Genomic DNA, 57,671 nt, shown 5'->3' with positions numbered 1-57,671 from the left:
CAGGTGCGGGCCAGCGTCAATGTCGAGAACCTGCAAGCCCACCCCAAGGGCGCGGTATTCGACCTGGTGACCCGCCTCGATGATCAGTTGGGGCCGCTATGGGAGGCCCAGAGCCAGATGCTGTGCAAAGGCGTCCAGATCGACGGCGCACTCCTGGAGGACTCACCGCAGCCCAACCTGCCATTGGTCGAAGTCGCGCGCTGGACCGCAGCGGCGGACATCGGTCGGCAATACGCCAAGGTATCCGGCGACTACAACCCGATTCACCTGAGCGGTATCAGCGCCCGGCTGTTCGGCTTCCCCACCGCCATCGCCCATGGCCTGTGGAACAAGGCCCGGACCCTGGCGGCGCTGGATGACCACCTGCCCGAGGCCAATATCGAGATCGATGTGACCTTCAAGAAACCGGTGCGCCTGCCCAGTGAGGTGATACTGCTGTCGAGCGCCGCGGGGTCCAGTGGGCAATTGCAATTGATGGGGGCTGGGGGTTTGGAGCATATGGTTGGAGCGTGGCGGCCGGTAGCCTGAGAAGGTCGATGGTGTTCACCGTAAATCCCTGTGGGAGCGGGCTTGCTCGCGAAAGCGGTGGGTCAGTCTGCATCAATGTTGACTGTTCGGCCGTCTTCGCGAGCAAGCTCGCTCCCACAGTTTGTTCCGGGGTGTTCACAGAACAGGTGTCCGCCACAAAATCCCTGTGGGAGCGAGCTTGCTCGCGATGGCGGAGGGTCAGCATGCATCCTTCTTGAATGCACTGCGATCAACGCGGCGGGTAGTTGGACAGAATCCGTCCCACCGTCTCACGCACGGCCGTGTTGCGGTCAGTCGGATTGGGGGAGTTGCTGAGCAGTTGCTCGTCACTGCCACGCCACACCAGCTTGCCGTCCTTGCCATCGAGCAGGTCAATCTGCACGGTGGCGACCTTGTAGCTGATGTTGCGGGTTTCGTTGTACATCGGCCCGCCCCAATAGCCATTCCATGGGCCGCCCCAACCGCCGCCGTAGTTGGTGGTGACCTGCTGCTGGCGATCCTCGACGATCAGATAGGCCTGGACCAGCACATCGCCGTGCCCACTCGCCGCCGGGCGCAGGCCGCGTTGATCGAGTTGATCGGCCACCGCCTGGCGGATCCGCTGTTCGGTCAGGTCGCTCTTGATGCGTGGGTCATCGGGGCGATATTGCAGCGCCGGGTCTTTCCAGCTCCAGCTGCGATAGGCCGCAAAATCGCGGCTGGTGTCGAAGTCATGATTGACCTGGTTAGAGGCACAGGCGCCCAACAACAGGGTGAAGGCCAGTAGAGCAAGACGGCGAAACATGGTTTTTCTCCGTTGCGTAATCAACTTGGTGGGTACGCCGACATGGCTTTTTCCACCGCTGCACGAATGGCATCGGTGCGCTCGCTTTGACTGCCCCGCTGGCCGGTCTCGGCGCTGGCGCTCCACACCGGTTGCCCCGTGCGGGCATCGAACAGATCTATGCGCACCACCACGACCTGCTCCTGATACGTGCGCACCATCGGCACCGGGTGGTACATGCCATAACCCGGACCATAGCGGTCATAACGGTTATAGCCGCCGTAGTAGCCGGCATCATAGTCATCACGGACCTGGCGCACGCGGGTTTCCAGACGCAGGTCGGCGCTGACGAACAGGTCGGCGGGCCGGTTGTCATGCAGCGGGCGCAGGCCACGCTGGTCCAGGGCATTGCTCACCGCTTCGGCCACCTGGGCCGAATCCGCCCAGGCAGTGCCCGGTGGCAGACGCCCGTCGCGCCAGGCCCAACTGCGGTAGCGCCCGTAGTCACGGGGCGGCGCAGGGTAAGCGCTGCGGTCGAACACCGTGGCGGCCGCGGGCGGTGCCGGCGGCAACGGATTGGACGTGGCGACATAGGGGTTGCTGCCCTGGCAAGCCGCCAGTCCCAGGCACAGCATCAACAACCCTGAACGACCTTTCATTTCGCACTCCGGTCACACTGGACGGCAGATCCAGTGCAGATAACGTCCCAACCCGGCAAACGCCGGATGGCGACGGTGGGCCAGTTCCATTTCCAGCAACTGCGCAAGCTCAACGCGGCCCTGGAACTCCACCGGCATATAGTCATGAAAAACCCGCACGCCACTCTGGTTTTCGACCTGCCACAGGCCTTCAAGTTGCGCCGCCAATTCTCGTGGATCAAGGGGTTGTTGCGGCGTCAGGCTCTGTTTTTCGCCGGCCATATCGTTTTTGCGCAACTTGCGAAAATGCCCTTTGAGCAGGTTGCGATAAACCAGCGCGTCGCGGTTGTAGAACGCCAGGGACAGCCAACCGCCAGGGACCGTGAGTTGATGCAGCACCGGCAGGATCGCGTGCGGCTCGGCCAGCCATTCCAGCACCGCGTGACACAGCACCAGGTCGTAAGGCTCGGTGAGCTGGCCGAGCAGATCCTGCCACGGCGCCTGGATGAACGTGGCGCTCTGGCCCGCCTCGGCAAAACGCTGGCGGGCGCCTTCGAGCATGGGCTCGGCCGGCTCGGCCAGGGTCACTTGATGGCCGCGCTCGGCCAGCCACAACGACATGTGGCCCAGGCCGGCGCCGATGTCCAGCACGCGCAACGGACGCTGTGGCAAGGTTTCCAGCAGATCGGCCTGAAGCACCGCCAGGCGGATCGCGCCCTTGGCCCCACCATAGATTTTTTCCGCAAAACGCGTGGCGAGCTGATCGAAATGACGGTCGCTCATTGGCCGAACCGCCGTTCGCTGTCGGCCAGCTTGCTGCGCACCACGGCATCCATGTCCAGGCCCAGCTCGCTGCAAAGCAGCAACAGGTACAACACGATGTCACCGACCTCCTGCCCGGCGTGGGCCAGTTTGTCCGCCGGCAACTGGCGCGACTGGTCCTCGGTCAGCCACTGGAAAATCTCCACCAGTTCGGCCATTTCCACGCTGGCGGCCATGGCGAGGTTTTTCGGGCTGTGGAATTGCCGCCAATCGTTACGGTCACGAATGGCATGCAGGCGTTCGGTCAGTTCAACAAGGTTCATCGGGTTCTCCTGAATGCGCATAGCTTCAGGGGGATGACCGGGGAAGGCAAGAGTCTCGGTGCGAAGCGACGGTTTGCCCCATAATCGAACCAACTCGGCCGCCACAGCTCCTACAATCAGGAGCCAACGGCTCAGCTCAACCCCCCTCCCATCAGGATGCACATATGCAGGTAGAAAGCTTTTTCGAATGGCTCGGCCAGGCGCTCGGTTCGGTGATCCGTTTCATCGTCGACCTGCTCAGCGGCTTGTTCAACACCCTGGCCAACGCGGGCGGCAACTTCGTTGATGGGCTGTCGCGCACCCTGGGCATGGACACCTCGATCATCAGCATCATCGCGCTGATCCTCGGGCTGATGCTGCTGTACTCGGCGATCCGCGCGTTCATGCGGGCCTCGATCGTCATGGGCATCATCTGGCTGGTGCTGGGGTTGTGGTTGTTGAGTTGGATCATTCACTAGTCTAGCCATCGCTCCAGCCCCACAGGGCCCGCGCCGGACACGGCACCTGTGGCGAGGGAGCTTGCTCCCGCTGGACTGCGCAGCAGGCCCCAAAAAAACAGGGCCGCTACGCGCTGAAGCGCCAGCCCGGCCCGGCCCAGCGGGAGCAAGCGCCATCGCCACAATGAGTCCAAGCGCCCCCTGGAGAACGATCAGACAATAACCCGCTACAATCGCGCTCCATCAAGGAGCCCGCATGTCCAACCTGACCACCGACTGGCGCGACCGCCTTACCCATCGCCGGGTCTGGGCGCTGGCTGCGCCGATGATTCTCTCGAACATTTCCGTACCGCTGGTGGCCTTGGTGGACAGCACCGTCATCGGCCATTTGCCCCATGCTCATCAGCTCGGCGCGGTGGCGGTCGGGGCGAGTTTGTATACGGTGCTGGCGTGGGCCATGGGCTTCTTGCGCATGGGCACCACCGGGTTCGCTGCCCAGGCCGCCGGACGTCGTGACGGGGCGGCGTTGCGGCAAGTGTTGGTGCAAGGACTGCTGTTGGCGTTGGGGTTGGCGGTGCTGCTCGGCGCCGTCGGCGTGCCGTTGAGCGACGCGGCGTTGCACTTCATGCAGCCGTCCGCCGAGCTCAACCAGTTGACCCGTGACTTCTTCCACACCCGGCTCTTCGGCTTGCCGGCGGCGCTGGCCAGCTATGCGCTGGTAGGCTGGTTCCTCGGTACCCAGAATGCCCGGGCCCCGCTGGCGATCCTGCTGGTGACCAACCTGGTCAACATCGCCCTGAACCTGTGGTTCGTGATCGGCCTGGACTGGGGCGTGACTGGCTCGGCCCGGGCGTCGGTCATTGCCGAGTGGACCGGCGCGCTGGTCGGCCTGGCCCTGGCCCGCAACACACTGCGCGCCTGGCCCGGGCAGATCGCCTGGGCCGCCCTGGGCCTGTGGCAGAGTTGGCGCCCGCTGCTGGCGGTGAACCGGGACATTTTCATCCGCAGCCTGGCGCTGCAAGCGGTGTTTTTCCTGATCACCGTGCAAGGCGCACGCCTGGGGGATGCGACCGTGGCGGCCAATGCCCTGCTGCTCAATGGCCTGCTGCTGACAGCCCATGCCCTGGACGGCCTGGCCCATGCCGTCGAAGCGCTGTGCGGCCATGCCATTGGCGCCCGCGACCGCCTGGCCCTGCGCCGCTCGCTGGTGGTGGCGTGCGGCTGGTCGTTGATTGCAAGCCTGGGCTTTGCATTGCTGTTCCTGCTCGCCGGCCACCTGTTCATCGACATGCAGACCGACATTCCCGACGTGCGCGCCACCGCTTATCTCTACCTGCCGTACCTGGCGGCCCTGCCACTGATCGCCGTCTGGAGTTACTTGCTCGACGGGCTGTTCATCGGTGCCACCCGTGCCCGGGAAATGCGCAACGGCATGCTGCTGACCCTGCTGCTGGTGCTGCCCATTGCCTGGGCGCTGCAAGGGTTGGGCAACCATGGGCTGTGGATCACCTTCCTGCTGTTCATGGCCTTGCGCAGCCTGACCCTCGGTGCTTTCGCCTGGCACTTGCAGCGCAGCGACCGCTGGCTCGGCGCATCAGCCCGCTAACGTTCAATCCTGGCGGCCCTGCCAGCGTCGGCGCAGATGCTCGAGCCGCTCGCGCTGTGAACCGCCCACCAGCCCAGACACTGGCCGGGCATCGGGGTATTGCAGGCGCAGCCACAGCCAGTCATCGAGCACCGTACGCTCGGTAAACCCCAGCGCCAGGCCCTGCTGCAGATCCTCCCAAAGCCTACGGTAATCACACCCGGTAGAACGGGACCATTGCCAGGCGTGGCGCTCCAGCAGGCATCGTTGCAACTGGCCCTGTTGTCGGGCACTGAGGCCGTGCTCCTTCTCCAGCGCCGCCCCTGAAAGCCCCGGGTTGGACAGTTGTTGCCAGCCCTGGCTGCCGATCGCCCGGTCGGCCCAGGTGCCACCAAACCAGCGCAACAAACTGATCGGGCCCAGCCAGCAACTGAGTTCCTGAGTGTCGCAACCGTCGAACAAATAGCTGGCGATGTGCGGGTTGTAGTAGCTCAACAAGGCCTTGTGATGCAGACCCACGGTCACCGTCAACATGCGTCGCAGATGCGCCAGCAATTGCGCAGCGGGCGATGGACTGACCATCAACAACCCCGGCCAGGAACGTGGGTCCAGGTGACAAAGGCTCACCAGCGCAGGCGAATGACGCAGCTCCACCAACAGCGGGCCGTGCTCTCGCAGCCCATGCAGCTCGGTGTTTTCAAACAAGGCAAAGCACCGGGCCTCGGCGAACTGCGCGTGCACCCGCCGCGCAGCGTCAGGCGCACTTGGTACATCGAGCAGCAGCCATTGCGGCGTTGATCCAGACAGGGTTGCGGCTTTCATCGAGCTACGCCCGCGCTGCGCCCCATGAGCATACGGCACGTGCATAGTGGCTGGGCGCAGGGGTTGAAGGGCCCGCCTTCGGGCAACAAGCACAACAAGACCAGCGGTTCGGCGTCCCGGATTGCAGACAACAGGATCGGATCGGCAACCGACGGCCCATGTGTTTCGCCTGTGGCCGACTCATTCATAACCTCTGCCGAGTCAGGCACGTCCAGAAATGCGCTGATCAATGGCCGGTCCGGATCGCCCTCGATAAAGCTCACCAGCACCTCGGTGCCGTCACTCAAGGTACCCGCCCCACCCGTGTCCAGCTCGGGTGCCAAAGGCAGCCAGCAATGACTGGGCCTGGAACCCTCGCCTTGGTAGACCCAGTCAAACTGCACCGCCACGCGCCCCGTGCCCAGCTCCGACGGCTCGTCCACCGCCACGACCCAGCCGCGTTGCCGGCTCACCATGCGCGGCTTTACCGGCACCTCGTCCGGCACGAACAGCACGCCCCGGGGAATGGCCTGGAAATGATTGCCGTACACCCCCGCCTGGGCGCGGTGCTCGACCTTCGTCAACAGCCAGCGCCGATTCCAGCCGGCAAACGGATGGGCCTTGAGCGTCAGCACCTGGCCACCGTGCAGGTTCATCAAGTCGCTGCGGCCCTGGGCGACCTGCTCCCCCGCCACATCGGTTCGTACGCTGAAGGACCGTACCGCGGCAACCGGGCCGTCGTCCGCGTAGACCGCTTTACCGGCGGGGGGAAAACTGTGCGGATTATCAGCGAACACCAGGCAATGCCCGTCCCGGGTGTGTTCAAAATGAAAGTGAATACCCGCCTGGGCGCATATGCGCTGCAGGAACTGCAGGTCCGACTCTCGATACTGGGTACAGAAATCCTGCAGCGGATAATCGCCACTCAAATCCAGGCACAGGCCGCGGCCACTGATGCCATGGGCCTTGAGCACCTGGCGAATGATCTGCGGCACCGAACGGGCGCTAAAGACCCGCTGGCTGAAACGCTGCGCCAGACAGGCCAGTTTCGGCCCGATACGCACCCGGCAGCCGGCGCCATGACGGTGTTGGACCAACTCATGAAGCTGCCCATGAATGCCCCGGCCTGGGCTCCCGAAACTCAACCAGACGCTGCGGTACAACAGGCCCGCCAGGTCCAGGTTCGCGTTGCGCAACAACAGCTGCGCTTCATAGATGAAGGGTTCGCTGATCGCTTCGCTACCCGTGAAGGCCACGACGTCAACAGGCTCGGGCAGACCGGCTATCTCCAGACGAAAGGCTGGCTCGCTGGCTGGATCGGACATCGGCGTTTCTCTACAGGAGGGGCGGTCGGGGATTCTCGCCGAGAGCCATGGCCGAGTAGAGGGGCCAAGTACAAGTTAGGAAAGGGACTACACGAAATAAGGACATCGCCGGTTAAATGCACCGCGTTACGGAAATAGCAACCGACGCAAATAAAAATGCCCTCAGAGACTATCTGAAACCACCCGCAGCATACGGTGTGTTTTCTGACAGCCCGGGAGGGCAATGCCGAGCAATTAAATAAACCTGTGGCGAGGGCGCTTGCTCCCGCCACAGGGGCTCAATCAGGAAGACAGGTAGGACGAACGCGTCAGCCCCAGGCGCAAGGCATCAAGGAACTGGGTACGTTCGGCGGCACTGATACGGGCGCTGGCGCACTTGTCGCGGTAGTGAGTCATCAACTCCTCCGGCGACAAGTGCACGTAGCGCAGCATGTCTTCGATGGTGTCGTGGGTTTCAATACCGGCGTGGTACACGCTGCCATCGGCGTTCTGGTAGATGTTCACCGAATCGGTGTCACCGAACAGGTTGTGCATGTCACCGAGGATTTCCTGATAGGCGCCCACCAGAAAGATGCCCAGCAGGTAGTCTTCGCCCGGGTTGAGGGCGTGAACCGGCAGGCTGGTCTCGATGCTCTGCTCGTCAACGTACTGCTTGATCTTGCCGTCGGAGTCGCAGGTCAGGTCTTGCAGCACGGCACGGCGCAGCGGCTCTTCGTCCAGGCGATGCAGTGGCAGGATCGGCAGCACCTGGCCGATGGCCCAGGTGTCCGGCAGGCTCTGGAACACCGAGAAGTTGCAGATGTATTTGTCGGCCAACTTGTCGTTGAGTTCATCCAACACCTGGCGGTGCGAGCGCTGGCGCGCCTTCAACGAGTTGTGCAGGCGACGGCATACGGCGAAGTAGCACTGCTCGGCCAAGGCTTTTTCGGCCAGGGTCAGCTTGCCGTCGGCGTACTGGGCGGCCACGTCGCTCATGTAGTGGGTGGCGCGCCAGTAGGTCTCGGTGACCATCTCGATATCGGTCGGGCCGAGCAGGTCAACCAGCCATTGCACGGTTTCCGGCAGTTCCTGCTTGTTGTCGATCACCGGCACGTCGTCGTGGTGTTTTTCGACGTCGGTCACCTGCACCACCAGCATCGCGTGGTGGGCGGTCAGGGAGCGGCCGCTTTCGGAGAAGATGTGCGGATGCGGCAAGCTCTGGGCATCGCAGAACTCCTTGAGCATGCCGACCACGACACCGGCGTAATCGTCCATGTCGTAGTTGATCGAGCTGGCATTGCGCGAGTGCGTACCGTCGTAGTCCACGCCCAGGCCACCGCCGACGTCGATGTGATCCACCGGCAGGCCGAGATTGCGCAGTTCACCGTAGTAACGGATCGCTTCCTTGAAGCCGTGCTGGTAGTCCGCCAGGTTGGCGATCTGCGAGCCCATATGAAAGTGCAGCAGGCGAATGCCCTGGTCCAGGCCGGCAGCGCGGAAGCGCTCGACCACCGACAGCAGTTGCGCGGCCGACAAGCCGAACTTGGACTTCTCGCCACCGGTATCGGCCCACTTGCTCGACGCCAGGGACGACAGGCGCACACGCAAGCCGACCTGCGGCTTGACCTTGAGCGTTGCGGCCTCTTCGATCACCAGGCCGACTTCGGACTCTTTCTCGATGACGATGAAGACGTTGTGGCCGAGCTTCTGGCCCATCAACGCCAGGCGGATGAATTCGCGGTCCTTGTAGCCGTTGCAGACAATGGTCCCGCCCTTTGGCGCCAGGGCCAGCACCGCCAGCAGCTCCGGCTTGGAACCGGCTTCCAGGCCGATGGAGACGTTCTGGGTGGCGATGATGTTCTCGATCACCGCTTCCTGCTGGTTGACCTTGATCGGATAGAGTGCGGTGTACTGGCTCTGGTATTCCAGGCGCGCGATGTTGCTGTCGAACGCGCCGGTGAGCTGGCGCACACGGTCTTGCAGGATGTCGGGGAAGCGCACCAGCAAGGGCAGCGACAGGCCGCTCTGGCGCAACTGGTCGACTTGCTCGAACAGGTCGATGGGCGAGCTGTCGGGACCGTTCGGACGGACTTCGACGCGACCGGCTTCATTGATCGCGAAATACCCGGCCCCCCAATGGCGAATCCCGTAAACACTGCGGCTGTCCGCAACTGTCCATTGGCTGCCATCGTCTTTGCGTGTGCGTCGTACGGACATCGAAGTCCCCTATAAAGAAGTCAAAATGCACCATCCGGTCGGAGGCTGGGGCAGTCTAGAGAGTGAAAATGACGAATTGCCTGTTAGCAAGGTAGACCCTGCTCCCAGCGATGAGTTTAGAAACCCGTTCAGAACAGGCTCTGTGAAAACCATGCGGGCGACCTCGAACGTGGGGTTCGGGTCAAGCCGAGGGTGGTTTTCACAGAGACTGCTAGCCGCCTGATTTCTTGGCCTTGAAGCCGTGCTTGACCAGTTCCGCCAGCAGCAGCTCGACGTGATCGCCCTGGATCTCGATGATGCCGTCTTTCAACGCACCACCGGTGCCACAGCGTTTCTTCAACGTAGTGGCCAGTTCCTTGAGCGCGTCTTCGGCCAACGGCACGCCGGTGATCGTGGTCACCGTCTTGCCGCCGCGACCTTTGCTTTCACGGCGCACGCGCGCAATGCCGTCACCTTCCGGGATGGCGGTCTGTTTGCAGATGCAGGCATCCACCGGCTGACGGCAATCAGGACAATGACGACCGGCGTCGGTAGAAAATACCAGGCCGCCCAGGGCGGCGAAGGATGCGGCTTTTTTGGCCACCGGCAATCCTCTTGGGAGGACAAAGACTGGTCGAGGACAGCACGTGCCTCGACCGCGAAACCCCACTCAGGCAGGGGCAGCGCTACTGGACCGCAGACACGGTTCAGCTTGAAAAGTCGCGCAGTGTAACGGCAAAAAGCCGACTTGCTAAGGGCCAATCAGCGCCAATTTATAGCTTCTTTGCGACGCTGCCACCATGGACCCGCAAATAGCGTTCAAGCGCCGCCAGAGAGTCCGGGCAGTAAGGTTTGCGCTGGATTTCATCGAGCACCTGCCCAAGGGGCAGGAAACGCGCTTCGAGGACTTCTTCGGGTTGCAGGACCAACGGGCCGTCCCACACCGCCGAGAACGCCGAGCACCACAAGCGAATGCCAGGATCTTCGAAATAAAAATGGTCATGGGCGGTCAGTTCCACGCCGCTCACGCCCAGCTCCTCCGCCAGCTCACGGGCCGCCGATTCGGCGTAGGTCTCATCGGCCTGCACCATGCCGCCCGCCGCCACATCCCAGAACCCGGGGTAGATGGCCTTGCTCAGGGTGCGCCGATGAACACACAGCTCACCGGACGAATTGAACAGCATGATGTAGGTGCCGCGTCCGATCAGGCCACGCTCACGCAGCTCTGAACGCACCAGGCTGCCGAGCAGGTTGTCGTGCTCATCGACCCATGCGATCAGTTCGGCATCCGAGGCCACTCGATGAGCGACCTCCCAGGGGCTTTCGCTCATGAATCAGCCCTGGTTCAGCAGTTGCCGCAAATCGATGACCGCTGCGTTGGCCCGGGAAATGTAGTTGGCCATGACCAGCGAGTGGTTCGCCAATACACCGAAGCCGCTGCCGTTGAGGATCATCGGGCTCCAGACCGGCTCCTGGGACGCCTCCAGCTCACGAATGATCTGCCGCACACTGACCGTGGCATTCTTTTTCGCCAGCACATCGGCGAAGTCCACTTCGATGGCGCGCAGCAGGTGCGACAACGCCCACGCCTGGCCACGGGCCTCATAGAACACGTTATCGATTTGCATCCACGGCGTCTCGACCACCTCCTCATCCACCTGCGGCACCTGGCCCGGGGCCGGGACTTCGGTTTTCAGCGAGGTGTTGAGCTTGACCCGGCCAACGCTGGCCGACAGGCGCTGGGACAACGAACCCAGGCGAGTGCCGACATCCCCCAGCCAGTTGTTCAAGTTGTCGGCGCGGGCGTAGAACAGTGCGCTTTTCTGGCTCGGGTCGGACAGGCGCGCCTGATAGCGGCTCAGGGAATTGATGCCTTCCTGGTACTCAGACTCGCTGGAGGGCAGCACCCAACTGCGGTTGTCGAAATTGAAGCGCGGCTCGGCCTTGGCCAGGTCGGCGTCCTCGGCGGACTGCGACTGGGAACGGGCGAAGTCCTTGCGCAGGGCGCGGCTCAGGTCGCGGACCTGCACCAGCACGCCGTATTCCCAGCTCGGCATGTTGTCCATCCACAGGCCAGGCGGGAAACGGTCGTTGGAGATGTAGCCACCCGGCTTGCTCAGCAGGGTCCCGGCCACTGTCTTGAGCGTTTCGACCGTGGTGTAGCCCACCACCATCTGCCGGCCATCTTTCTCGGCCGCGGCCTGGGCGTTCTGCTGCACAGGGAACAGCGCGGGTTCCTGGCTCCAATACCAGCCGACGGCAATGGTCACCAGCAGGTAAAGACCGATCAGCGTGGCCAGTGCGCGGCTGAAGAAAAGTCCACCCAGGTAGCTGCGGGTGGCCGATTTCGGCTCGGCGGCACGTTCAGGCGCGCTGCCCGCGCGGTTTTTCCAGTCCAGCATGGCGATATCCCTTCAATCACTTGAGTTCTCGGTTCGACCACAACCCTACGCCATCGTGCCTGATTTGAAACGCGATAATGCGGCGCCAATCATGCCGGGCGCGACAGGGCAATCGAACAGCACTATAAAGGAAGCGTTGCCATCGGCCTACGAGACTGCTCAGTCACAAACTGAATTTCGCGACTGGACAGAATATTGACGTATGACACTCATGCGAAGGAAAAGAGGTGCTAGCATAGAGCCACCAGTCGATCTCAGCATGCACCCTAACTAGTAGTCAGGATATGACCGAGCCAGAAGACCCCAGCCGTGAGCGCCTCAAGCACCACTTTGCCCAGCGGGTAATTCATCAGGCTCGTCAGATCCTGGAGATTTGGCAGCGCCTGCAACGCAGTGAGTGGACAAGCACCGACCTGTCGGAGCTCAGCGAAGCCAATCTGCGCCTGCTGCGCTTTGCCGAGCGCTTCGAACAACCCGAGCACTCCCAGCTGGCCCACGGCATCAGCCAGTCGCTGCAAGCGGTGGACGCCAATCGCGGGCGCCTGAGCAGCCACCTGATCACCGAAATCAACCGCCTGATGCAGCGCTTGTCTCGTACCGGCCTGCGCCATGGCGACCAGCTCGAACAAACCTTCCTGCCGCCGCTGCGCAAACCCATCTACGTGTTGCTGCAGGACCATGACCGCGCCGAGCGCCTGGCCAAGCAGTTGGAGTTCTTCGGCCTCAGCGCCCAGGCGCTGGACAGTGTCGCGGCGTTCCGCGCCTCGATGGTCGAGCGCCTGCCGGCGGCGATTGTCATGGATGTGGATTTCAGCGGCCCCGGCGCCGGCCTGAAACTGGCCGCCGAAGCCCAGGAAGGCCTGGAGCAGCCGCTGCCGCTGTTGTTTTTCAGCTTGATGGAAACCGACACGCCGACACGCCTGGCCGCGGTGCGCGCCGGTGGGCAGGAATTTCTCACCGGCACCCTCGAAGCCTCAAGCCTGCTGGAAAAGATCGAAGTGCTGACCTGCGTCGCCCAGTACGATCCGTACAAAGTGCTGATCATCGATGATTCCCGCGCCCAGGCCATGCACACCGAGCGCCTGCTCAACAGCGCCGGCATCATTACCCGAACACTGATCGAGCCGATCCAGGCCATGGCCGAGCTGGCGGACTTCCAGCCCGACCTGATCATCCTCGACATGTACATGCCGGCCTGCACCGGTACGGAACTGGCCAAGGTGATCCGCCACAACGACCGCTACGTCAGCGTGCCGATCATCTACCTGTCCGCCGAAGACGACCTGGACAAGCAACTCGACGCCATGAGCGAAGGTGGCGACGACTTCCTGACCAAACCGATCAAGCCCCGGCACCTGATCACCACGGTGCGCAACCGTGCGGCCCGGGCGCGCAACCTCAAGGCGCGGATGGTGCGCGACAGCCTCACGGGCCTGTACAACCACACCCATATCCTGCAACTGCTCGAGGACTGCAGCTTCCGCGCTCGTCGCGAAGGCAAGCCCCTGAGCTTCGCCATGCTCGACATCGACCATTTCAAACGGGTCAATGACAGCCACGGCCACCCCATGGGCGACCGCGTGATCAAGAGCCTGGCGCTGTTTCTCAAGCAGCGCCTGCGCAAGACCGACTTCATCGGCCGTTACGGCGGCGAAGAGTTCGCCATCGTCATGCCCGACACCGACATCGACGCCGCCTGCAAGGTGCTGGATGAAATTCGCCAGCGCTTTGCCGAAATCCACTACCCGGCCCAGCCCCACGATTTGTGGTGCACCTTCAGCGCCGGCGTGGTGGAAATGAGCGATGACTTCGACAGCCTGATGATGGCCAGCCAGGCAGACGAAGCGCTGTACCGCGCCAAGCACGCCGGGCGCAACCGGGTACAGAGCGCTCGCCAATCAAAGCAAAGTGCCACTTTTTCATCGGAATCGACTGATTCGGTCATAAACCTGTAACGCAAGCGCAATAAATTCAGGCACTTACGATTCTGCCCCTGGTAGACCTTTAATGCGCCTGAAGCTGCTGACCAATCTCAACACCCTTCTTCTCGTTGCCGTGTGCCTGGGCCTTGGAGCCACGCTATGGTGGTCGCAGATCGCCCTGGAACGGCCCTACTTGTTGATGGAGCGCTACCTGGGCCTGTCGCGGCAGTTCCAGGGCGAAGTGGCGCGCAACATCGAGGATTACCTGGCCAGCGGCGATGCCTTACGCCTGAGTGCTGCCACCCAGGCCCTGGAGACCCTGCAAAAAGACCTCGATCAGTTCCCCCCGGCACTGGCCAAGCCCCTGCGCCCGAGCCTGTCGAACCTCGACGGCTTCAGCAAGACCGATCTGCTGGCCGCCGGCAAACTGGCCGGCGATCCGCAGGCCTTGCTGCTGCAGGCCGAGCGTGAACTGAGTGCCAGCCTCGACCAATTGGCCCAATACGCCAACAGCGCCCCGGCCTACTTGCCCGCGTTGTTTGCTGCTTCGCAGCACCTGGGCCGGCTGTCCCTCACACGGGACAAACTGGTCAGCAGCGGCCGCAGCGAATTGGCCGCCGACGTCGAGCGGGAACTGGCGAGCATCCGCGTCGAGGCCGAGCGCCTCGACAGCCTGCCGCTACTGGGCGTCACCAGCAGCAGCGAATCAGGCAGCGATGATTTCGCCGCGCTGATGGGTTTGCAAACCCAGGAAAAAACCGCCGCCGAAGATGCCGGCATCGCCCTCAAGCGCGAACTCAACAGCCTGCTCGGCCGTTACCCGGCAGAATTGACCCGCACCCGTGAACTGATCCAGAAACGCAGCGAACTGAGCAGCGCCACGCACCTGAAAATCGCCGATGTGCAACAGGCGATCGATGCCATGGAGCCGGCGGTACGGGCCCAACATGGGCAAATCCAGGGAGAGGTTCGCTTGATCCAGGGGGTGATGATTGGCTTGATCCTGCTGATCGCGCTGCTCATCGACACCCTGCAGCGACGCCTGGCCCGTACCTTGACGCACCTGGCGCCAGCCCTGTCGACCTGGGCCGAGGGCGACTTCAGCCGTGATATCCACGTGGGCGCCAGCAACCGCGAATTGCAAGACATCGAGGCTTCGCTCAATCGCCTGCGCGCTTACCTGGTGGATCTGGTGGGCACCATTCGAGTAAACGCCGAACAGGTCGCCGGCAGCAGCCGAACCCTGGCCGAACTGAGCGGCGAGCTGCACAGTGGCGCCGAGCATCAGGCCGGCGACACCGCGCTGATCCGCGACTCCCTCAGCGAACTGGAGGCGACGATCCAACAAGTGGCCGGCGATGCCAGCCAGGCCGCAGACGCCAGCCGCAGCGCCGGGCATGCGGTGGAGCAAGGGCAGAAAGTCATCGGCCTGAGCCTCGCAGGCCTGCATGCGCTGGTGGGGGAAGTGCAAGGCAACGCGCAGATGATCGAACAACTGGCCGAGGAATCGGCCACCATCGGCAGCGTGTTGACGGTGATTCGCTCGATTGCCGACCAGACCAACCTGCTGGCCCTCAACGCGGCCATCGAAGCGGCCCGCGCCGGGGAAATGGGCCGGGGCTTCGCGGTGGTGGCCGAGGAAGTCCGCTCCCTGGCCCAACGCACGGCCGGTGCCACCGCCGAAATCCAGACGCTGATCGCCCGCTTGCAACAGGCCGCGCGCCAGTCGGTGGACGGCATGCGCGCCCAGGTCGAACACGCCGAAGCCACCGCCAACCAGGCGCAAGCAGCCGACGGCGCGCTGGATGAAATTGTCGGCGCCATCCAGACCATCTCCGACACCGCGGTTCGCATCGCCGACGTCACCGCCCAGCAAAGCGGCGCCGTCAGTGAAATCCGCGATCACAGCGAGCGGATTCATCAGTTGGGTGGGGACAACCTGCTGCGCATCGGCCAGGGCCGGGAACAAGGCGATAACCTGCTGGTGCTGGGTGGGCGGTTGCACACCGCAGTACAGGCGTTTCGGGTTTAACGCCAAAGACTGTATGAATCACCGTGGCGAGGGAGCTTGCTCCCGCTCGGCTGCGCAGCAGTCGTAAACCTGCTCACTGTTTTTTCCGATGCGCCGCGCTGAATGACCTTGGCGCTGCTGGGCAGCCCCGATGGGGTTTGTCGCATGGAGCAGGCTACGGATTTTTCAACGGTCATCTTCATGCTAGGCTCCCGCCCCCTCAAGAAATTGCAAAAGGAGCATGCAATGAGGGTACCTGCGTCGCCACCCGATGTTTCTGTCGAAGAAAATATGGCAGTGGCATTTCATAAGAAAAATGTTCTGAAAGCTGGATCGGCTTTTATCTACTCTTGGTTTTATACCCAAGTCAGAAATCGTGGCCCTTGGGACTACAAGAAACTATCCGCCGAATATGAAGCCTTTGGAAATTTCAACTACGGTGCCACGAGAACCGCAGCAGGCTTCAGTGAAGACGTTCTTTTACGGGCTGCAGGCCTGGCTCAAAGTCGAGCAGGAACAACCACGGCGGAGTTCGGTACATGGTGGGGGCAAGCCCCGTTCGGCGACGATCCGGCAGATCAACGATGGATCAAGGAGGGGATAAAATATGCCAAATTCAGAAACTACTAAAAAGCCCGCCTATCTCGCTGTCTTGTGTGTTTTGCTTGCCCTCGCGCTGGCTTACGTCAGTTGGCTATGCTTCTTCCCTCAGAATATGCCCCAACTGACAGAGATCGTCTTACGAAAACCTTTGCCCCACGATGCATTTATCTATGGCGTAAAGGATGAGCGTGGTGGAGCGACGGTTCCTTTCAGTTATCGCTACTACGTCTATCGGACTCTGGCAGCCGACAGTGACATCCTTTCCGAATTGAAAACCGCGACGCCGTTTCTTGTCACCCGTGATGACTCAATAACTGTCGACATTCAGGAGTCGACGATTACGGTGTCAGTTGATAAGGAAGTCTATGCCTACCATAGCAACACCCTCTATCGACATGCCGATGGTGTCGGCTACACACCCGTGAATATCTATTTGCGTTCAAGTCCAACAGATTGAATGGAGGCGCGAGCTTGCTCGCGATAGCGCTAGGTCAGCTTGCGTCGATGTTGAATGTGCTGCTGCCTTCGCGAGCAAGCCCGCTCCCACAAGGTTCAGTACAGGCTTTGCGACTGCAGATGACCGGATCCAGAGGAACGGTCACAAATTTCGCGCAAACATCGGTCATTGTGCTGGCTATTGCAGAGAACTGGACAGTCACAAAGGCTTTGCGGCATAGTCGCCAGGTTCTGATACCTGCTCACAGATAACAAGGAACAGCAGATGGCGACCCTTTTGGTCCTGCACGGACCCAACCTGAACCTGCTGGGCACCCGCGAGCCGGGCGTCTACGGCGCCGTGACACTGGCGCAGATCAACCAGGACCTGGAGCAGCGGGCCCGCAACGCCGGCCATCATTTGCTCTATCTGCAAAGCAACGCCGAATATGAATTGATCGACCGTATCCATGCCGCACGTGGCGAAGGCGTGGACTTCATTTTGATCAATCCAGCAGCTTTTACACACACAAGCGTCGCATTACGTGACGCGCTGCTGGCGGTGAGCATCCCATTCATCGAAGTGCATTTGTCCAACGTGCACAAACGCGAACCTTTCCGCCATCACTCCTACTTCTCCGATGTAGCAGTGGGAGTGATCTGCGGCCTTGGCGCCAGCGGTTACCGACTGGCCCTGGAGGCCGCCCTAGAGCAGCTTGAAAGACAGGCAACAGCTTGAACAACAAGCGTTAAACGCCCCTGACCGACCCTTGGGAGTTGATGATTCATGGATATCCGTAAAGTTAAGAAATTGATCGAATTGCTGGAAGAGTCCGGCATCGACGAGCTTGAGATCAAGGAAGGCGAAGAGTCCGTACGCATCAGCCGCCACAGCAAGACCCCGGCCCAGCAGTTCTATGCACCGGCACCGATGCATGCTCCAGCCGCCGCGCCTGCTCCAGCAGCAGCGCCGGTTGCCGCAGCAGGACCAGCCGCACCGGTTGCGCCAGCGCTCAACGGCACTGTCGCGCGTTCGCCAATGGTGGGCACGTTCTATCGCAAGTCTTCGCCATCCTCGCCGTCCTTCGTTGAAGTCGGCCAGACCGTGAAGAAAGGCGACACCCTGTGCATCGTCGAAGCCATGAAGATGATGAACCACATCGAAGCTGAAACCAGCGGTGTGATCGAGTCCATCCTCGTCGAAGACGGCCAGCCGGTTGAGTACGACCAACCGCTGTTCACCATCGTTTGAACCGCGGAGAGCCTTTGATGACTGCGAAGTTGGAAAAAGTCCTGATCGCTAACCGCGGTGAGATCGCCCTGCGGATTCTGCGCGCCTGCAAAGAGATGGGCATCAAGACCGTCGCCGTTTACTCCAAGGCCGACAAAGAACTGATGCACCTGGGCCTGGCGGACGAATCCGTCTGCATCGGTCCGGCGTCGGCTGCGCACTCCTACCTGCACATCCCGGCGATCATCGCCGCTGCCGAAGTGACCGGCGCCACCGCCATTCACCCTGGCTACGGCTTCCTGGCGGAAAACGCCGACTTCGCCGAACAGGTCGAAAATTCCGGTTTTGCCTTCATTGGCCCGAAAGCCGACACCATCCGCCTGATGGGCGACAAGGTCTCGGCCAAGCACGCCATGATCGCGGCCGGTGTACCGACCGTTCCGGGCTCCGACGGCCCGCTGCCTGAAGACGAAGAAACCGCTTTGCGCATCGGTCGCGAAGTCGGTTATCCGGTGATCATCAAGGCCGCTGGCGGCGGTGGTGGTCGCGGCATGCGCGTGGTACACAAGGAAGAAGACCTGATTTCCTCGGCGAAACTGACCCGCTCCGAAGCGGGCGCGGCGTTCGGCAACCCGATGGTCTACCTGGAAAAATTCCTGACCAACCCACGTCACGTCGAAGTCCAGGTGCTGTCCGACGGCCAGGGCCATGCGATTCATCTGGGCGACCGCGATTGCTCGCTGCAACGTCGTCACCAGAAGGTCCTCGAAGAAGCGCCGGCACCGGGCATCGACGAGCAGGCTCGCGAGGAAGTCCTGGCGCGTTGCGTCAAGGCCTGCATCGACATCGGCTATCGCGGCGCCGGTACCTTCGAGTTCCTGTACGAGAACGGTCGTTTCTACTTCATCGAAATGAACACCCGTGTTCAGGTGGAGCACCCGGTTTCGGAAATGGTCACCGGTATCGACATCGTCAAGGAGATGCTCAGCATCGCCGCCGGCAACAAGCTGTCGTTTACCCAGGATGACGTGGTCATCCGCGGTCACTCGCTGGAATGCCGGATCAACGCCGAAGATCCGAAAACCTTCATGCCAAGCCCAGGCACGGTCAAGCATTTCCATGCCCCGGGCGGCAATGGCGTTCGCGTCGATTCGCACCTGTACAGCGGTTATGCCGTTCCGCCGAACTACGATTCGTTGATCGGCAAGCTGATCACCTACGGGGCGACCCGTGACGAAGCCATGGCGCGCATGCGCAATGCGCTGGACGAAATCGTGGTCGACGGGATCAAGACCAACATCCCGCTGCACCGCGACCTCGTGCGTGACGAAGGCTTCTGCAAAGGCGGCGTCAACATCCATTACCTGGAACACAAGCTGGGCAACCAGCACTGATATTCCCTGGGATGTAGCAAAAGACCCCGGTCCATTAGGCCCGGGGTCTTTTTTTAAGCGGCGCTCATGGCGCAGGAAGCAGGAACAGGATCAACTCAACACTATTGTTGAAAACTCCTTCAGCTCTCGTTGCGCCCTAGTCGGCCGCCCGCCCAGGCGAGTACGAACGACACCATTGGCATCGGCTGCCAGCGCTGGCTCAACAACACGTTTCCTGAACCTGGCGGCACGCACCGATAGCGGTCCAGTTCCATACCTGGCTTCCGAATTTATATGCGCGAAGTAGGGCACGAGTTGATTTTGTGATGTCTTGAACGCCGAAGTGACCCCAGTGCGCAAGTCCAGTGACGCACCGTAGGTATTACCGAAACAGGATGAATAGGACCAGTGGTCCCAGGTGGGGCGCAGCCCGTTTTTCCTCATCACCGACCTGACCGGCCCGCCGATGTCGGGTGCATCCGACAGCCAATCCCCGCCGATCAAGGTGGAGCGAATATCCCCGGAAGTACCACCTAGACGCCGTATCACGTCCCGGATACTACTCTCGATAAACGGGCGGATATTGTGATCAAAATGAATGACCGCCCCGACCCTGGTGGTCGGGTTGTACAACGAAGCGATCACGCATGACTGCGCATTCAGGGAGTACAGATAGTTGTCCGCCGCCGCGTCGCTGAACTTCGCCACCACGGCCTCGCCCTCCAACGCCCCCCTCGTCACGTCCATGGAGACAGTCCCGGGGAACGCCTCGCGCAGACTCCTCACGTGCCCGAGGTTACGCACATACTCATTGCCGCCTCTCAAGCCGACCTTGTTATGGGTCCATTTTCCATTCGCCATCCTTCGTATGGGCATCTTGTACAACGCACCGGGACGCCTGGCATCCACCAGGCACAACCCGCCGAAGTAGGGATCCTCCATCACCTGGTAGTACCGGCCCTTGCTCCGTATGTAATACGCGCTTCGCGGTTGCGTTGCACTGGGCGGGCTGCGATAGGTGCCAAAAAAAATCCCCTCCTCGGTCACCGGCTGCAGGTGTTCCGGCACTTTGCTGACCGCTTGCTGCGGCTTCAGGCGTATGGGCGGGGTCACCGGTCCGGCCTCCCTGGCGACGGCCGATGTCGCGCGTCTCAAGCGTTGAGCGGACAACGACACCGGTTTCACGACAAGCTTCAGGCTCCTGGCCGCGCGCCCCAGCAGCGTGGCCATGCTTGCGGCGCCGAGTGTGGCAAACAGCGCCCCCCAGGTCGCGGCCAGCCAGTGGCCGAGCGCACCTTCCGTGTCGCCCTGCCCATGCGCCTCGACCGCCTGCCTGGCGCTGAGAGCCACCATGCCAATATCCAGCAACAAGGCAAATGGGGGATAGACCATGCACACAGGAAGCGCCGCAAAGATCAGGCCCTGGAATACCTGATCCCTGATCATCTCGGCACGACTTGTGGTGATGTCCTCCACATCGGTGACAGCGCGCTCGATGCAGGCATCGAATTCAGCGCTGATATCCATGACCCGATTGAGCTCGCGCAAGGTATCGACACGAATGTTCCCGGCAGCCAGAGCCACCAACGAACGCCCCACAGCGGCACGCGCGGTGAGTGCAACCCGCTCCAGTATGTAATCGTGCAGTTGTACCGCGACGCTCCCGGAGAAATCCAGGTACTTGCGAAACAGGATCCCATCCGGAGCGTCCGGGGTGTACAGCCAATAAAAGGCCTGCGGATCGAAGTAGGTGAAAACGTAGACGCCTTGCACGACATGACCGCTGACAGTCAACTTGATGACACCTTCGCGCGTCACGGCAGCGCCGGGGGGTGAGGCGCTGTTCGTAAGTTTCCCATCGTGGAGCAATGTGACTTGCCGGGTGAGCCACTGGAACTCATCGGTGTTCAACATCGACTTGCCATGGGCCACGCGCAGGTCACGGTCCATCCGGGCCAACAGCATGTAGCGGTAAGACGCACGACGCTTCGGATACTCCGGGGCCTTGGCATCGAGGAAACTGGCGCGGATTTGCCCGGCATATCGCTCTCCGAGGTAAGCCGCGCGAATGTATGACGCCAGTTCGGCGCTACGAACCTGCCTCAGGTCCTGCCCGACAGAAGAACGCACGCCTTTAGCGGGGTCGTCGATATCCGCGTTGTGCTCATACCCGAAGATGGCCAGGTCCAGCAGGCTGGCCGTTTTTTTCTCGGCTGCCAGCCCCGGGATGTAGTCGATGAAGACCGTGGCCGGATCGACCGCCTCAAGCACCCCCTTGCTACGCAGGTAAGGCGTAATCGAATGGGCGAAGGTACGTTTGGCGAAGTCGATGAAGACCTCATAGTCGGCCAGTTGCTCATCGAATACTTGCTGCTGAACCAGAACCTCCTGGTTCAAGCCGCTGATGATGCGCCGGGACTCAAGGGGCAACGCCGAGTACCAGCGAGGCGACTCGTTCAGGTCCACTTGCGCCAGGTTATTGGCCAGGCCGGTCAAGACCGCGTTCTGAAGACAGGCCCTGAAACTGCTGACCGCTCCCCTGAGGTCTTTGTCCAGGTCCCACGAGACTGGTTTCTCCACCACGCCGGCAAAGTACGCTCGGGCCCGACCATGATCGGTCGCAGAGAGTTGTTGCAGCAGGTATTCGCGACCGGCTTCGTTTTTGGTCCAGCCCCCCACCTCCCCGCTCAATGCCCGCAGCGAGGTCAATTCGACCCACTCCTGACCATCGGGTTTGCCGGGGGCATACAGCAGCAAGGCGCTGACGCCATCGCGCGCATCTTCGCGGTAGAACAGCAGAAGATCGGCACATTTCAGCCCATTGGGAAGTACAAGGCTGGCGACACGCAACCCAGTGGCGGTTGGCGTCGCAACGTCACTCTCCCATAGGGCACTGAGCGCGTCATGGCTGGCCGTCGACAACTGGCCCGCACAACGTGCGACAAACGCACTGTGCTGCAGCCGTGCCAAAAACCAATCGAGCATGGCGTCTTTCAGGTCCCCGCGCTCATATCGCTCGACCAGTGCAGGCAGGTATCCGGCAGGCGCATCGACGTTCGCCAACAATAGGCCAATGAAGGCGGGCGAGAGAGACTGGTTGCGGAGCATGCCGCCATTTTCCACCAGGAACACCGACACCGCGTCCGGCCTTACCGGACCGGCCGCCACCAGCTCACTCAGGCTGTAGGTGCGCACCGGCTGCCCCATCACCGTTCGCCACTGCAACTGCACGCGAATACGGTCAGGCTCGACCGCTGTGTCCAATTCATTCAGGACATAGTCCTTGGCCAGTTGCCGAGCGAAAGCGCGCAGCGACCCCAGGCCATCGACCAGTTCATCGACCCGTGCCTGCGCCAGCGCGGCCTGCGTTTCAAAAGTCCGCAGCCGTTCACGATCTGGATGGCTCAGCCCCTGCAGCCAATGCGGCAACTGCAATCGCGCAACCGCTCCAAGCTCCCGGCGCTCGCGCGTTGTTGCCAACGTCGTCAAGCGACTCGTCCGGCGCCAGGTGTCCTGGAGTTCTTCGATCTGCTCGCGTAACTCATCGATGTCCAGTCCGGCCAGATGGTCCGGCTGGAAAATCCCGTCGACAGAGGCCTGATGCTCATCGAGTTTCTGCCTGATCAGCGCCTCGAGCGTGGCATCCTGCGAAGCCATTCGCCAATGCCGCCGCAGATAGTCCTTGTAGTGACTGACAAACCTCGACGCGGCACTTTCGACCACCTGGGCAACGAACTCCCGACGCTCGGGGGCAAAACCCAAGTCTGGCCCGTCATGCCAACGGTAGGGTGAGTCCTGCTCTTCGTCATAAACCACAGGCGCCTGGTCGATCATGCGCTGCAACACCGTGTCGAGCAGGGTTTCAATGAAGTGCGGGTCGATGTTGCCTTGGTAATACTGGGTGCGCAGCTCGACCAGCAGGTACTCTTCCAGCACCTCCAGCAAGCTCATCTGGGTCTGCAGTCGCGCATCGACGACCACCTGCCAACGCGTCAATTTCTCCAGGGTCACTTGCGCAGTCGCCGCCTGCGGGGAAGAGACCGGCGCCATGTTGCCTTGCCGTTGGGCAGTGTTGTCCATACACGTTCCTCCTTGTTGTGTGGACCGGCACCTTATCCGCCCGGCGATACGCCCATGGCATACATATATATATCGAAACACCCACCCAAACAGCGCAAGACTCGCTTATCCACTTTGGCGGCGACCTGGCGTACACTGCGCGCCTTTGCAGCCCTGCGCTGCCCCCTGTCGATTTTTTCCAAAGGTGCCCGCCATGCCTTGGCTGCAAGTACGTCTGGCCATCAGCCCGGAACAAGCCGAAACCTACGAAGACGCGTTTCTTGAAGTAGGCGCCGTATCGGTAACCTTCATGGACGCCGAAGACCAGCCGATCTTCGAGCCGGAGCTCAATACCACCCCGCTGTGGTCCCACACCCACCTGCTGGCCCTGTTCGAAGGCGGCACCGAGGCGGCCAGCGTACTGGCTCATCTGGAACTGCTGACCGGCAGCCCGCTGCCTGAGCATCACAGCGAAGTGATCGAGGACCAGGACTGGGAACGCAGCTGGATGGACAATTTCCAGCCGATGCGTTTCGGCCAGCGCCTGTGGATCGTCCCGAGCTGGCACGCCGCGCCAGAGCCGGACGCGGTCAACCTGCTGCTGGACCCGGGCCTGGCGTTCGGCACCGGTACCCACCCGACCACCGCACTGTGCCTGGAATGGCTTGACGGCCAGGACCTGAAGGGCTGCAACGTCCTCGACTTCGGCTGCGGCTCGGGGATCCTGGCGATTGCCGCGCTGCTATTGGGCGCCAGGAAAGCGGTCGGCACCGACATCGACGTCCAGGCCCTGGAAGCCTCCCGCGACAACGCCGGGCGCAACAACATTGCCGAAGCCCTGTTCCCGCTGTACTTGCCCCAGGACTTGCCACAGGTCCAGGCCGACGTGCTGGTGGCCAACATCCTCGCCGGCCCGCTCGTGTCCCTGGCGCCGCAACTGTCGAGCCTGGTCAAGCCGGGCGGACGCCTGGCGCTGTCGGGTATCCTCGCCGAACAGGGTGAAGAAGTCGCCGCCGCTTACGCCGCGGACTTTGACCTGGACCCGATCGCCAATCGCGATGGCTGGGTGCGCATCACCGGACGTCGGCGTTAGAATGAGCGCCTGTATTCACCGGATTGCCGCATGACTGACAGCTTCGTCACCCAGTGCCCGCATTGCCACACCCGTTTTCGCGTCAGCCATGCTCAATTGAGCGTGGCCCGCGGGGTGGTTCGTTGCGGCTCGTGCCTGCAGGTGTTCAATGCCGCGCGACAGTTGCTGGAGCAACGCACCGCCAAGCAACCGGCACCTGCCGTCGCGCCAACCGCCAAACCTGCGGTCGAAACTCCGCCCCGGGCGATCAGCCAGAAACAATGGAGCGCCGCCGAGCTGGATCTGGATGACCTGGACAAGGAACTGGCGCGCCTGGAGCGGCGCGACAATCGCGCGCCAGGCAATGCCGGTCGGCGCCGGGAAGACAACCTGAGCGCGCAACGCGACTCGCTCTCCAGCGAACAGCAAGCCTGGCCCGACAGCCTGTACAGCGAATCTTCCAGCGAGCACGCCGAAGCCATCCTCCAGGACCCCATCGAACCGTTCGAACCCCACGAACCGGCCCGGCCACCGCGTACCGAGCCGTCCCTGTCCCTGGCCCTCGAACCACTGGAACCGGACGACGAACCGGTCGCCCCGCTCCACCTGGCGCCGGACGACGAGCCCGACGAACACCTCGAACGCCTGTCTGCCACCGACGACCACGACGACGAACCCGAGCAACCGCTACCGTTGCGCAAGTCACGGGAACGCCAGGAGCCGGGGATACGCGCCGAAGCCCTCCACGACCTGGACGACGACCCGCTGCAACTGGACTGGCGCAAGCGTCGCTCGCCCTGGGGCCGACGCTTATTGTGGGGCTTGCTGATACTGCTCGCCAGCGCGGCCCTGGGCGGCCAGTACATCGCCTACCATTTCGAAGAGCTGGCCCGCCAGGACCAGTACCGGCCTTGGTTCCTGCAAATCTGCCCGACCATTGGCTGCGAAGTACCGTCCAAGGTCGACATCGCCAAGATCAAGAGCAGCAACCTGGTAGTGCGCAGCCATCCGGAGTTCAGCGGTGCCCTGGTGGTGGACGCGATCATCTACAACCGTGCGCCCTTCTCCCAACCTTTTCCGTTGCTGGAACTGCGCTTTGCCGACCTCAACGGACACCTGATCGCCAGCCGTCGCTTCAAGCCCGGCGAGTACCTGGGTGGCGATCTCGAGGACCGCGGCGAAATGCCACCCCAGACGCCCATTCACATCGCGCTGGATATCCTGGACCCTGGCGCCAAAGCGGTGAACTACAGCCTGAGCTTCCATTCCCCCGAATGAAGCCGGCCGGGGTCGACCGATTGACGGCAGCTTTCTGACTGACCCCACCCAGACCAAACCGCTGGCGATAACAAAATAGCTGTTCAGATTTTATCCAATTCGATCTTTATCCAGTCATCGAGAGCGGGTATCATGCCAACCCTTTTTCGAAGTCTCATGATCCGGCCCCACTTCAGGGAAGTCCTATGTCGGCGGTACGCATCGGCCCATACACATTGCAGAACGGCCTGGTTCTCGCCCCTATGGCGGGGGTCACCGACCAGCCCTTTCGTCAGCTGTGCAAACGCCTGGGCGCCGGTCTGGTGGTTTCGGAAATGGTCACCAGCGACATGAGTTTGTGGAACACCCGCAAATCGCGTCTGCGCATGATCCACGAAGGTGATCCCGAGCCCCGCTCGGTACAGATCGCCGGTGGCGACGCACAGATGCTGGCGCAGGCGGCCCGGGCGAACGTCGAGCTGGGGGCGCAGATCATCGACATCAACATGGGCTGTCCGGCGAAGAAGGTCTGCAACAAGGCCGCAGGCTCGGCACTGTTGAAAGATGAAGCACTGGTCACCGAGATCCTGCAGGCGGTCGTCGCCGCAGTGGATGTGCCGGTGACCCTGAAGATCCGCACCGGCTGGGACCGGGAGAACAAGAATGGCCTGGTGGTGGCGAAGATCGCCGAACAGGCGGGCATCACGGCGCTGGCGGTCCACGGCCGCACCCGTGCCGACCTGTACACCGGCGAAGCCGAGTACGACACCATCGCCGCGATCAAGCAGGCGGTGTCGATTCCGGTGTTTGCCAATGGCGACATCGATTCGCCCGAGAAGGCTCGGTACGTGCTGGACGCGACCGGTGCCGATGGCCTGTTGATCGGCCGGGCCGCCCAGGGGCGGCCATGGATTTTTCGTGAGATCGAACACTACCTGCGCACGGGCGAAAAGCTCGCGGCGCCGCAGTTGTCCGAGGTGGAACGTATTCTGCTAGAGCATCTGGCCGCGCTACATGCCTTCTACGGAGAAGTCATGGGCGTACGCATCGCTCGCAAGCATGTGGGCTGGTATCTCGCAACCCTGCCGGGCGCCAGGGAGTTTCGCGCCCGTTTCAATCGTTTGGATGGTACGCAAGCACAATGCGCCGACGTTCAGGCGTTCTTCGCTGAGCGTTACAAGAGCCTGACAGGGGACGAAGGGGTGGCCGCATGACGATGATGACCGAGACTTTAGTGAGTGGAACAACACCCGTGAGCGACAACGTGAATTTGAAACAGCACCTCAATACGCCCAGCGAAGAAGGCCAGACCCTTCGCGGGAGTGTCGAGAAGGCGCTGCACAATTATTTCGCCCACCTTGAGGGCGCTGCCGTCACGGATGTGTACAACCTGGTGCTTTCCGAAGTCGAGGCGCCGCTGCTCGAAAGCGTGATGAACTACGTCAAGGGCAACCAGACCAAGGCCAGTGAGCTGCTGGGCCTGAACCGCGGCACCCTGCGCAAGAAACTCAAGCAGTACGATTTGCTGTAAGCATTCAATCAAACCAGAAAGGCGCCCGCGTAAAAAACGGTCGCCTTTTTTGCTGACTTCCCTTGCTTTTGATGGAAATTGAAATGACCGACCAGACCACCCGCCTGCCGATCCGCCGCGCCTTGATCAGCGTCTCCGACAAGACCGGGATCCTCGAATTCGCCCGCGAGCTGCAAGAGCTGGGCGTCGAGATTCTCTCCACCGGCGGGACCTTCAAGCTGCTGCAGGATAACGGCGTCGCCGCAGTGGAAGTCGCGGACTACACCGGTTTTGCAGAAATGATGGACGGTCGGGTCAAGACCCTGCACCCGAAAATCCACGGCGGGATCCTGGGCCGTCGCGGCATCGACGACGCCATCATGAACGAACACGGCATCAAGCCGATCGACCTGGTAGCGGTCAACCTCTACCCATTCGAAGCCACCATCAACAAGCCCGGCTGCGACCTGCCGACTGCCATCGAGAACATCGACATCGGCGGCCCGACCATGGTCCGCTCGGCGGCCAAGAACCACAAGGACGTGGCCATCGTGGTCAACGCCGGCGACTACGCCAGCGTGCTGGAAAACCTCAAGGCCGGCGGCCTGACCTACGCCCAGCGTTTCGACCTGATGCTCAAGGCCTTCGAACACACCGCCGCCTACGACGGCATGATCGCCAACTACATGGGCACCGTGAACCAGGCCGCTGAAACCCTGTCGACCGAAGGCCGCAGCGAATTCCCGCGCACCTTCAACACCCAGTTCGTCAAGGCCCAGGAAATGCGCTACGGCGAGAACCCGCACCAGAGCGCGGCGTTCTACGTGGAAGCCAAGCCCGCCGAAGTCGGCATTGCCACCGCCACCCAGCTGCAAGGCAAGGAACTGTCGTTCAACAACGTGGCCGACACCGACGCCGCGCTGGAATGCGTGAAGAGCTTCGTCAAGCCTGCCTGCGTGATCGTCAAGCACGCCAACCCGTGCGGCGTGGCGGTGAGCCCGGACGCCGAGGGCGGCATCCGCCAGGCCTACGAACTGGCCTACGCCACCGACACCGAGTCGGCTTTCGGCGGCATCATCGCCTTCAACCGTGAACTGGACGCCGAGACCGCCAAGGCCATCGTCGAGCGCCAGTTCGTCGAAGTGATCATCGCCCCTTCGGTTACTGAAGAAGCCCGCGCCATCGTTGCCGCCAAGGCCAACGTCCGCCTGCTGGCCTGCGGCCAATGGTCGGCCGACCGTGCGCCGGCCTGGGACTACAAACGCGTCAATGGCGGCCTGCTGGTCCAGAGCCGCGACATCGGCATGATCGGCAGCGAAGACCTGAAAGTGGTGACCAAGCGCGCCCCGAGCGAGCAGGAAATCAACGACCTGATCTTCGCCTGGAAAGTCGCCAAGTACGTCAAGTCCAACGCCATCGTCTACGCCAAGAATCGCCAGACCATCGGTGTCGGCGCCGGCCAGATGAGCCGCGTGAACTCGGCCCGCATCGCCGCCATCAAGGCTGAACACGCCGGCTTGCAGGTACAAGGCGCGGTCATGGCCTCCGACGCGTTCTTCCCGTTCCGCGACGGCATCGACAACGCGGCCAAGGTCGGTATCACCGCCGTGATCCAGCCGGGTGGTTCGATGCGTGACGCTGAAGTGATTGCCGCCGCCGACGAGGCCGGCATCGCCATGGTCTTCACCGGCATGCGCCACTTCCGTCACTAACAAGACAACGGCCGCACTGAAGCCGGCATCTGCTGCGTTGGAGCCGACCTCGATGATGCTCATTGCCAAAAGGCAACTCCGCTCATCGAGGTCGACTCCGCCTTGCATCTACCGACTTCACTGCGACCTCCTACGGCGCAAAACGCCCTGGGTTCCAAACAGAATCAGCGTCATCCGAGGTTTTTGAAATGAATGTTTTGATCATTGGCAGCGGTGGCCGCGAACACGCCCTGGCCTGGAAAGTGGCTCAGGATCCCCGTGTGCAGAAGGTCTTCGTGGCCCCGGGCAATGCCGGCACCGCCATTGAAGCCAAGTGCGAAAACGTCGCCATCGACGTGCTGGCCCTGGAACAACTGGCCGACTTCGCCGAGAAGAACGTCTCGCTGACCATCGTCGGCCCGGAAGTGCCGCTGGTCGCCGGTGTGGTCGATCTGTTCCGCGCCCGCGGCCTGGACTGCTTCGGCCCGACCGCCGGGGCCGCGCAGTTGGAAGGCTCGAAAGCGTTCACCAAGGATTTCCTGGCGCGGCACAAGATCCCGACCGCCGACTACCAGAACTTCACCGAAATCGAACCGGCCCTGGCGTACCTGCGCGAGAAGGGCGCACCGATCGTGATCAAGGCCGACGGCCTCGCGGCCGGTAAAGGCGTGATCGTTGCCATGACCCTGGCCGAAGCCGAAGACGCCGTGCGCGACATGCTCGCCGGCAATGCCTTCGGCGACGCCGGTTCCCGCGTGGTAATCGAAGAGTTCCTCGACGGCGAAGAAGCCAGCTTCATTGTCATGGTCGATGGCAAGAACGTCCTGCCAATGGCCACCAGCCAGGACCACAAGCGTGTCGGCGATGGCGACAGCGGCCCGAACACCGGCGGCATGGGTGCCTACTCCCCGGCCCCGGTGGTGACCGCCCAGGTGCACCAGCGCGTCATGGACCAGGTGATCTGGCCAACCGTGCGCGGAATGGCCGAAGAAGGCAATGTCTACACCGGTTTCCTCTATGCCGGCCTGATGATCGACAAGGCTGGTAACCCAAAAGTCATCGAATTCAACTGCCGTTTCGGCGATCCTGAGACCCAGCCGGTCATGCTGCGCCTGCAATCGAGCCTGGTCTTGCTGGTCGAGGCGGCACTGGCCCAGGCACTGGACAAGGTCGAAGCCCAATGGGATCCACGCCCAAGCGTCGGGGTCGTATTGGCCGCAGGCGGTTACCCGGGCGACTATGCCAAGGGTAGCGCGATCCAGGGCCTGGATGCCGCGGCCCGCCTGGAAGGCAAGGTCTTCCATGCAGGCACGGCGTTGAAGGATGGACAAGTGGTCACCGCTGGCGGTCGTGTGCTTTGCGCCACCGCCATGGGCGCCAGTGTTGACGACGCTCAGCAGCAGGCCTACAAGCTTGCCGCCGAGATCGACTGGGAAGGTTGCTTCTACCGCAAGGACATTGGCTACCGCGCCATTGCCCGCGAGCGTGGCGAAAATCTGGAATAACCCAGCCATTCAGCCAGGCAAGGGTCTGCGGCCCTTGCCTGACTGTTCCGGCGCCGCGCATAGTTATAATCTGGCATCAACCTACGAAGGGATTTCGCCGTGCGCTGGCTCAGGATTGCCATAGGCCTTACCGTCACCCTGCTGACGCTGCTCTGCATGCTCCCGGCCCAGGCCGCGCCAGGCAGTGGCTGGGCGGTATTGCTCGACGAACAGGGCGACCTGACGCTGAGCGACATCCGTTCTGCCCGTTACACCAATCAATTCAGCCCCACCGACCTGGACCGCCTCAAGGCCGCCGAGCCCGGCGGGGCATTGTGGTTGCGTTTCCGCCTGGCCCCCGACAGACACGAACAAATCCTGCGCATCTTCGCGCCCGACCTGTCACGCCTGAACCTCTATGTGCTGGATGGCGACGCCCTGGTTGACCAGCAAATCAGCGGCAACGCCACGCCGCATACCGAACCTGTGGTGCCCAGCAGCGATTTCATGCTGCCCCTGCCGCGCAGCGACAAATCGCTGGACGTCTACCTGCGGCTGGCCTCACGCCACGAACTGCGCCCCTACATCACCTTGCAATCAGCCGTCGCGGCCGCGGCCGATCAGAACCAGACGCTGATCTATGGGTTGCTGTTCGGCTGCATCGCCATGCTGGTCCTGCACAACCTCACCCGCTATGCCTACACCCGCTCACGCAGTTGCCTGTGGCTGGCAGCCTGTGAAGGACTGCTGATGCTCAGCCTGGTGCTGTTGCTGAACCTGGCCGGGCCCTGGCTGCCCGACTGGCCAGCCATCCAGACCCCTGGGGCCTACCTGGCCTTGCTGCTGACGGCGCCCTGCGGCTTGATGTTCGCCTACCGTTTCTTCGCGCCCCTGGGGCCGCACCCGCTGAACCGGCTGCTGCTGGGGGACATTGTGCTCGTCATGCTGTGCAGCCTGTTGCTGTTGTTCGTCAACACGCTGCCGCTCAATGTCATGACCTATGCCCTGGTGGCCCTGGCCGGCATGAGCATGCTGTTCGTCAGCGCCTGGCACTGGCAAAAGGGCTATCGCCCGGCCCGGCTGTTCGTCGCGGCCATGGTGGTGTTCAACCTGGGCACGCTGATCATCCTTCCGGCACTGCAAGGGCTCACCGAGGTTCCGCCCCAGGGCTTGATCATCACCCTGCTGATCTTCATCTGCATCAGCGGCCTGCTGATGAGTGTCGCCCTGGGCGAGCGCCAGCGCTCGATCAACGAAAGCCGGTTCAGCATCAGCCGCGACCTGGCGGCGAGCAATGCCGAGATCAATGCCAAGGCCGAGTTCCTGGCCAAGATCAGCCACGAGATCCGCACCCCGATGAACGGCGTGCTGGGCATGACCGAGCTGCTGCTGGGCACGCCGTTGTCGGTCAAGCAACGCGACTACGTGCAGACGATCCACAGCGCCGGCAATGAGCTGCTGACCCTGATCAACGAGATCCTCGACATCTCCCGGCTCGAATCCGGGCAGATCGAACTGGACGACGTGCAGTTCGATCTCAATGCACTGATCGAGGATTGCCTGAGTATCTTCCGTGCCAAGGCCGAACAGCAGAATGTCGAGCTGATCAGCTTCATCCAGCCCCAGGTGCCGCGCGTGATCAGCGGTGACCCGACGCGGCTGCGCCAGGCGCTGCTGAGCCTGCTGGAAAACGCCCTGAAGAAAACCGACGAGGGCGAAGTGCTGATCGTCGTCGCCCTCGACGAGCGCAGCCATCAGCCGCGCCTGCGCATCGCCGTGCAGGACAGCGGGACGCCGATGGACGCCGAAGAGCGCGACACGCTGATGCACGCCGAGCTGCACAGCAAGAATTTCCTGTCGGCCACGCGCCTGGGAGGCAACCTGGGCCTGGTCATCGCTCGCCAGTTGATCATCCTGATGCACGGGGAATTCGGTATCAAAAGCGGCAGCAACCAGGGCAGTACCTTGTGGCTGACCTTGCCGCTGGACCCGGATCGCCTCGAACATCCGACTTCCGACCTCGATGGCCCGCTGCAAGGGGCACGGGTGTTGATCGTCGACGACAACGACACCTGCCGCAAAGTGCTGGTGCAACAGTGCAGCGCCTGGGGCCTGAACGTCAGCGCGGTGCCGTCGGGCAAGGAGGCCCTGGCGCTGCTGCGCACCAAGGCGCACCTGCGCGATTATTTCGACGTGGTGTTGCTGGACCAGAACATGCCGGGCATGACCGGCATGCAACTGGCGGCCAAGATCAAGGAAGACCCGAGCCTGAACCACGACATCCTGTTGATCATGCTCACCGGTATCAGCAACGCGCCGAGCAAGATCGTGGCACGCAACAGCGGGGTCAAGCGCATCCTGGCCAAACCGGTGGCCGGCTACACCCTCAAGACCACCCTGGCGGACGAGCTGAACCAGCGCAACCGGGGCCAGGCGCCGAATGTGCAGGTGAACGCCGGCCCGCCGATCCCGGTGAAGGTGCCGAGCGATTTCCGCATCCTGGTGGCCGAGGACAACAGTATTTCCACCAAGGTCATCCGCGGCATGCTCGGCAAGCTCAACCTGCAACCCGACACCGCCAGCAACGGCGAGGAAGCCCTCAAGGCCATGAAGGAGCATCGCTACGACCTGGTGCTGATGGACTGCGAAATGCCGATTCTCGACGGCTTTTCCGCTACCCAGCAGCTACGCGCCTGGGAGGTCGGCAATCAGCGGACCCGCACGCCCGTGGTGGCGCTCACGGCGCATATCCTGGCCGAACACAAGGAACGCGCCCGTCAGGCGGGCATGGACGGGCACATGGCCAAGCCGGTGGAGCTGTCGCAGTTGCGCGAACTGATCGAACATTGGGTGGCCCAGCGCGACCAGCAGAACCGTACGGCACAGACGTCCTGAGCCGACAGACGCGGCAGCGCCTGATAGACTCCCGTCGTCCTCCTCCGTCCTGAGCCTTGACCATGCTCCATGTGCTGTTCAGCGTTTACCTGAAGATGTTGGTGCTCTACAGCCCCTTCTTCGTACTGTCGTGTTTTATCAGTCTGACGCGTGGGTATTCACGCAAGGAACAACGTCGCCTGGCCTGGAAGGTCGCGACCGCTACGCTGGTGTCCAGCGTATTGCTGTACTTGTTTGGCCGGGTGATTTTCAGCGTGTTCGGCATCACCGTGGATGCGTTCCGTATTGGCGCCGGTAGTGTGCTGTTCATTTCGGCCCTGGGCATGGCCCAAGGCAAGTCGGCCGTACAGACCGACAATGTCCAGCAGGACGTAACCATCGTCCCGCTGACCATTCCATTGACCGTCGGCCCCGGCACCATCGGCGCCCTGTTGGTGATGGGCGTGAGCCAGCCGCACTGGGACGACAAACTCATGGCCATCATCAGCATCGCCCTGGCCAGCTTCACCGTCGGCGTGGTGCTGTACCTGTCCAGCCGTATCGAGCGAATTCTTGGCGACCAGGGCTTGCAGATTGTCAGCCGCCTGATGGGGCTGTTTGTCTGCGCCCTGGCCGCCCAAATCATCTTTACCGGCGTGAGAGGCTACCTGGTGCCATAACCTCGGCCGCGGCGGCCTCAAGTACGCTTGCGGCGGCTGAAACGCTTGCTCAGAACTTCCTTGCGATGTGCGCCCAGGTATTCTTCGATTTCCGGCCGGAAATCTTCATAACGCTCGGGGTTGAAGGTCACGAACGACTTGCCACGGAAAATTTCTCGTGCCGATGCGCTCCAATTCACAAAAAGAATCCCTCCGTTATTCGAAGAGCCGGTCTGCTTTATCGAACTGGAGGATGCGATCAGTACACCATTGGATAATTGTTCGCAGGGAATGACGGACAGACGCGCGCCATCGGCAGATTTGGCCTGTGTGCCAAACAGATCGAAGGTTCCTTTGTCCTGCTTCAAACCATCAATTGTGGTGTTGACCACCGTCCCCAGTACTGCCGCAGCCGGAACACTGGCTTTGGCGCCTTCAATAATGCCTTTGACGATATCGCTGACCACATTGTCCATATCCACCTGCAAGGCATTTTCGGAATAACGCGAATAACCATCATCCGCCACGAAACAGCCGAGTTCCTGCAGGCATTTGATGAACTCCCTATACCATTGATGAGTATTCTTCCCGCCGGGCACCAGATCGTTGGCCTCCAGGATCGCCATGGTCATGACGTTCTCCATGATCGCCATGTTATTGGCCGACATGTTATTGCCATAGCCCACGAGCGCATCGCCCAGCATGACGGCATCCATGTCCTTGGTAGGGTTGTCCTGTACCCGTTGCGCGACGGACCTGCGCATACGCCGACCCGATGAAGCCTGCATCTTGCGCCTGTCGATACGCGCTCCAATCAACTCGATACTTTGCGCAACGCTCATTTCACTTTCAAACTTGCTCATGACACGTCCTTATTAATTGAATGACCGCTCCTGCGGACAGAAAACAATCTAGAGCATTAGCGAAAAAATGAATAACACGAACCAAATACAACATATGTAAACCCAGCAGAACAAATAACTCATTCAAACATCCAGCAACAACCGTTCAATCAGAACACTTGATAAGTCCAGCCATTACTGGATCCATATGACTTCCAACCCCCCACATGGAGTTATATCAAACATGGACGACTCACTAACCGGCCTGGTAACAGGCCCCAACTTGCTCTCCTATATAGGCGAACTTGCCCTTCACGATCACAACGACATTGCCGATTGCAACAATCTCGCCACCCGATCCGCCGACTTGGACCATCATCGCTACACCCAACCTGAGTGCTGGTTCCGGGAGTACGTCTTCACCTTGCGCTACTTCGGCTGGGAGCTGTATGACGGTGCCATCTTTAAAAGCACGCGACATGACGTCTCGGGTTCTTTGGCGAACCTCCTGGTAGAGAACGCCGACAACAGCAAGGACTCCCAACAGGCCAATGCGCTGATCGATACACTGGACACGTTGAAAACCAACGATCCGGCCATGCTCTCGCTCGATACGGAAACCCGACAGGGCGAGTCATTTCAAGTTGTCCCGGCGCGCTACGACGCAAAGGGCAACCTCCATATCGCTCTGTTCAAACTTGAACTCAGCGTCAATGTAAGAAGGAGCAGGTTCCTGTTCTGGGACTGGGAAAAACGCTCCGCCAGCCTCATCCAGCGCAAGGCATACCTGAGACTGGACAGAGACGCACTGGACAGGAGAAGAGCTTTGATGAAGCAAAAACTGGAAGAGCAGACCATGAGGCGATTTGACCTACGAAAGCATCGGCTCTAACGCTTTCGGGGTAGCGAGCAGTGGAAGGCTACGACGGCTACTGGAGAGGACAGGGCTGCCCCGCAGCCCTGTCCTGAAACACCCGAGGACTACGATCATTGGATCGAACGTGGCGAATGTCGAGACCTGGGCTCAGACAGGTTTGCTGCCATACCAGCGCGGCGTGTACACCCACTCGCCACCTTCGGCGCGAGGGAATACGCAGGTCGTGGAAGAGCCGATCAGCACCATGGTGCGCATGTCGACCTGCTCCGGGGTCAGTTGCCCCAGGGTGGTAACACGCAGGGTCTGGCCCGGACGACCGATATCACGCCCCAACACCACCGGCGTCTGCGGGGTGCGGTGCTGGCCGACGATCTCCAGCGCACGCCCCAATTGCCATGGTCGCGCACGGGAAATCGGATTGTAGAAGGCCAACGCAAGGTCGGCTTCGGCCGCCAGGTCCAGGCGTTTTTCGATGATCGACCAGGGCTTGAGATTGTCCGACAGCGACATCACGCAGAAGTCATGCCCCAACGGCGCACCGGCCTGGGCGGCGGTGGCGAGGGAGGCGGACACACCGGGCAGGATCTCCAGGTCAACCTGGTGCCAGGCCGGGTCGCTGGATTCGTGCAACGCTTCGAGCACCGCCGCCGCCATGGCGAATACACCCGGGTCGCCGGACGACACCACGATCACCGAACGGCCTTGGGCGGCCAACTCAAAGGCGTGTCGGGCACGCTGCATTTCTTCGCGGTTGTCGGTGCAGTGCAGCACTTGATCGTCGCGAAACGGGCCGGCCATGCGCACATAGGTTTCGTAGCCGAGCACGTCGGTGGCCCGCGCCAGTTCGGCCTTCACCGCCGGCACCATCAGTTCGGCCGCGCCCGGCCCCAGGCCGATCACCGCCAGGCGTCCGCGCGGACGACCGATTTGGGTCACGTCCAAGGGCTGCGCGGCAATGGCGATGGCCAGCTTGTCCGTCGCCGAAAGGATGTTCGCCGCCGGCATAGAACTGCGCGCCAAGGTGGCGGCATCACCGGTCATCGCCACAAAGCGCAGCGCCACTCCGAGTTCCAGCGCCGCTTCACGCAAGGTCGCACTGGCCATCAGCGTATCCGCCGCCACCAGACACGCCAGGCTCTGAACCGCCACTTTCGCTTGCTGCAAAACAGCACGAACGGCGCCCGGCAGGTCAGCCACCTCGGCGCCGAGCACCACCGCGACACTGCGCGGATAAATCAGCAGTTCGTGGGCGCTCGCCTCACGCTCGGCATGGCCGACGTGGATCGTGCGCCGCGCCTGCGGGTCTTGCGGCAACTGCGCCTGATCCAGCCACGGCGCTGCACCTTCGATGCGCACCGGCTCACCGGCCAACAGATCGGACACGAAGCGCTTGCCCTGCTCCAGGTCGCCGAGGCGGTAGCCGCTTGGCGGATTGAGCAGGCAGGTGCCAAAACGCAATTCGCCGCTGGTGGTGATCGCCGGCGCCACTTGCAGCGTTGCCGCGATCTCACGGGCCATGACGTTCACCCCGCCCAGGCCGCCCAGCAGCGGCACCACGGCGCTGCCATCCTCGGCCACCGCCAGCACCTGTGGCTCGACGCCTTTTTCCAGCAGCAACGGCGCCAGGGTGCGGATGACGATGCCGGCCGCGCACAGGGCAATGATCGGTGTGTCCTGTTGGTAGAGCTCGCGCAACGTGGCGCCGAACTCGAGGTATTGACGATCAGCCTCGACCCGCCCGGCCAGGCCGTGGATCACGGCGCCTGGGTAGCGCTGCTGGATCCGTCGGGCCGTTGCCAGGCTGCCCGGGCCGAGGATGACGATGGCCGGCGCGGCGCAAGTCATCATCCCTGCCACCGTTCGCCCGGCACGATGATCAGCGAGAAGTACGGCGAAGACATCGGCTCGACTTCATCCAACGGCACGATTTTCTGGTTGACCATGGTCGCCCGCTCGACGTATAGCGCTCGTCCGTCCATACCCAATTCCTGAAGCACTTGGCGAACCTTGGGGAAATTGCGCCCCAGCTTCATGATCACCGCCGCATCGGCGTCGGCCAGGCGACGCTTGAGATCGTCGTGGGGCAAGACGCCGGAGAGCACCGACAAGCTCTGGTTGCGATAGACCAGCGGCGCACCGAGCACCGAGGCCCCGCCGAGCATCGAGCACACGCCTGGAATGACTTGCGCCTCATAGCGCTCGGCCAGGCGATCGTGCAGGTACATGTAGGAGCCGTAGAAAAACGGATCGCCCTCACAGATCACGGCCACGTCGCGACCGCCATCCAGGTGCACGGCCAGCTGCTCGGCGGCGGTGTCGTAGAAGTCGGCGATCACCTGTTCATAGGACAGCGGCGCCGGCAGCGCTTCGGTGGTGACCGGGTAGACCAGCGGCAGCAACGTCTGCGCGTCCTGCAAATGGGCCTCGATGATGCCGAAGGCGTTGCCCTTCTTGCCCTTGGCGACGAAGTACGCCACCACGGGCGATTCGCGCAGCAGGCGCAGGGCCTTGACCGTAATCAGTTCCGGGTCACCGGGGCCCACGCCGAGGCCGATCAGACGTCCAGGCTGCTGCATCATTCAATCTCCGTAGCGAGGGCGTTGACGGCGGCGGCGGCCATGGCGCTGCCGCCCAGGCGGCCTTGCATGATCACGAACGGCACGCCGCGGCTGTTGGCCGCCAGCATCGCCTTGGACTCGGCGGCGCCGACGAAGCCCACCGGGAAACCGAGGATCAGTGCCGGTTTCGGCGCGCCGGCATCGAGCATTTCCAGCAGATAAAAAAGCGCGGTCGGCGCGTTGCCGATGACCACGACGCTGCCTTCCAGGTGCGGGCGCCACAGCTCCAGCGCCGCCGCCGAACGGGTGTTGCCCAGCTCCAGGGCCAACGCCGGCACGCTTTCGTCGCGCAAGGTGCAGATCACCGGATTGTTGGCCGGCAGGCGAGCCCGGGTCACGCCTTCGCTGACCATCCGCGCATCGCACAGGATCGGCGCACCGGCGGCCAGCGCCTGGCGCCCGGCCGTGCCCGCGCCTTCGGAAAACTGCAAGCCATCGATGGCCTCGACCATGCCGCAGGCGTGGATTACCCGCACCGCGAGTTTTTCCAGGTCGGCCGGAATGCGCGCCAGGTTGGCTTCGGCGCGGATGATCGCGAAGGAGTTGCGATAGATCTCCTGACCGTCGCGGATGTAATCAAGCATCAAGGGGGCTCCGGGGGCGAGCGTCGAGCCAGTGGCCGAGCGCTTCAATAGTCAGATTGTGTGCCTGCAACGCGCCGAAACCCGGCAGCGTGGCATCGCGAAAATACAGGTCGTAACGACCGGGGGCGACCGCCAGCAAGGTGGCGGGCGCGACATGGGCCGCCGCGCAGGAACGCGGGCAGCCCGACAGATGGACTTTCAGGCTCTGGCCCTGGCGTTGCAGCAGCTCGGCCAGTTGGTGGGCGTCGGCCTTGGTGTCGGCCAGGGCTTTGCCGCAGCCACTGGCGCCGGTGCAGGCGATGATTTGCGCCAGGGACAGATCGACCGAGCACAACAGGCCCAACCCCTCAAGCCGCGCCAGCACTTCGTCGGCGTCCTTGCGGCGCACGTTGGGCAGCAACAGGCCTTGCCAAGGGGTGAAACGAAGGCTTGCGTCGCCCTGCTCCCGCGCCAGTTGCGCCGCGCCCCGCAGCATGCCGGCGTCGAGTCGGCCAAGGGGCGCCGCCGCGCCGACGTACACGCGGTCGTCGTGCTGGGGATGAACGCCGATGTGCAGTCCGTCGATGGACGCGTCCCGCTGCCAGTCCAGGCAAGCTTGCAGCGGCACGCGGCGAGCCAATCGGCTCATGAATTCATCGCAGGGGATTTCAGCCAGCAAGTGGCGCATGCGGGTCTGGTCCGGGCGGGCCAGGTCGAGGAACAGCTCCAGCACCGCCACCACCAAGGCATGCCCCTGGGCCAGCGGCACCCTGCCCGCCGGTTTGTCCAATGGCGAACCGGCCAAGCCGAAGGCCAGCCAAGGCTCGCCGTCACGGACCAGGGCCGACAGCCACAAATCGTGGTGATGTTCGAGCATCGCCAACGCTTCGCCACCGTCCAGTTGCACGGCGAACTTGGCCGACAACTCAGGGAAGCGTTCGTGGGTTTGCAAGGTGAAGAGGATCTGCGCCGCCAACGGCCGGGTGTCGAACAGCATCTGCCGGTCGATCCCGGCCGACGGGCTGAGCATCAGGTTGCGCACGTCATCGCCGGCCGCCTTGCGCGGGCCAAGCCCGGCGGCGAGCAATGGCTGGATCAGCGCGTCGTGCCCGGGACCGATTCCACGGATTTGCAGGTTGGCCCGGTTGGTCGCCTCGATCACGCCCCCGGCGAACCGCTCGGCCACCGACGCCACGACTTCAGCCTGATCCGCCTGGATGGCGCCGCCATCGAGCTTGATCCGACAGATCCCACCGTCCAGCGCCTGGACGACACGCAACAACCCCGGGCAACCGGAGGGGCGTAGGACGTTGGAGGAGGGACGTTCGTTCAAGGGAAAACCGACAAATAAGAAACGCCACATCGGCGAAGAACCGCCATTATGCCTGCTTTGCCGGGGGTCATGAAAAGCTTGCCGGTCGGATTGCTGACGGCGGACACACAATTTCCGAGCGCCCCCATTCCAAACTGTGGGAGCGAGCCTGCTCGCGATGGCGGTCTGCCTGAGACGGCAATGTGAATGGACCGCCGCTATCGCGAGCAAGCTCGCTCCCACAGAGGATTTGTGGCGGACCCAACTTTTGTGAACACCCTCAATTAAAATTGTGGGAGCGAGCTTGCTCGCGATAGCAGTCTGACTGGAAAAGATGATGTTGAATGGACCGCCGCCTTCGCGGGCAAGCCCGCTCCCACAGGGGATTGCGGCGGACCCAAGTTTTGTGAACGCCCTCAATCAAAATTGTGGGAGCGGGCTTGCTCGCGAAAGCGGTCTGGCAGAAAAGCTGATGTTGAATGGGCCGCCGCTATCGCGAGCAGACTCGCTCCCACAGTGGATTTGTGGCGGACACAAAATTTGTGACCCCCCCAATCAAAACTGTGGGAGCGGGCTTGATCGCGAAAGCGGTCTACCTGAAAAGCTGATGTTGAATGGGCCGCCGCCTTCGCGAGCAGGCTCGCTCCCACAGGGGATTTGTGGCGGACCCAAGTTATGTGAACACCCTCAATCAAAATTGTGGGAGCGAGCCTGCTCGCGAAAGCGGTCTGGCTGTGAAGATGATGTAGCGCCAGGCGCCTGATCCGCCGGGGCGCGGTATGATGGCGGCCCGGTTCGCGGCGGCAAGACGCCTGTCGATCAACCCAATTATTCGAGGAACAGAGATGACCCCCTGGCTGACCGTAGTGGGCATCGGTGAAGACGGCTTCAAGGGCCTGGGCCGAACGGCTCGCCATGCCTTGCTGCGGGCGTCACGCATTGTCGGCAGCGACCGGCAACTGGCGCTGCTGCCACCGTGCATCCGCGGCCAACGGGCGCTGTGGCCCAGCCCGTTCTCCCTGGAACCGCTGCTCGCTCGGCAGGGTGAACCGGTGTGCGTGCTGGCCAGCGGCGATCCGATGTTCTACGGCGTGGGCGCCAGCCTGGCGAAACAGGTGCCGAGTGATCAGATGCTGGTCATCCCCGCGCCCTCCTCCTGTTCGCTGGCCGCGGCACGCATGGGCTGGCCGTTGCAGGAGGTGGTCACGCTGTCGTTGGTGGCGCGGCCCCTGGCGGCGCTCAACGCTCACTTATCCACGGGTGTCAGGCTGTTGCTGCTGAGCAACGACCGCCACAGCCCTGCCGCCGTAGCGACGTTGCTGCGCGAGCGCGGCTTCGGCCCAAGCGCCATGACCGTGCTGGAGCATTTGGGTGGCGCGACGGAACGACGAATTGAAAGCACTGCGACACAATGGTCCGACGCCCCCGTCGCCGACCTGAACCTGATCGCCATCGAATGCCGGGCCGAACCGTCGACACCGCGCCTGTCACGCCTGGCCGGTTTGCCGGACACCGCTTTCGAACATGACGGCCAGATAACCAAACGCGACGTGCGCGCCATCACCCTCGCCCGCCTCGCCCCCACACCCGGCGAGCTGCTCTGGGATGTCGGCGCCGGCAGCGGCTCCATCGGCATCGAATGGATGCGCGCCCACCCCAGTTGCCGGGCCCTGGCCATCGAAGCCGACGAAGGCCGCCAAGCGCTGATCGAACGCAACCGCGACACCCTTGGCGTGCCTGGCCTGCAACTGATTCGCGGCCAAGCCCCCCAGGCGCTGGAGAAGCTGGAGCGGCCGGACGCGGTGTTCATCGGCGGCGGCGTCACCCGCGAAGGCGTGCTCGACGCCTGCTGGGCCCAACTCAAGCCCGGCGGTCGGCTCGTCGCCAACGCCGTGACCCTGCAAAGCGAAACGACCCTGATGCACTGGCGCGAACGTCACGGCGGTGAACTGACCCGCATCCACATCGCCCAGGCCCAGCCGTTGGGCGAATTCGACACCTGGCGCCAGGCCTTGCCGATTACCTTGCTGGACCTGACGAAACCTCTCGATGCGTGACGAAACCGCCGAACAACCCGCCCCCTTGCGCAGCGGCCTGACCACCGGCAGTTGCGCCACGGCCACCAGCCTGGCGGCGGCTCGACTACTGTTGCGCGGCACCGAAGCCGATGCCGTGGAAATCGTACTGCCCAAGGGCAAGCAGGTGCAGATGCGCCTGGAGTTCTGCCGGCTGACCGAACAAGGCGCCGAAGCCGGGACGATCAAGGATGCCGGCGATGACCCGGACGTGACCCACGGTGCCCTGTTGTTTTCCCAGGTGCGCTTGATTGCCGAGCCCGGTGTACGTTTCGTCGCGGGTCGCGGCGTCGGCACGGTGACGCGACCGGGGTTGGTGCTGAACGTCGGTGAACCGGCGATCAACCCGGTGCCGCGCAAAATGATCAACGAACACCTGGCCCGGCTGGCCGAGGAAAGCGGTTACACCGGCGGTTTCGAAGTCACGGTCAACGTCGAGGACGGCGAAGCCCTGGCGCTGAAAACCATGAACCCGCGCCTGGGCATCCTCGGCGGCCTGTCGATCCTCGGTACCAGCGGCATCGTCCGGCCGTTCTCCTGCGCGGCCTACATTGCCTCGATCCACCAGGGCATCGACGTGGCAAAAACCAACGGCTACCTGCACATCGCCGCCTGCACCGGCAACGCCAGCGAAGACACCATGCGCCGGGTCTACAACCTGCCGGAAATCGCCCTGATCGAAATGGGCGATTTCGTCGGCGCCGTGCTCAAGCATGTGCGCAAGGTCCCGGTGGAAAAACTCAGCCTCTGCGGCGGCTTTGGCAAGATCAGCAAACTCGCCGCCGGCCACATGGACCTGCACAGCCGCCACTCGAGCATCGACCTGCCACAACTGGCCGAGTGGGCCGCTGCCATCGGTGCCGATGAGGTTTTGCAACAGGGCATCCGGGCAGCAAACACCAGCCAACAGGCCCTGGCGATGGCCAGCGCCGCCGGCATCGCCCTGGGTGACGCGGTGTGCGCGCACGCGCTGGCCTTCGCCCGCAGCGTCGTGCCGGCCCAGGTCCAGGTCGAAGTCTTCGCCATCGACCGCCAGGGCGGGATCGTCGGCCACGCCGGAGGCTGGCGATGAAACGCATCCTACTGCTCGGTGGCGTCACCGAAGCCCTGGCCATCGCCCGCACCTTCGGCCCCCAACACATCTACAGCCTGGCCGGCATCGGCCGCGTCCCCACCGACCTGACCTGCCAGGTCCGCGTCGGCGGCTATGGCGGCGCCGAAGGGCTGGCGCACTTCATCCGCGCCGAGGGCATCGACCTGCTGCTGGACGCCACCCACCCCTACGCCGCCCAGATCAGCCACAACGCCGCCCAGGCAGCGCGCGCCTGCGCCATTCCCTGCTGGGCCCTGCGCCGCCCGGCCTGGCAACCCCGGGCCGGCGATGACTGGCGCGAAGTGGCCGACTGGGCCGAACTGATCCAGGCCCTGCAGCCCTTCCGCCGCCCGCTCTTCACCCTCGGGCGCGAACCACTGCAACATCTGCATGAAATTCCGCCAGAGCAATTCTGGACCTTGCGTGCCTTGGACGATTATCCCGGCAATGAGCGCTGCGAAGTGATTGGTGCCCGTGGGCCGTTTCATATCGAGGGCGAACGCGAACTGTTCGAACGGCGACAGATCGATGTGCTGGTCAGCAAGAACAGCGGCAGTACGGCCACCGAGCCGAAGCTGGACGTGGCGCGGGAGCGGGGGGTGCCGGTGTTGGTGTTGAAGCGGCCGGTGTTGGCGGGGGTGGATCGGGAGTTTGGGACGGTGGATGAGGTGTTGCAGGGGCTGCGGCAGTTGGCCTGACAGTACAGCCGCCCCGTGGCGAGGGAGCTTGCTCCCGCTGGGCTGCGCAGCAGCCCCAAAAAAGTGAATGCTATTTTTCTGAAACACCGCAATGTCCGGTTTTAGGGCCGCTTCGCGCCCCAGCGGGAGCGAGCTCCCTCGCCACAAGGATCTCATGCACCGTCAGAAGGTGGATGACATCACCAATGGAGAGTCGGAATACTGGGCACCCACTTGAAGATCTATTGCTACTGTTAACACCAGCCCTGCGACCCTACACCGCACGTGGCCTTTTTACTTCTCACCCCCGATCAGGCTAAATACCGCCACCTGATCGCCCAACCGAGCGGATTGCCCTATGTCCCGACAACGGCTTGCATTTGCCTGGATCGCCTGCTTCGCAGTGCTGTTCAACATGCTTGCCATGCCGCTTTCCAACAGTGGCGGTGCAACCGCCATTTCGCCAGCCGAGCAATTGTTGTGGGGCAGTTTCTGCTCCTCCAGCGGCACGAAGATGCTGGCGGTTTCCCTGGGCAAACTCGAACAAAGCACGCAACAGAAAGATAATCACTCGACCATGCAGCATTGCTGGTGCTGCTCAGGCTCAGCGCCGTTGGTGGCACTCTCCGGGCATGTCCCGCAGTTGTATCTGGATGCACAGCTGGCCCATCGCAGTGCCGTCCATTCGAAACTCGACAGCCCCACGCCACGCCAGCAATGGCCCAGCCTCAATCCTCGCGCCTCGCCTCTGGCCTGATTCTTCCCGCATAAAACTGCGCCCTGAATCGTTCCGGAGAATTGCCATGTTGAACAGACTCATCCTGCTGGCTGCCCTATTGCTTCCCGTTGGCTTCGCCCAAGCTCACCAGTACAAGGTGGGCGAGCTTGAGATCGCCCACCCGTGGTCCCAGGAGTTGCCGCCCAACGCGCCGACCGTGGCCGCGTATTTCGTGATTCACAACGGCGGCACCACCGCCGACAAGTTGCTCAGCGTCGACTCGCCGATTGCCGGCAAAGCCGAGCTCCATGAGCATGTGATGCAAAACGACCTGATGAAGATGCAACCGGTGCCCGTCGTCGATATCGCCCCCGGCGCCACCGTCACCTTCGCGCCGATGGCGTATCACGTGATGCTGCTGGACCTGAAGGACCGCAGCCTGCTCAGCGATGGCAAACGTTTCCCCATGACCCTGCATTTCGAGAAAGCGGGGGATGTCACGGTCGACGTTGCGGTGCAGAAAAAAGCACCCGACGGCACCAACACTCACATGCACGCCCAGTAGACGTAGCCGCCCGTGCACGCCCTTCGCGCCAGGCCGTCCATGCCCCGCCGTCAGCCCCTGAGCCTGACACGCGGCAGTTGGATCAGCCTGTTCGCCATGCTGATGATCTTTATCGGTCCGCTGATTTCCCAGTCGATGCCGATGGGTCAGCGCATGTCCATGCCTGTGTCCATGCCTGTGTCCATGGACATGAACATGGAGATGAGCATGGACATGTCGGCGCACGAAGCGCCGGCAGCCGAACACTGCCCGCCCCAGAGCGAGCACCACGCGCTGTGGGAAAAGTGCGGCTATTGCAGCCTGCTGTTCAATTGCCCCGCGCTGCCTGGCGGTCACACGTTCGCGGTTTTCGACACCCCCCACACCAACACCTACACCAGCCCTTCCCCACGCCTGGGCCATGCCCGGCCAGCGTTCTTCCCGGGTGCCCGCACCCGTGCACCGCCCCTCGACGCGTAAGCCCGACACTTACTCACCCCGGTCGTACAAGACAGCGTCATGCTGCCCGACCGTGTCGTCTACGTCTGTTCGATGGAATCATCATGTCCAGGTTTTCTGCTGACATCGCTTTGGGCGCTGCCCAGGTTCGCTGCTCCCTGAACGAACCACGGGTTCGTTTACGCCAAACCATTGCCGCCCTGTGCGGCCTGCTGCTCACGCCCTACGTACTCGCCGATGAGCACGAGCATCACGACAATCAGGTTGAAGAACTGAGCCCGACGGTCATCACCGCCATCGCCCCCAGTTCACCCCTGACCGTCGTCACCAACCCCAAGGACCCGCGCCAACCGGTGCCGGCCAGTGACGGCGGCGACTACCTCAAGACCATTCCGGGTTTCGCCCTGGTACGCAACGGCGGCACCAACGGCGACCCGGTGTTGCGCGGCATGTTCGGCTCGCGGCTGAACATCCTCACCAACGGCAGCATGCTGTTGGGTGCTTGCCCGGGCCGGATGGACGCACCGACGTCCTACATCTCGCCGGAGACCTACGACAAGCTCACCGTCATCAAAGGCCCGCAAACCGTGCTCTGGGGCCCGGGCGCATCGGCCGGGACCGTGCTGTTCGAGCGCGAGCCGGAACAGTTCGGCGAATTGGGTACCCGGGTCAACGCCAGCGTGCTGGCCGGCTCCAACGGCCGTTTCGACAAAGTGGTGGATGCCGCCGCCGGTGGGCCGCTGGGGTATGTACGGGTGATCGGCAACACCGCGCATTCGGACGATTACCGCGACGGTAATAACGACAGCGTGCCGTCGCGCTATGACAAGTGGAACGGCGACGTCACCCTCGGCTGGACGCCGGACGCCGATACCCTGCTGGAATTGACGGCCGGCAAGGGCGACGGTGAAGCACGCTACGCCGGGCGTGGCATGGACGGCTCGCAGTTCAAGCGCGAAAGCCTCGGGCTGCGGTTCGAGCGCTCGAACATCGGCGAGGTGCTGGACAAGGTCGAGGCCCAGGTCTACTACAACTACGCCGACCACGTGATGGACAACTACACGCTGCGCACGCCTTCCGGCACCGGGATGATGGCCGGGCCCATGGCCTCCAACGTCGACCGCCGCACCCTCGGCGCCCGCATCAAGGCCACCTGGCGCTGGGCCGATGTGCAGCTGATCAGCGGCCTGGACGCGCAGACCAACGAGCATCGCAAACGCAGCAGCATGGGCGTGGACACCTACAAGGACCTGCCGTACACCAAGGACGCCGACTTCCACAATTACGGAGTGTTCGGCGAACTGACCTGGTATGCCGCCGACCGCGACAGGGTGATCACCGGCGCCCGGCTCGACCGTGCCTCGGCCAAGGACTACCGCCAGAGCCTCGGTTCCGGCATGTCGGCGCGCCCCAATCCGACTGCCGATGACACCCGCGCTGACACGCTGCCCAGCGGTTTCGTCCGCTACGAGCACGACCTGGACGACAACCCCACCACCCTCTACGCAGGCGTGGGTCACACGCAACGCTTCCCGGACTACTGGGAGCTGTTCTCGGCGAATGTCGGCCCCAGCGGTTCACTGAATGCCTTCGACGCGATCAAGCCGGAGAAAACCACCCAACTCGACTTTGGCCTGCAGTACAAGACCGAAGCCCTCGAAGCCTGGGCATCGGGTTATGTCGGCCAGGTGCGCGACTACATCCTGTTCGACTACACCCCCGGGATGATGGGCACCACCTCGCGGGCCGAGAACATCGATGCACGGATCATGGGTGGTGAATTGGGTGCGGCCTACAAGCTGAGCGAGCGCTGGAAAGCCGACGCCACCCTGGCCTATGCCTGGGGCAAGAACAGCAGCGACGGCAGCGCCCTGGCGCAAATGCCGCCGCTGGACGCACGCCTGGGCCTGACCTACAGCGAAGACCGCTGGAGCGCCGGCGCCCTGTGGCGTGTGGTAGCGGCGCAGCACCGGGTCGACGAGAACAGGGGCAACGTGGTCGGCAAGGACTACGGCAAAAGCTCGGGCTTCGGCGTGTTCTCGCTCAACGGTGCCTATCGCATCAACAAACACTGGAAGGTCAGCAGCGGCGTCGACAACCTGTTCGGCAAAGCCTACGCCGAGCACTTGAACCTGGCCGGCAACGCCGGGTTCGGCTACCCGGCCAGCGACCCGCAGGCCATCAACGAACCGGGGCGCACGCTCTGGACCAAGGTGGATATGAGTTTCTAACCAGCACCGGAGATCTGTCAGCGAGGACACCACTGTGGGAGCGAGCTTGCTCGCGATAGCGAAGGCACATCCAACATCGATGCAAGCCGAACCATCGCCAATCGCGAGCAAACTCGCTCCCACAGGGTTCGTTTCCACCTTGACTGACCGCACAACATAACAACCCAATTTGCCCTGCGGAGCGCTTTGCAATGAGCCAACCGAAACCCAATTTCTACAACCTGGCCTGGCGCTGGCATTTTTATGCCGGGCTGTTCGTTGCACCGTTCATGGTGATGCTGGCCCTGACCGGGATCATCTACCTGTTCAAGCCGCAACTCGATCCGCTGATGTACGGCAGCCTGCTGAACGTGCCGGCCGGGCATCACACCCTGGCGGCGGACGACCTGCTCAAGCAAGTCCGCCAGGCCTACCCCCAAGGCCAGGTCAAACAATACCTGCCGCCGGTCAATGCCGAACGCAGCGCGCAATTCGTGGTGATCGACCAGGGCCGGGAACTGAACGTGTTCATCGACCCGTACCACGGCGATGTCCTCGGCGAGCAGGATGCGAAGAACAACCTGCAAGCCATGGCCCGGGCCATTCACGGCGAACTGCTGATCGGCACCGTCGGTGACCGCTTGGTGGAAATGGCCGCCGGCTGGGGCGTGGTGCTGGTGGTCTCCGGGCTGTACCTGTGGTGGCCGCGCGGGCAATCATCGGCCGGAGTGCTGTGGCCGCGCTGGAGCGCGCGCGGTCGGTTGTTCTGGCGTGACCTGCACGTGGTCGTTGGTTTCTGGGGCGCGGCCTTGCTGTTGGTGATGCTGCTCAGCGGCATGACCTGGACCGGCTTCTGGGGCAAGCAATACGCCGACCTCTGGAACCGCTTCCCGGCAGCGATGTGGAATGACGTGCCCAAGTCCGATGTCGAGGCCGGCAGCCTCAACAACGCCCACCGCCAGACCGTGCCCTGGGCCGTGGAAAACACGCCGATGCCGATGTCCGGCGACCATGCCGAGCACATGGGCCACGGCGGCATACACGAAGGCCCAGCCGCCCCGACCGTCAGCCTGCAAGCGGTGCAGGACATCGCCACTGAACGCCAGGTCACGCCCGGCTACAGCATTACCCTGCCGACCACGTCCAGCGGCGTGTTCACCGTGGCCGTGTTCGCCGATGACCCGCGCAACGACGCCACCCTGCACGTGGACCAATACACCGGCAAGGTCCTGGCCGATGTGCGCTGGGAACACTACGGCGTCGTGGCCCGCGCCACCGAAACCGGTGTGATGCTGCACGAAGGCAAGATGTTCGGCCCGCTGAACCAGATCATCGTGCTGCTGATTTGCCTGATGATCCTGCTCAGCGCCGTGAGTGGCCTGGTGATCTGGTGGAAGCGCCGGCCAGCGGGCAAGTTCGGCGTACCGCCGCTGCGTCACGACCTGCCGACCTGGAAGACCGGGGTGTTCATCATGCTGGCCCTGGCGGTGGTGTTTCCGCTGGTGGGGGCGTCGCTGGTGGTGGTGTGGTTGCTCGATCGCCTCGTCACTCGCTTCAATCGCCAGCCTGAGATTGCTTCATCTTCAAGCTGAAGGCAGTGCGTTAACGGAAGGCGGTGCGAAACCTCTACAATCACGCCCGCTTTCCAAACGGTGAATACCTTCCCTGTGGGAGCGAGCCTGCTCGCGATAGCGGTGGGTCAGTTACATCTTTGCTGACTGATCCACCGCTATCGCGAGCAGGCTCGCTCCCACAATGGATTGGGGTTCCGATCCAATAACCTGAGTAGCTGCATGACCTCCCTAACCCTCTCCCACCTCGCCTGGACGCCCCTGGGCCATGGCCACTGTCATCACCAGTTCCAGCTGCGTGACGTGACGTTGCAGGTGGCGACCGGGGAGTTTGTCGGGTTGATCGGGCCCAACGGCAGTGGCAAGACCAGCCTGTTGCGCTGCGCCTATCGCTTCAGCCGGCCGGAAAGTGGCGAGGTAAAACTCGAACATCACAACGTCTGGAAACAGTCCTCGCGCTGGAGCGCCCAACGCATCGCCGTGGTCCTGCAAGAGTTTCCCGACGCCTTCGGCCTGACGGTCGAGGAAGTGGTCGCCATGGGCCGCACGCCCCACAAAGGCCTGTTCGACGGCGACAATCACGACGACCGCCGGCTGGTGCTCCAGGCCCTGGAATCGGCCGGGCTCGCAGGCTTTGGCGAGCATGCATTCGCCACCCTCTCGGGCGGTGAAAAGCAACGGGTGATCCTGGCCCGAGCCCTGGCCCAGCAACCGCAGTTGCTGATCCTCGACGAACCGACCAATCACCTCGACCCCCACTATCAATTGCAATTGCTGCAACTGATCAAGGGCCTGGGCATCGGCACCCTCGCCAGCCTCCACGACCTGAACCTGGCCGCCGCCTTCTGCGACCGCCTGTACGTGATCGCACACGGGCGCATCGTCGCCAGCGGCACACCCAAGGATGTCCTCAGCGTCGAGCTGTTGCGCGAGGTGTTCGGCATCGAAGCCCTGGTGGACGAACACCCGCTGTCCGGCTACCCACGAATCACCTGGATAACCCAACCATGATCCTGCGTTCCTTGCTGTCGCTCGCCCTGCTGCTGGGCAGTGCCCAGGCCCTGGCCGAGACCACCCACTACCCGTTGACGATCCAGAGCTGCAACCGCCAGGTGATGTTCAACGAGGCTCCTCGGCACGCCGTCAGCCATGACATCAACATGACCCAGATGATGCTCGCCTTGGGCCTCAAGCCGCGCATGGTCGGCTACAGCGGCATCAGTGGCTGGAAATCGGTGACGCCCGAGATGGCCAGGATCCTCGATGGCCTGCCGGAACTGGCCGCCAAATACCCCTCGGTGGAAACCCTGCTCAACGCCAACGTCGATTTCTTCTTCGCCGGCTGGGACTACGGCATGCGCGTGGGTGGCGACCTGACCCCACAGACCTTGCAACCGCTGGGCATCAACGTCTACGAACTGACCGAATCCTGCGCGTTCGTGATGAAGCGTCCGGCGGCCTCGCTGGAGGACACCTACAACGACCTGCGCAACCTCGGGAAGATCTTCGACGTGCAGGACCGCGCCAACGCGCTGATCGCCACGATGCAGGCCCAGGTGGCCGACGTGCGCAAGCACCTGCCCGCCCAGCAACCGCGGGTGTTCCTGTATGACAGCGGCGAAGACCGCGCCATGACCTCCGGCCGCCTGGGCATGCCCCAGGCCCTGATCGACGCGGCCGGTGGGCGCAATATCCTCGATGACGTGGAAACCAGTTGGACCCGGGTGAACTGGGAGAACGTGGTCGAGCGCAACCCGCAGGTCATCGTGATCGTCGACTACGGCGAAGTCAGCGCCGAGCAGAAACAGCAATTCCTGTTGAACAACCCGGCCCTGCAATCGGTGGAGGCGATCCAGCAACGGCGCTTCATTGTGATTCCCTACGTGCAGGCCACCCCGGGCATCGATAACGTGCTGGCGGTGCAAACCCTGGCGCGGGGTTTTCACGGCCAATGAACGGTCGTCGCTACGGTGCCCTGCTGATGGTCCTCGGCGCACTGCTGCTGGTGTCGTGCGTGGTGTCCCTGGGCTTCGGGCCGGCGCGGGTGCCGGTGGCCGTGGTCTGGGACATCCTGCTGAACAAGGCCTTCGGGGTGGGTGACGTCCATTGGACGCCCGGCCAGGAGCATATCGTCTGGCTGATCCGCGTGCCGCGGCTGCTGCTCGGTGCCTTGGTCGGCGCCGGGCTGGCGTTGATCGGTGCGGTGCTGCAAGCGGTCACGCGCAACCCGCTGGCCGATCCGCACTTGCTGGGCGTGACGTCGGGCGCGACCTTGGGAGCGGTCATCGTGGTGCTGCATGTCGGCGAGATTGTCGGCCTGCTGACCCTGCCGCTGGCGGCGTTCATCGGAGCGCTGCTGAGCATGCTGCTGGTGCTGACCATCGCTGCCCGCCAGGGTCGCCTGGAAAGTGATCGCCTGTTGCTGTGCGGCGTGGCGGTGTCCTTTGTGATGATGGCGGCGGCCAACCTGCTGCTGTTCCTCGGTGACCATCGCGCCAGTTCGGCCGTGATGTTCTGGATGCTCGGCGGCCTGGGCCTGGCCCGTTGGGAACTGCTGGCGGTGCCGGCGGCCAGTGTGGTGCTGGGGCTGGTGTTGCTGCTGGGCATGGCCCGGCCCCTGAACGCGCTGATGGCCGGCGAACAGACCGCCGTGACCCTGGGCCTGAACGCGGCGAGGGTGCGGCTGTGGATCTTCTTGATCGCCTCGCTGATGACCGGCGTGCTGGTGTCCATCAGCGGTTCGATTGGTTTTGTCGGGCTGATGGTGCCGCACATCGCCCGGCGCCTGGTGGGCGCCGAGCATCGTCGGTTGCTGCCGGCCTGCGTGCTGCTTGGCAGCCTGTTCCTGGTGTGGGTGGACGTGGCCGCGCGGACGTTGATCGCGCCGGAAGATTTGCCGATTGGCGTCGCCACAGCCGCTATTGGCGGACTGTTTTTCATCGGCCTCATGCGCCGTCGCTGAGCGGCGTCTTTTCCTGAATCACAAAAATCGCCTATGGGAGCGAGCTTGCTCGCGATAGCGATGGATCAGTCAAATTAGCGGTGACTGACATACCGCTATCGCGAGCAAGCTCGCTCCCACAGAAGCATCGCAATTCTCTCGCCCCAATGTGGCGCACCTCTTCGCACCAGCCCCCGCAATGCGTTCACTCATGGTGCAACCGCTCGTGCACGTCCCACGCCAACCCCGCATTTCAAAGCCTTCCCCCGACCGGGCACACCCCTTGCAAAAGCCCCTTCAGCGTTTGCATCTGCCCTCGAAAAAAACTCATAAGTCCACGGAGATCGCACAATGAAGCGTCGTAGCTTGATCAAGGCTTTTACACTCTCGGCAAGCATTGCCGCGATGGGCATGGCCTGGACTGTCCAGGCCGCCGAGACCATCAAGGTCGGCATCCTGCATTCGTTGTCCGGCACCATGGCGATCTCCGAGACGTCCCTCAAGGACATGGCGTTGATGACCATTGATGAGATCAACGCCAAGGGCGGTGTGAACGGCAAGAAGCTTGAGGCGGTGGTCGTGGACCCGGCGTCGAACTGGCCACTGTTCGCCGAAAAGGGCCGGCAGTTGCTGACCCAGGACAAGGTCGCCGTGGTGTTCGGCTGCTGGACCTCGGTGTCGCGTAAATCCGTGTTGCCGGTGTTCGAAGAGCTCAATGGGCTGCTGTTCTACCCGGTGCAATACGAAGGCGAAGAGATGTCGCCAAACGTGTTCTACACCGGCGCCGCGCCGAACCAACAGGCGATTCCGGCGGTGGAATACCTGATGAGCGAAGAAGGCGGCAGTGCCAAGCGCTACTTCCTGCTGGGCACCGACTACGTCTACCCGCGCACCACCAACAAGATCCTGCGCTCGTTCCTGCACTCCAAAGGTGTGGCGGACAAGGACATCGAAGAGGTCTACACCCCGTTCGGCCACAGCGATTACCAGACCATCGTGGCCAACATCAAGAAGTTCTCGGCCGGCGGCAAGACCGCGGTCATCTCAACGGTCAACGGCGACTCCAACGTACCGTTCTATAAAGAACTGGCGAACCAGGGCCTGAAAGCCACCGACGTACCGGTCGTGGCGTTCTCGGTGGGCGAAGAGGAACTGCGCGGCATCGACACCAAGCCACTGGTAGGCAACCTGGCGGCGTGGAACTATTTCGAATCCGTGGATAACCCGGCGAACAAGAAATTCGTCGATTCCTGGAAAGCCTACGCCAAGGCCAAGAACCTGCCGGGCGCCGACAAAGCGGTGACCAACGATCCGATGGAAGCCACCTACGTCGGCATCCACATGTGGGCGCAAGCGGTGGAAAAAGCCAAGTCCACCGACGTCGACAAAGTCCGCGAAGCCCTGGCCGGCCAGACCTTCGCCGCACCGTCGGGCTACACCCTGACCATGGACAAGACCAACCATCACTTGCACAAGCCGGTGATGATCGGCGAGATCCAGGCCGACGGTCAGTTCAACGTGGTCTGGCAGACCGAAGGCCCGATCCGCGCGCAACCGTGGAGCCCGTTCATCGCCGGCAACGACAAGAAGCCTGACTATGCGGTGAAGAGCAACTGAGCCCATGGGTGTGGGCCCCGTATCCGAGGCCCACACACAACCCCTGTGGGAGCGAGCTTGCTCGCTCCCACAAAAAGCATTGCGCAAGGCCTAGCATATGCCCACTGCCCTCCACCGCTTGATCCTCGCCATCGCACTCTTGCTGCCGATGGCCGCCCACGCCGGCGACGCCGAAGACTTCGTCGCCGCCAACCCGACCCAGCAGGCCAAGCTCCTGGAAAGCTGGGCCGCGCAGCCGGAGCCTGAGCGCGTCGAACTGATCAACGCCTTGCAGCAAGGCCAGTTGACCGTCGACGGCCAGCCCAAGACCCTGCGCCTGAACAACCGCTTGCGCGGGCTGATCGAAACCGTCCTGGCTAGCCATCAACTGCTCGCCGTCGATGCCCGCGTACGCCTGGGCGCGGCGCAGCAACTGCAAAAAAGCGCGCGTCCGGCGCAACTGGCGTTTCTCGATCGGCAGCTGGCCGGCGAGCAGGACGAAGATGTGCATGCCGCCCTGAGCCTGGCCCTGGCGAACCTGCAACTGGTGGATGCCAACCCGAGCGTGCGCCTGGCCGCCGTCCGGCTACTGGGGGAAACCGGCGATCCATTGGCCCGCACGCGCCTGGAAGGTTTGCTTGAGCCCGGCGTCGAAACCGATGCCGCTGTGCGCACCGCCGCCGAAACCAGCCTCAGCCAGGTCAAACGCAAACTCCTGGTGGGCGAGTTGCTGGGCCAAGCCTTCAGCGGCATGTCCCTGGGTTCGATCCTGCTGCTCGCCGCCCTCGGCCTGGCCATCACCTTCGGCTTGCTGGGGGTGATCAACATGGCCCACGGCGAGATGCTGATGCTGGGTGCCTACTCCACTTATGTGGTGCAGTTGCTGTTCCAGCGCTTCGCCCCGAACGCCATCGAGTTCTATCCGCTGATCGCCCTGCCGGTGGCATTTTTTATCACCGCCGCCATCGGCATGGCCCTGGAGCGCACGGTGATTCGCCACCTCTACGGGCGGCCGCTGGAAACCCTGCTCGCCACTTGGGGCATCAGCCTGATGTTGATCCAACTGGTGCGCCTGGTGTTCGGCGCGCAGAACGTCGAAGTCGCCAACCCGGCCTGGCTCTCGGGCGGGATTCAGGTATTGCCGAACCTGGTGCTGCCGTACAACCGCATCGTGATCATCGCCTTCGCACTGTTCGTGGTGGTGCTGACCTGGCTGCTGCTGAACAATACGCGCCTGGGCCTGAACGTGCGCGCGGTGACCCAGAATCGCAACATGGCCGCCTGCTGCGGCGTGCCCACCGGGCGGGTGGACATGCTCGCCTTCGGCCTCGGCTCGGGCATCGCCGGGCTCGGTGGCGTGGCCCTGAGCCAGATCGGCAACGTCGGTCCGGACCTGGGCCAGAGCTACATCATCGACTCGTTCCTGGTGGTGGTGCTCGGCGGCGTCGGCCAGTTGGCCGGTAGCGTGTTCGCTGCGTTCGGCCTCGGCATCGCCAACAAGATCCTCGAACCGCAGATCGGCGCCGTGCTCGGCAAGATCCTGATCCTCGCGCTGATCATTCTGTTCATCCAGAAGCGTCCGCAAGGCCTCTTCGCGCTCAAAGGACGGGTAATCGACTGATGAACCAGCCCCTGATGCTCACGGCCACGCAAAAGGCCGGTCCCAAAGTCACCCTCGTCGTCGGCATGCTGATCCTGGCCGTGCTGCTGAGCCTGCCGCTACTGTCGCTGCTGGCGGCTGACAATCCGCTGCACGTCTCGGCGTATACCCTGACCCTGGTGGGCAAGATTCTCTGCTACGCCATCGTCGCCCTGGCCCTGGACCTGGTCTGGGGTTATGCCGGCTTGCTCTCTCTCGGCCACGGCCTGTTCTTCGCCCTGGGCGGCTACGCCATGGGCATGTACCTGATGCGCCAGGCCGCCGGTGATGGCTTGCCGGCGTTCATGACTTTCCTGTCGTGGACCGAGCTGCCCTGGTACTGGGCCGGCACCGACCGTTTCCTCTGGGCGATGTGCCTGGTGGTGCTGGCGCCGGGCTTGCTGGCGCTGGTGTTCGGTTTCTTCGCCTTCCGCTCGCGGATCAAGGGCGTGTATTTCTCGATCATGACCCAGGCCCTGACCTTCGCCGGGATGTTGCTGTTTTTCCGCAACGAAACCGGATTTGGCGGCAACAACGGCTTCACCAATTTCCGTTCGATCCTGGGCTTTGGCATCACCGAGCCGGGCACTCGGGCGGTGCTGTTCTTGGCCACGGTGGTGTTGCTGGTGGCGAGCCTGTTCATCGGCTGGCGCCTGGCCCGCAGCAAGTTCGGCCGAGTACTGACCGCCCTGCGTGACGCGGAAAACCGCCTGATGTTCTGCGGTTACGACCCGCGTGGTTTCAAACTGTTCGTCTGGGTGTTGAGCGCGGTGTTGTGCGGCCTGGCCGGGGCCTTGTACGTGCCGCAGGTGGGCATCATCAACCCCAGCGAAATGTCGCCGACCAACTCCATCGAGGCCGCCGTGTGGGTCGCCCTCGGCGGGCGCGGCACGCTGATCGGGCCGCTGCTGGGCGCCGGGGTGGTCAACGGCATGAAGAGCTGGTTCACCGTGGCGTTTCCTGAGTACTGGCTGTTTTTCCTCGGTGCGCTGTTCATCGTCGTGACCCTGTATCTGCCCAAGGGCGTGATCGGTCTGCTGAAGAAAAGAGGTGAACAATGAGAATCACAGCGAGTGCCGAATTCATGCTCGAACCCGCTTTCTTTCCGCCGCAACCCAACCAGGACGCCGGCAGCAGCCGCGACGCCATCGGCCTCGGCCATGCCGCCGGCGTGGGCCTGAACACCCGCCACGGCACCCTCCTGACCCTGGAAGATATCAGCGTCAGTTTCGACGGCTTCAAGGCCTTGAACGATTTGAACCTGTATATCGGCGTCGGCGAATTGCGCTGCATCATCGGCCCCAACGGCGCCGGCAAGACCACGCTGATGGATGTGATCACCGGCAAGACCCGCCCCAGCCATGGCAAGGCCTGGTTCGGCGAAACCCTGGACTTGACCTGCATGAGCGAAGTGGCGATCGCCCAGGCCGGCATCGGTCGCAAGTTCCAGAAGCCCACGGTGTTCGAAGCCCTGAGCGTGTTCGAGAACCTGGAGCTGGCGCTCAAGACCGACAAGTCGGTGTGGGCCAGCCTGCGGGCGAAACTGAGCGGCGAGCAGCACGACCGTATCAACGAAGTGCTCGAGACCATCCGTCTCACTACCTCAGTCAACCGCGCCGCCGGGCTGCTGTCCCACGGGCAGAAGCAGTTCCTGGAGATTGGCATGCTGCTGGTACAAGACCCGCAATTGCTGCTGCTCGATGAACCAGTGGCGGGCATGACCGACGCCGAGACCGAGTTCACCGCCGAGCTGTTCAAGTCCTTGGCGGGCAAGCATTCACTGATGGTGGTGGAGCACGACATGGGCTTCGTCGGCGCGATTGCCGACCACGTCACCGTGTTGCACCAGGGCAGCGTGCTGGCCGAAGGGTCGCTGGAACAGGTGCAGGAAAATGAGCGGGTGATCGAGGTGTATCTCGGTCGGTAGACCTGTAAACACTGTTCCCTGTGGGAGCGAGCTTGCTCGCGATGGCGGTGGTTCAGCTTGCATACGTGTTGAATGTGCCGCCGTCATCG

At 62.8% G+C, this 57,671-nt stretch carries 50 protein-coding genes (1 of these 50 running past the window's edge); 34 read left to right on the top strand and 16 right to left on the bottom strand.

Going from position 1 to position 57,671, the window contains the following annotated elements:
• A protein-coding gene (locus LQ215_RS08425) for a MaoC family dehydratase (RefSeq protein ID WP_230148786.1) crosses the window boundary here: on the top strand, nt 1-528 show its 3' portion. 327 nt of this gene lie to the left of the window's left edge; only the last 528 of its 855 coding nucleotides appear in the window; its start codon lies beyond the left edge, outside the window; the stop codon is at nt 526-528.
• A gap of 229 nt (nt 529-757) precedes the next feature.
• Here the strand turns inward: LQ215_RS08425 and LQ215_RS08420 are convergent, their stop codons facing one another.
• Genes LQ215_RS08420 through LQ215_RS08405 form a run of 4 tightly spaced genes read right to left on the bottom strand, consistent with a single transcriptional unit; the run spans nt 758 to nt 3,014 of the window.
• Nucleotides 758-1,312 (bottom strand): DUF4136 domain-containing protein, encoded by a 555-nt coding sequence (locus tag LQ215_RS08420; protein WP_058543883.1) that lies wholly within the window; start codon nt 1,310-1,312, stop codon nt 758-760.
• A 20-nt stretch (nt 1,313-1,332) separates the two neighbouring features.
• On the bottom strand, nt 1,333-1,950 hold the full coding sequence (locus LQ215_RS08415; protein ID WP_230148784.1) for a DUF4136 domain-containing protein: 618 nt from the start codon (nt 1,948-1,950) through the stop codon (nt 1,333-1,335).
• A 12-nt stretch (nt 1,951-1,962) separates the two neighbouring features.
• A complete protein-coding gene (locus LQ215_RS08410; RefSeq protein ID WP_230148782.1) occupies nt 1,963-2,712 on the bottom strand; it encodes a methyltransferase in 750 nt (249 codons plus the stop codon).
• A complete protein-coding gene (locus tag LQ215_RS08405) occupies nt 2,709-3,014 on the bottom strand; it encodes a MazG-like family protein (RefSeq protein WP_003186192.1) in 306 nt (101 codons plus the stop codon). Before LQ215_RS08405 ends, LQ215_RS08410 begins: the two co-directional genes overlap by 4 nt.
• Before the next feature lie 164 nt (nt 3,015-3,178).
• On the opposite strand from LQ215_RS08405, the gene LQ215_RS08400 reads away from it, so the two are divergent.
• Both LQ215_RS08400 and LQ215_RS08395 read left to right on the top strand, forming a co-directional pair.
• Nucleotides 3,179-3,472: a hypothetical protein gene (locus tag LQ215_RS08400; protein ID WP_003197447.1), complete on the top strand. Its 294-nt coding sequence runs from the start codon at nt 3,179-3,181 to the stop codon at nt 3,470-3,472.
• Between the two features lie 235 nt (nt 3,473-3,707).
• On the top strand, nt 3,708-5,057 hold the full coding sequence (locus LQ215_RS08395) for an MATE family efflux transporter (protein WP_230148780.1): 1,350 nt from the start codon (nt 3,708-3,710) through the stop codon (nt 5,055-5,057).
• A 3-nt stretch (nt 5,058-5,060) separates the two neighbouring features.
• On the opposite strand, the gene LQ215_RS08390 is transcribed toward LQ215_RS08395, so the two are convergent.
• The 6 genes from LQ215_RS08390 to LQ215_RS08365 all read right to left on the bottom strand — a co-directional run bounded on the left by LQ215_RS08390 (nt 5,061) and on the right by LQ215_RS08365 (nt 11,739).
• Nucleotides 5,061-5,858 (bottom strand): DUF4123 domain-containing protein, encoded by a 798-nt coding sequence (locus LQ215_RS08390; RefSeq protein WP_230148778.1) that lies wholly within the window; start codon nt 5,856-5,858, stop codon nt 5,061-5,063.
• On the bottom strand, nt 5,855-7,162 hold the full coding sequence (locus tag LQ215_RS08385; protein ID WP_230148776.1) for a type VI secretion system Vgr family protein: 1,308 nt from the start codon (nt 7,160-7,162) through the stop codon (nt 5,855-5,857). The genes LQ215_RS08390 and LQ215_RS08385 overlap by 4 nt, the downstream gene beginning before the upstream one ends.
• Before the next feature lie 282 nt (nt 7,163-7,444).
• Entirely contained in the window at nt 7,445-9,358 is a 1,914-nt protein-coding gene (gene speA / locus LQ215_RS08380; protein ID WP_230148774.1) for an arginine decarboxylase, read from the bottom strand.
• A gap of 211 nt (nt 9,359-9,569) precedes the next feature.
• Nucleotides 9,570-9,941, bottom strand: a complete 372-nt coding sequence (locus tag LQ215_RS08375) for a translation initiation factor Sui1 (protein WP_058543875.1) — start codon at nt 9,939-9,941, stop codon at nt 9,570-9,572.
• 169 nt (nt 9,942-10,110) lie between these two features.
• Nucleotides 10,111-10,668 carry an NUDIX hydrolase gene (locus LQ215_RS08370; protein ID WP_230148772.1) on the bottom strand — a complete coding sequence of 186 codons (558 nt, stop codon included), beginning with the start codon at nt 10,666-10,668 and terminating at the stop codon, nt 10,111-10,113.
• Between the two features lie 3 nt (nt 10,669-10,671).
• Nucleotides 10,672-11,739: a DUF2333 family protein gene (locus LQ215_RS08365; protein ID WP_230148770.1), complete on the bottom strand. Its 1,068-nt coding sequence runs from the start codon at nt 11,737-11,739 to the stop codon at nt 10,672-10,674.
• Nucleotides 11,740-12,023: 284 nt separating this feature from the next.
• Here LQ215_RS08365 and LQ215_RS08360 point away from each other — a divergent pair, with 284 nt between their 5' ends.
• From LQ215_RS08360 to accC, 7 genes are all read left to right on the top strand, one after another.
• Nucleotides 12,024-13,694 carry a response regulator gene (locus LQ215_RS08360; protein WP_230148769.1) on the top strand — a complete coding sequence of 557 codons (1,671 nt, stop codon included), beginning with the start codon at nt 12,024-12,026 and terminating at the stop codon, nt 13,692-13,694.
• Nucleotides 13,695-13,746: 52 nt separating this feature from the next.
• Nucleotides 13,747-15,693 (top strand): methyl-accepting chemotaxis protein, encoded by a 1,947-nt coding sequence (locus LQ215_RS08355; RefSeq protein ID WP_230148767.1) that lies wholly within the window; start codon nt 13,747-13,749, stop codon nt 15,691-15,693.
• Nucleotides 15,694-15,795: 102 nt separating this feature from the next.
• Nucleotides 15,796-16,302, top strand: a complete 507-nt coding sequence (locus LQ215_RS08350) for a polymorphic toxin type 44 domain-containing protein (protein WP_230148766.1) — start codon at nt 15,796-15,798, stop codon at nt 16,300-16,302.
• Nucleotides 16,280-16,732 (top strand): hypothetical protein, encoded by a 453-nt coding sequence (locus LQ215_RS08345; protein ID WP_230148764.1) that lies wholly within the window; start codon nt 16,280-16,282, stop codon nt 16,730-16,732. Before LQ215_RS08350 ends, LQ215_RS08345 begins: the two co-directional genes overlap by 23 nt.
• A 264-nt stretch (nt 16,733-16,996) precedes the next feature.
• Nucleotides 16,997-17,449 (top strand): type II 3-dehydroquinate dehydratase, encoded by a 453-nt coding sequence (gene aroQ, locus LQ215_RS08340; RefSeq protein WP_058543870.1) that lies wholly within the window; start codon nt 16,997-16,999, stop codon nt 17,447-17,449.
• A gap of 48 nt (nt 17,450-17,497) precedes the next feature.
• Nucleotides 17,498-17,962: an acetyl-CoA carboxylase biotin carboxyl carrier protein gene (accB, locus tag LQ215_RS08335; protein ID WP_230148762.1), complete on the top strand. Its 465-nt coding sequence runs from the start codon at nt 17,498-17,500 to the stop codon at nt 17,960-17,962.
• Nucleotides 17,963-17,979: 17 nt separating this feature from the next.
• Nucleotides 17,980-19,335 (top strand): acetyl-CoA carboxylase biotin carboxylase subunit, encoded by a 1,356-nt coding sequence (gene accC, locus LQ215_RS08330; protein WP_018605713.1) that lies wholly within the window; start codon nt 17,980-17,982, stop codon nt 19,333-19,335.
• A 90-nt stretch (nt 19,336-19,425) separates the two neighbouring features.
• Here the strand turns inward: accC and LQ215_RS08325 are convergent, their stop codons facing one another.
• A complete protein-coding gene (locus tag LQ215_RS08325; RefSeq protein ID WP_230148759.1) occupies nt 19,426-23,394 on the bottom strand; it encodes a dermonecrotic toxin domain-containing protein in 3,969 nt (1,322 codons plus the stop codon).
• A 193-nt stretch (nt 23,395-23,587) separates the two neighbouring features.
• On the opposite strand from LQ215_RS08325, the gene prmA reads away from it, so the two are divergent.
• From prmA to LQ215_RS08285, 8 genes are all read left to right on the top strand, one after another.
• Entirely contained in the window at nt 23,588-24,466 is an 879-nt protein-coding gene (gene prmA / locus LQ215_RS08320; RefSeq protein ID WP_230148757.1) for a 50S ribosomal protein L11 methyltransferase, read from the top strand.
• A 30-nt stretch (nt 24,467-24,496) separates the two neighbouring features.
• Entirely contained in the window at nt 24,497-25,723 is a 1,227-nt protein-coding gene (locus LQ215_RS08315) for a DUF3426 domain-containing protein (protein ID WP_230148755.1), read from the top strand.
• Nucleotides 25,724-25,908: 185 nt separating this feature from the next.
• On the top strand, nt 25,909-26,916 hold the full coding sequence (gene dusB, locus LQ215_RS08310) for a tRNA dihydrouridine synthase DusB (protein ID WP_230148753.1): 1,008 nt from the start codon (nt 25,909-25,911) through the stop codon (nt 26,914-26,916).
• Nucleotides 26,913-27,233, top strand: a complete 321-nt coding sequence (gene fis / locus LQ215_RS08305) for a DNA-binding transcriptional regulator Fis (RefSeq protein ID WP_003186237.1) — start codon at nt 26,913-26,915, stop codon at nt 27,231-27,233. Before dusB ends, fis begins: the two co-directional genes overlap by 4 nt.
• 83 nt (nt 27,234-27,316) lie before the next feature.
• The gene (purH, locus tag LQ215_RS08300) at nt 27,317-28,924 is read left to right on the top strand and encodes a bifunctional phosphoribosylaminoimidazolecarboxamide formyltransferase/IMP cyclohydrolase (protein ID WP_230148751.1); all 1,608 of its coding nucleotides are present in this window, start codon (nt 27,317-27,319) and stop codon (nt 28,922-28,924) included.
• 188 nt (nt 28,925-29,112) lie between these two features.
• Nucleotides 29,113-30,408 (top strand): phosphoribosylamine--glycine ligase, encoded by a 1,296-nt coding sequence (gene purD, locus LQ215_RS08295; RefSeq protein ID WP_230148749.1) that lies wholly within the window; start codon nt 29,113-29,115, stop codon nt 30,406-30,408.
• A gap of 99 nt (nt 30,409-30,507) precedes the next feature.
• Nucleotides 30,508-33,282 (top strand): hybrid sensor histidine kinase/response regulator, encoded by a 2,775-nt coding sequence (locus LQ215_RS08290; protein WP_230148747.1) that lies wholly within the window; start codon nt 30,508-30,510, stop codon nt 33,280-33,282.
• 62 nt (nt 33,283-33,344) lie between these two features.
• Nucleotides 33,345-33,941 (top strand): MarC family protein, encoded by a 597-nt coding sequence (locus LQ215_RS08285; RefSeq protein ID WP_230148745.1) that lies wholly within the window; start codon nt 33,345-33,347, stop codon nt 33,939-33,941.
• 17 nt (nt 33,942-33,958) lie between these two features.
• Here the strand turns inward: LQ215_RS08285 and LQ215_RS08280 are convergent, their stop codons facing one another.
• On the bottom strand, nt 33,959-34,783 hold the full coding sequence (locus tag LQ215_RS08280) for a hypothetical protein (RefSeq protein WP_230148743.1): 825 nt from the start codon (nt 34,781-34,783) through the stop codon (nt 33,959-33,961).
• Between the two features lie 223 nt (nt 34,784-35,006).
• Between LQ215_RS08280 and LQ215_RS08275 the strand changes: the two genes are divergently transcribed.
• Entirely contained in the window at nt 35,007-35,654 is a 648-nt protein-coding gene (locus LQ215_RS08275; RefSeq protein WP_230148741.1) for a hypothetical protein, read from the top strand.
• Nucleotides 35,655-35,786: 132 nt separating this feature from the next.
• On the opposite strand, the gene cobJ is transcribed toward LQ215_RS08275, so the two are convergent.
• The 4 genes from cobJ to cobG are packed head-to-tail and all read right to left on the bottom strand — an operon-like array spanning nt 35,787 to nt 40,183.
• Nucleotides 35,787-37,484: a precorrin-3B C(17)-methyltransferase gene (gene cobJ, locus LQ215_RS08270; protein WP_230148834.1), complete on the bottom strand. Its 1,698-nt coding sequence runs from the start codon at nt 37,482-37,484 to the stop codon at nt 35,787-35,789.
• On the bottom strand, nt 37,484-38,215 hold the full coding sequence (locus tag LQ215_RS08265) for a precorrin-2 C(20)-methyltransferase (RefSeq protein ID WP_230148832.1): 732 nt from the start codon (nt 38,213-38,215) through the stop codon (nt 37,484-37,486). The genes cobJ and LQ215_RS08265 overlap by 1 nt, the downstream gene beginning before the upstream one ends.
• On the bottom strand, nt 38,215-38,841 hold the full coding sequence (locus tag LQ215_RS08260; RefSeq protein WP_003197389.1) for a precorrin-8X methylmutase: 627 nt from the start codon (nt 38,839-38,841) through the stop codon (nt 38,215-38,217). The genes LQ215_RS08265 and LQ215_RS08260 overlap by 1 nt, the downstream gene beginning before the upstream one ends.
• On the bottom strand, nt 38,834-40,183 hold the full coding sequence (gene cobG / locus LQ215_RS08255) for a precorrin-3B synthase (RefSeq protein WP_230148740.1): 1,350 nt from the start codon (nt 40,181-40,183) through the stop codon (nt 38,834-38,836). Before cobG ends, LQ215_RS08260 begins: the two co-directional genes overlap by 8 nt.
• Nucleotides 40,184-40,977: 794 nt before the next feature.
• On the opposite strand from cobG, the gene cbiE reads away from it, so the two are divergent.
• The 15 genes from cbiE (at nt 40,978) to urtD (ending at nt 57,582) form a co-directional block, all read left to right on the top strand.
• Complete coding sequence (cbiE, locus tag LQ215_RS08250) at nt 40,978-42,189, top strand: precorrin-6y C5,15-methyltransferase (decarboxylating) subunit CbiE (protein WP_230148738.1); 1,212 nt, start codon at nt 40,978-40,980, stop codon at nt 42,187-42,189.
• Complete coding sequence (locus LQ215_RS08245; RefSeq protein WP_230148737.1) at nt 42,182-43,279, top strand: cobalt-precorrin-5B (C(1))-methyltransferase; 1,098 nt, start codon at nt 42,182-42,184, stop codon at nt 43,277-43,279. The genes cbiE and LQ215_RS08245 overlap by 8 nt, the downstream gene beginning before the upstream one ends.
• Entirely contained in the window at nt 43,276-43,998 is a 723-nt protein-coding gene (locus tag LQ215_RS08240) for a cobalt-precorrin-6A reductase (RefSeq protein ID WP_230148735.1), read from the top strand. Before LQ215_RS08245 ends, LQ215_RS08240 begins: the two co-directional genes overlap by 4 nt.
• Before the next feature lie 337 nt (nt 43,999-44,335).
• On the top strand, nt 44,336-44,734 hold the full coding sequence (locus LQ215_RS08235; RefSeq protein WP_230148733.1) for a DUF2946 domain-containing protein: 399 nt from the start codon (nt 44,336-44,338) through the stop codon (nt 44,732-44,734).
• A gap of 46 nt (nt 44,735-44,780) precedes the next feature.
• Nucleotides 44,781-45,260: a copper chaperone PCu(A)C gene (locus LQ215_RS08230; protein ID WP_230148731.1), complete on the top strand. Its 480-nt coding sequence runs from the start codon at nt 44,781-44,783 to the stop codon at nt 45,258-45,260.
• 39 nt (nt 45,261-45,299) lie between these two features.
• On the top strand, nt 45,300-45,719 hold the full coding sequence (locus tag LQ215_RS08225) for a DUF2946 domain-containing protein (protein WP_230148729.1): 420 nt from the start codon (nt 45,300-45,302) through the stop codon (nt 45,717-45,719).
• 83 nt (nt 45,720-45,802) lie between these two features.
• Entirely contained in the window at nt 45,803-47,929 is a 2,127-nt protein-coding gene (locus LQ215_RS08220) for a TonB-dependent copper receptor (protein WP_230148726.1), read from the top strand.
• Nucleotides 47,930-48,120: 191 nt separating this feature from the next.
• A complete protein-coding gene (locus LQ215_RS08215; RefSeq protein WP_230148724.1) occupies nt 48,121-49,500 on the top strand; it encodes a PepSY-associated TM helix domain-containing protein in 1,380 nt (459 codons plus the stop codon).
• 201 nt (nt 49,501-49,701) lie between these two features.
• On the top strand, nt 49,702-50,490 hold the full coding sequence (locus LQ215_RS08210) for an ABC transporter ATP-binding protein (protein WP_230148722.1): 789 nt from the start codon (nt 49,702-49,704) through the stop codon (nt 50,488-50,490).
• Nucleotides 50,487-51,434 carry an ABC transporter substrate-binding protein gene (locus tag LQ215_RS08205; RefSeq protein WP_230148720.1) on the top strand — a complete coding sequence of 316 codons (948 nt, stop codon included), beginning with the start codon at nt 50,487-50,489 and terminating at the stop codon, nt 51,432-51,434. Before LQ215_RS08210 ends, LQ215_RS08205 begins: the two co-directional genes overlap by 4 nt.
• Nucleotides 51,431-52,441, top strand: coding sequence for a FecCD family ABC transporter permease (locus LQ215_RS08200; RefSeq protein WP_230148718.1), 1,011 nt, complete (start codon nt 51,431-51,433; stop codon nt 52,439-52,441). The genes LQ215_RS08205 and LQ215_RS08200 overlap by 4 nt, the downstream gene beginning before the upstream one ends.
• A gap of 330 nt (nt 52,442-52,771) precedes the next feature.
• Nucleotides 52,772-54,037, top strand: coding sequence for an urea ABC transporter substrate-binding protein (gene urtA / locus LQ215_RS08195; protein WP_025211599.1), 1,266 nt, complete (start codon nt 52,772-52,774; stop codon nt 54,035-54,037).
• Between the two features lie 97 nt (nt 54,038-54,134).
• Complete coding sequence (gene urtB / locus LQ215_RS08190) at nt 54,135-55,637, top strand: urea ABC transporter permease subunit UrtB (RefSeq protein WP_230148716.1); 1,503 nt, start codon at nt 54,135-54,137, stop codon at nt 55,635-55,637.
• A complete protein-coding gene (urtC, locus tag LQ215_RS08185) occupies nt 55,637-56,716 on the top strand; it encodes an urea ABC transporter permease subunit UrtC (protein ID WP_230148714.1) in 1,080 nt (359 codons plus the stop codon). Before urtB ends, urtC begins: the two co-directional genes overlap by 1 nt.
• Nucleotides 56,713-57,582: an urea ABC transporter ATP-binding protein UrtD gene (gene urtD, locus LQ215_RS08180; RefSeq protein WP_230148712.1), complete on the top strand. Its 870-nt coding sequence runs from the start codon at nt 56,713-56,715 to the stop codon at nt 57,580-57,582. Before urtC ends, urtD begins: the two co-directional genes overlap by 4 nt.
• Nucleotides 57,583-57,671: the final 89 nt, after the last annotated feature.

The organism is Pseudomonas brassicacearum, from assembly GCF_918698105.1.
In the GTDB taxonomy this organism is placed as follows: domain Bacteria; phylum Pseudomonadota; class Gammaproteobacteria; order Pseudomonadales; family Pseudomonadaceae; genus Aquipseudomonas; species Aquipseudomonas brassicacearum_F.
Note: the sequence above shows the minus strand (reverse complement) of the source record. Positions and strands in the feature narration are given on the sequence as shown.

Excerpts from the sequence above, each read along its gene's own strand:
- LQ215_RS08420 (WP_058543883.1), bottom strand. The coding sequence starts at position 1,312 with ATGTTTCGCCGTCTTGCTCTACTGGCCTTCACCCTGTTGTTGGGCGCC.
- LQ215_RS08415 (WP_230148784.1), bottom strand. The coding sequence starts at position 1,950 with ATGAAAGGTCGTTCAGGGTTGTTGATGCTGTGCCTGGGACTGGCGGCT.
- LQ215_RS08410 (WP_230148782.1), bottom strand. The coding sequence starts at position 2,712 with ATGAGCGACCGTCATTTCGATCAGCTCGCCACGCGTTTTGCGGAAAAA.
- LQ215_RS08405 (WP_003186192.1), bottom strand. The coding sequence starts at position 3,014 with ATGAACCTTGTTGAACTGACCGAACGCCTGCATGCCATTCGTGACCGT.
- LQ215_RS08400 (WP_003197447.1), top strand. The coding sequence starts at position 3,179 with ATGCAGGTAGAAAGCTTTTTCGAATGGCTCGGCCAGGCGCTCGGTTCG.
- LQ215_RS08395 (WP_230148780.1), top strand. The coding sequence starts at position 3,708 with ATGTCCAACCTGACCACCGACTGGCGCGACCGCCTTACCCATCGCCGG.
- LQ215_RS08390 (WP_230148778.1), bottom strand. The coding sequence starts at position 5,858 with ATGAAAGCCGCAACCCTGTCTGGATCAACGCCGCAATGGCTGCTGCTC.
- LQ215_RS08385 (WP_230148776.1), bottom strand. The coding sequence starts at position 7,162 with ATGTCCGATCCAGCCAGCGAGCCAGCCTTTCGTCTGGAGATAGCCGGT.
- speA (WP_230148774.1), bottom strand. The coding sequence starts at position 9,358 with ATGTCCGTACGACGCACACGCAAAGACGATGGCAGCCAATGGACAGTT.
- LQ215_RS08370 (WP_230148772.1), bottom strand. The coding sequence starts at position 10,668 with ATGAGCGAAAGCCCCTGGGAGGTCGCTCATCGAGTGGCCTCGGATGCC.
- LQ215_RS08365 (WP_230148770.1), bottom strand. The coding sequence starts at position 11,739 with ATGCTGGACTGGAAAAACCGCGCGGGCAGCGCGCCTGAACGTGCCGCC.
- LQ215_RS08360 (WP_230148769.1), top strand. The coding sequence starts at position 12,024 with ATGACCGAGCCAGAAGACCCCAGCCGTGAGCGCCTCAAGCACCACTTT.
- LQ215_RS08355 (WP_230148767.1), top strand. The coding sequence starts at position 13,747 with ATGCGCCTGAAGCTGCTGACCAATCTCAACACCCTTCTTCTCGTTGCC.
- LQ215_RS08350 (WP_230148766.1), top strand. The coding sequence starts at position 15,796 with ATGACCTTGGCGCTGCTGGGCAGCCCCGATGGGGTTTGTCGCATGGAG.
- LQ215_RS08345 (WP_230148764.1), top strand. The coding sequence starts at position 16,280 with ATGCCAAATTCAGAAACTACTAAAAAGCCCGCCTATCTCGCTGTCTTG.
- aroQ (WP_058543870.1), top strand. The coding sequence starts at position 16,997 with ATGGCGACCCTTTTGGTCCTGCACGGACCCAACCTGAACCTGCTGGGC.
- accB (WP_230148762.1), top strand. The coding sequence starts at position 17,498 with ATGGATATCCGTAAAGTTAAGAAATTGATCGAATTGCTGGAAGAGTCC.
- accC (WP_018605713.1), top strand. The coding sequence starts at position 17,980 with ATGACTGCGAAGTTGGAAAAAGTCCTGATCGCTAACCGCGGTGAGATC.
- LQ215_RS08325 (WP_230148759.1), bottom strand. The coding sequence starts at position 23,394 with ATGGACAACACTGCCCAACGGCAAGGCAACATGGCGCCGGTCTCTTCC.
- prmA (WP_230148757.1), top strand. The coding sequence starts at position 23,588 with ATGCCTTGGCTGCAAGTACGTCTGGCCATCAGCCCGGAACAAGCCGAA.
- LQ215_RS08315 (WP_230148755.1), top strand. The coding sequence starts at position 24,497 with ATGACTGACAGCTTCGTCACCCAGTGCCCGCATTGCCACACCCGTTTT.
- dusB (WP_230148753.1), top strand. The coding sequence starts at position 25,909 with ATGTCGGCGGTACGCATCGGCCCATACACATTGCAGAACGGCCTGGTT.
- fis (WP_003186237.1), top strand. The coding sequence starts at position 26,913 with ATGACGATGATGACCGAGACTTTAGTGAGTGGAACAACACCCGTGAGC.
- purH (WP_230148751.1), top strand. The coding sequence starts at position 27,317 with ATGACCGACCAGACCACCCGCCTGCCGATCCGCCGCGCCTTGATCAGC.
- purD (WP_230148749.1), top strand. The coding sequence starts at position 29,113 with ATGAATGTTTTGATCATTGGCAGCGGTGGCCGCGAACACGCCCTGGCC.
- LQ215_RS08285 (WP_230148745.1), top strand. The coding sequence starts at position 33,345 with ATGCTCCATGTGCTGTTCAGCGTTTACCTGAAGATGTTGGTGCTCTAC.
- LQ215_RS08280 (WP_230148743.1), bottom strand. The coding sequence starts at position 34,783 with ATGAGCAAGTTTGAAAGTGAAATGAGCGTTGCGCAAAGTATCGAGTTG.
- LQ215_RS08275 (WP_230148741.1), top strand. The coding sequence starts at position 35,007 with ATGGACGACTCACTAACCGGCCTGGTAACAGGCCCCAACTTGCTCTCC.
- cobJ (WP_230148834.1), bottom strand. The coding sequence starts at position 37,484 with ATGACTTGCGCCGCGCCGGCCATCGTCATCCTCGGCCCGGGCAGCCTG.
- LQ215_RS08265 (WP_230148832.1), bottom strand. The coding sequence starts at position 38,215 with ATGCAGCAGCCTGGACGTCTGATCGGCCTCGGCGTGGGCCCCGGTGAC.
- LQ215_RS08260 (WP_003197389.1), bottom strand. The coding sequence starts at position 38,841 with ATGCTTGATTACATCCGCGACGGTCAGGAGATCTATCGCAACTCCTTC.
- cobG (WP_230148740.1), bottom strand. The coding sequence starts at position 40,183 with ATGTGGCGTTTCTTATTTGTCGGTTTTCCCTTGAACGAACGTCCCTCC.
- cbiE (WP_230148738.1), top strand. The coding sequence starts at position 40,978 with ATGACCCCCTGGCTGACCGTAGTGGGCATCGGTGAAGACGGCTTCAAG.
- LQ215_RS08245 (WP_230148737.1), top strand. The coding sequence starts at position 42,182 with ATGCGTGACGAAACCGCCGAACAACCCGCCCCCTTGCGCAGCGGCCTG.
- LQ215_RS08240 (WP_230148735.1), top strand. The coding sequence starts at position 43,276 with ATGAAACGCATCCTACTGCTCGGTGGCGTCACCGAAGCCCTGGCCATC.
- LQ215_RS08235 (WP_230148733.1), top strand. The coding sequence starts at position 44,336 with ATGTCCCGACAACGGCTTGCATTTGCCTGGATCGCCTGCTTCGCAGTG.
- LQ215_RS08230 (WP_230148731.1), top strand. The coding sequence starts at position 44,781 with ATGTTGAACAGACTCATCCTGCTGGCTGCCCTATTGCTTCCCGTTGGC.
- LQ215_RS08225 (WP_230148729.1), top strand. The coding sequence starts at position 45,300 with ATGCCCCGCCGTCAGCCCCTGAGCCTGACACGCGGCAGTTGGATCAGC.
- LQ215_RS08220 (WP_230148726.1), top strand. The coding sequence starts at position 45,803 with ATGTCCAGGTTTTCTGCTGACATCGCTTTGGGCGCTGCCCAGGTTCGC.
- LQ215_RS08215 (WP_230148724.1), top strand. The coding sequence starts at position 48,121 with ATGAGCCAACCGAAACCCAATTTCTACAACCTGGCCTGGCGCTGGCAT.
- LQ215_RS08210 (WP_230148722.1), top strand. The coding sequence starts at position 49,702 with ATGACCTCCCTAACCCTCTCCCACCTCGCCTGGACGCCCCTGGGCCAT.
- LQ215_RS08205 (WP_230148720.1), top strand. The coding sequence starts at position 50,487 with ATGATCCTGCGTTCCTTGCTGTCGCTCGCCCTGCTGCTGGGCAGTGCC.
- LQ215_RS08200 (WP_230148718.1), top strand. The coding sequence starts at position 51,431 with ATGAACGGTCGTCGCTACGGTGCCCTGCTGATGGTCCTCGGCGCACTG.
- urtA (WP_025211599.1), top strand. The coding sequence starts at position 52,772 with ATGAAGCGTCGTAGCTTGATCAAGGCTTTTACACTCTCGGCAAGCATT.
- urtB (WP_230148716.1), top strand. The coding sequence starts at position 54,135 with ATGCCCACTGCCCTCCACCGCTTGATCCTCGCCATCGCACTCTTGCTG.
- urtC (WP_230148714.1), top strand. The coding sequence starts at position 55,637 with ATGAACCAGCCCCTGATGCTCACGGCCACGCAAAAGGCCGGTCCCAAA.
- urtD (WP_230148712.1), top strand. The coding sequence starts at position 56,713 with ATGAGAATCACAGCGAGTGCCGAATTCATGCTCGAACCCGCTTTCTTT.